The following is a 57671-nucleotide window of genomic DNA, read 5'->3' as shown; positions in this document are numbered from 1 at the left end:
TAGTACCTGTCACTTGCTTACTTGTTTATGCCTTCCCTGATAACGGCGTAAACTCAAAGTCGATGCTGCTCTACGCCATCGTTCTTGTTCTGTTTATGGTGTGGGCACAATTGATCGTCTCTCACTTCCATGCCGGCGGTTTTGAATCATGGAGTGATGGTCTTCTATTTATTGTCAGAGACTTCTCCAAACTGCCTTTTGTTTTAGTGCTGTATAGCCTTTGCTTGCTTGGCCTTACTGCCATTCTCGTGTTGGTGTATAACCGCTCTATCGATGTTGTGGTTTATAGCGCTATCCTGCTTTCTTCTTGTACGTTCATCTTCTTCGATATTCAGTACATCTCGAGCACCATGTTCTCGCTGTCAGGCACGTTGATCATCGTCTATGTGATGTCTGCTAGTCATGATATGGCCTTTAATGACCAACTGACTAACATTCCAGGTCGACACGCCTTAGAAGTCGATATGAAGCACTTGGGGCGTAAGTATTCGATGGCGATGGTCGATATCGATCACTTTAAGCAATTCAACGACACCTACGGACATGACATTGGGGACGATGTGTTAAAACTGGTGGCACGCATTCTGAGAGAAACCACAGGCGGCGCTAAAGCTTATCGCTATGGTGGTGAAGAGTTCACGATTATCTTCAAAGGCAAACATTCGGAACAAGTTAAAGAGCACCTTCAAGCTCTGATTTCCGAGGTTCAAAACTACGACATGACGATTCGCAATAGTCACGAGCGCCCTGACGATCATGAAGTGGGGATGAAAAAGCGTGGTAAGAACGGCAAACCATCGGAAGTGGTGAATGTGACGGTGAGTATTGGATTGTCTGACAGTACAACCACCAGACATCCTGAAGAGGTGTTGAAGCTTGCTGACCAAGCGCTGTATAAAGCGAAAGAAACCGGTCGAAACAAACTGTGTATTGACCGTTAACAATAGTTGATAGCGAAAGATATTGAGTGCTAGAGATCTAAATAGCTTAAGCCATTAATAGCGATCTGCTTCAATAACTATCACTTCCAAGTTCAACGAGCCTCATTGATTTGAGGCCGTATGGGCTTAACTGGAAAAAAGAGCTTAATCTTGGTTGAAGAATATAACCAAGCTGCCACCTTTTAAGCTACTTCCGTAGTTAATCGTAAAACCTATTCCCACGTTATCGACCCACTCATTAAACAGGTTTGGGTTAAGCAACCAACCAACACTGCCCTCGTAGTAAGATGTGGTGCCCATAGATGCCACGGTGTCACCACCAATATCAATTCGTCTTATACTCGAGTACATCGAAGTGATGTTCTTATCCCAACGCACGAGATCATAGAAAACCTTGGCTTCATTGGCGATATACCACCCTTCAGGATGACCGACATTGCCATTATTCGCCTCGCCCCAGCCGATGCCATTAAAGTAATGCCAACTGGTGCTCAATTTATACTTTCCCCAGTCATTCTTATCTTCGTACATCAGCTTGATTTTAGGCTCGATGATGTAAGCCCAAGCATCAGTATTGAGATATACGCCATCCAGTTGGTCTTGAATAGGCTTTAGCAACGAAGCGCGATATTCATAATCATTGCGGTAGTAAGAGATGTGGTTACCGATTGCAGAGCTGAAGCTCCAATATTCGTCTAGCTGGGACACATTCGCGAATTCGACGTAGCCAGACACTACCGACTCTTTTTGAAAATCGTTTCTGTTTGCTGCCGCGTACTCGACATCGTTCTCGATTCGCAATGCAGACAAGCGTAGCGTCACCTCTTGATGGTTGTCTTCGATGTAACTTGGTAATTCAAATGTGTAAGGCAAACTCAGGGAGGTGATGTTTTGGCGACGACTTACCGAATCATTCGAACCGATGTCTTCATTGTCCAAACTAAACACTTTATTGGGGTCAAAGTTATTGATACCAAAAGTGAAAACATCGGTGTCGTTGAGCAATACACTGGTGGCAAAGCTCTGCTCTAGATCCTTTCGAAAAAGATCAGATAGCGTATTGGCATTAACAGTGGTCGCCAAAGCGGTAAAAAATAGAGGAACCGCAAGCGTCCAAGATGTGTTAGTCATAGAAAATGACTTCGAATGTGGCATTTCTTTTATCACTTAAAGCACTTCCTAGCTCAAACGCAATTAGAAGTATAAATTCAAATATCGAAAAGAGCTCGCCAACTAACGCGCAAGCTCCAAAATGTTACGTTGTACAAAGGTATTTCTACCACTTTGCTTCGCTTGATAAAGCGCTTGATCGACCTTTTCGTAAATAGACGCAATAGATTCGCCACCTTCTGGCACAAATGACAACACACCCTGTGACGCTGTCACTCTATCCGATACCGTTGAGTGTTCATGAGCGTAGTTCATCTCATGCAATGCCTCTTTAACTCGAGTCGCGTGTACCTTAGCGCCTTCACTATCTGTATCGCTAAGAATCAGAACAAACTCTTCACCGCCATAACGACCTACAAATTCTCCCGCACGAACAAACAGCTGTTTCAAGGTATTAGCAAGCCCTTGTAAGCACTTATCCCCTTGAATATGACCATAATTATCGTTGTAAGGCTTAAAGAAGTCTACATCTAGAAGTATGACTGTCATGGATATATTACGTCTTCCGTGCCACGCTATGCTCTCTTCAAGCTTAGTATCCATATATCGACGGTTATACAATTTGGTCAGGCCATCTTCGTTGGCTTGTTGCTGCAGAAGGATGTTCAGTTCTTCGAGTTTGGCTGTGCTTTGTTTTAGCTCTCGTCTCATGTGCGCGATACGTTGCATCGCAATCAGCTTAGAATTCAAAACAACCTTGTTTACTGGCTTGATCAGGTAATCATCGCCACCAGCGTCAATCGCTTTTGCGATCATCTCAGGTTCTTCGTGACCACTAAGAAAGATGATGGGAACCCATTCTGGGAATCGGCTTCGAACCTCATTCGCCACTTCAAAACCATCCATATCAGGCATGCTGATATCAAGTAACACGAGTTCAGGATCAAAATCAGAATAAACACTCAGGGCTTCTTTTCCGCTACCGACAGCTTCTACAATATGACCCAGTTGCTTGAGTCGGATAGCAAGTTGCATCCTGTCTAGTTGAACGTCATCAACCAGCAATATGCGCATTGAAGATCCCTTTTCTATCATCACATCACCTTTATCTAGTGTTGAATATTCAAAGTAGCTCAAATTTGGGCTTAAATCATGCCCTAATCTCTATATTAGATTGACTTTTTTACAGATCTTTTTAGCATTGTTTCTTTTTAAAGAGAAATACTATGTCAGACGCTACAAACAACGAACAACAAGAAATCGATTTAACCACCATCTCACCAGAACTTCGTCAAGTTATCGAATTTGATGGCGTACCAAAAGAGATGCACTTTATGGTTACTTCTATTCACGAAGTGTCTGAAGAAGCAGTACGCGAAGCTTGGGATAGTCTTCCAGCAAGCGCACAAAATGTTTTAGACAACTTCGAGCAGTTCCACGCTCTAATCTCAGTTAGCCAAGCTTTCGCTGGTGTTAACGTGATGGAAGAGTTCCCTACTCTTAAACTTCCAGAAGACATGTCTGACGAAGAAAAAGAAGAATACCGTGCTCAACTGCTAGACCAAGTTCTACACAACTGTGTAAAAGACATGGTTAAACAAATCAAGAAAGCTCGTCGTGATGCAATCTTGAAGCGTGATTTCAAAGAAGTTTTTACTAAGTAAGTCGCTAGTCGCCTAAACTAGGCTAAGCGCTAACAGTACTACTTAGAATTAAGCCGCATGTTTCTTTAAACACGCGGCTTTTTTATATCCGCTATTTTCTGTTCGTCGATCGTTACGTCTGTATGTTCTTGTTGCTAATGTTCATATGATTCGACAAATCATATGCTTTAACACTCATATAGTGTGGCGCAAAACTGGCAGTTATACCGTATAAAAATGACGCATGCATCCATTCATGGAATCAAGACCGAATTTTCAGAACCTATAACAGGCAGTATCGCGGCAATATCGAAAAACTGACCTTGTCAGGTTTAATGCGTTACCGCGATATCTCTTTGAGCGACACTCACACCTTTAATTTGAGCGTAAACACGCTGCCCGATTTCTAGATTTAACTCATCCAGCGCCCACAATGTAATGGTTGCCCATAGGTAGCACCCAGACTCTAACTCTAGCTCGACCTCGACACTCTGCTTATTTGTGCCTTGTTGGTGCGTCTCTACGCTTTTAATGGTGACAGGAAGGATGTTACGTATAGAAGTCCCTTTCGGCCGTTCTAGCGTGATAGAGACATCATTTGCCCTAACTTGCAGCCTCACTGTCGTACCAAGCTCACTCGATACTTTCTGAACCCATAACGACGTCGACTTTCCTAGCATCAGGCGAGACAGCGCATAATCGTCATTGTGTTCCGCTAATGTCGCTTCAAACAACGAGCTTTGCTCTGAGAAAGATTGCCAAGGTTGCATGGCTCTCGATGCCCAAACCTCTTCCGTAACACCCGACGAAATCACTTTGCCTTGGTCAATAATCACAAGGTGATTTGCCAAGCGTAAAATTTCATTGAGGCTATGGGTGACATAGATGATCGGTATTTGGACGGTTTCGGATAAGTTTTCCAGAAATGGCATCACTTCGCGCTTACGAGGCAAGTCGAGAGACGCTAAAGGCTCATCCATCAACAAAATGCTCGGCTTTGATAACAAAGCGCGGCCAATCGCCACACGTTGCTTCTCACCGCCAGACAAACGAGCTGGGTATCGGTCAAGCAATGAACCCAAAGACAACAGCGAGACTATTTGCTCAAAGTGCGCTTGATCGACGCTTTTCATACCGTATTTAAGGTTCGCTGCCACCTTCATATGTGGAAACAATCGCGACTCTTGGAACACATAACCGACGTTGCGTTTGTGAGTCGGCAAATTAATGCCATTTTCACTATCGAACAGTGTGGTTCCAGATACGCTGATCAGACCTTTATCGGGCTGTTTAAGGCCACTGATTGCATTGATAAGTGAGGTTTTACCCGCGCCAGAACGACCAAAAATTGCCGTAATGCCGCTACTTGGTAATTCCAAGTCGATATCAAAGAACGTTTCACCAAGTTGTTGTTGATATTGGAGGATCAAAGCACTCATGCATTGCCTCCCAAGCGTTGTGCTGACTTTTTGTTGAGCCACTCAGATAGCATCAATGAACCCAGCGCTATCACAATAGAAATGACACACAAACGCGCGGCTTCCATTTCAGCGCCAGGGGTTTCAATAAAGGTATACATAGCCAAAGGAATGGTTTGAGTTTCACCGGGAATATTTGAAACGAAGCTGATGGTCGCGCCAAACTCCCCTAGGCTTCTTGCGAATGAAAGCATGGTGCCGGTAATGACCCCTGGGATCATCAAGGGTAAAGTGATCGTGAAAAACACACGAAGAGGTGAAGCGCCTAATGTAGCAGCCGCCTCTTCAAGCTTACTGTCTACGGTTTCTAGGCTCAATCTAATAGAGCGAACCATCAGCGGCAACGCCACAACCACACAAGCGAGTGCCGCGCCCTTCCAGCTAAAGCTGAATACAATACCAAACACGTCATTGAGCCACGAACCTATGATACCTTGCCTGCCCATCATCACTAGCAGTAAATAGCCAATAACTACAGGTGGAAGTACCAAAGGTAAATGGACAATACTCTCAACAATGCTCTTACCTACAAATTGTTTCTTAGCAAGTAGCCATGCTAAGCCAATACCGATAGGGATAAGCCATAAGATTGCAAACCCAGCGACTTTTAAGCTCAGCATTAAGGCTTGGTATTCGTATTCCGATAAATACATCATTTAACGCACTTCAAATCCAAAACTGTTCAAGGTGTCTTTCGCTTTTTCGCTCTTTAGGAAAGTATAGAACTCTTCTGCCACAACTTTATCACTCAACTTCGCTACAGGGTAACGTATTGGTGTGTGCAGATCTGATGGGAAGGTCGACACTAGGTTTACTTCTTTAGAAAGCAACGCATCCGTTTTGTAGACAATGCCAAGCTTAGCTTCACTGCGCTCGACTAAGGCTAAGGCCATACGAACATTGTTACTTGGTGCCAATCGAGTTTTCACATCGTCCCATACACCTAACGTTTCTAACGCTTCTTTTGCATAGATACCAGCAGGAACCGACATGGTGTTACCCACTGCAAGCCTTTCATTAGTAAGCAGTTTAGCCCATTGTTCACCTTTTGATAGGTCTAACGTTACCGATGTCTCTTTAGGAGCAATCAGCACCAGTTCGTTTTCACATAGGTTTGTGACATTGTCACTATAAACCAATTTACGATCGACTAAATGCGTCATCCATTTCTCATTTGCCGAGATAAAAATGTCTGCTGGTGCTCCTCTTTCGATTTGTCGCACCAAAGACGACGTACTCGCGTACACAGGAATCACATCGACAGAATGGTCTTTCTCAAACTCTTCAACCAACAGATTAACCGCATTGGTCATCGACGATGCAGCGTAAACTCGTAGCTTTTCCGCAGCAAAAAGATGACTAGAACTCAATGCCGAAGTTAAAGCCATGGTTAAAAGGAAGACTCGCTTTTTCATTGTTATCACTTATCTATTGTTCGTTTAAGTTCTTTAGCTAACTTCTAAATGGCGGCTTAAGCTGTTAACTCTGGCCAAAGCAGATCAAGATTTAAGTACTCTTCGATGGCATCAGCGATTCGATTAATACCCAGCTCTTTAAGCTGTTCGTGGTCAATCGCGGTCACATCGTTGGCTCCTGCCCATTCGCAAATAAGCGACAACGCATCACTGTTGTCGAATACGCCATGCAAGTAAGTACCAAAAATCGAGTTATCTTGATTCACAGCGCCATCTAGGCTGCCAGATTCTAACTGAACCGGTAAGGCTGTTTCTTTGACATCAGTCCTACCTACGTGGATTTCATAACCTTTTACTTGTGCTGTTTTGCCATCCAGCGTCATGGTGCCGCGTACGTTGGTTAAGGTTTTCTGCTGTGTAAGGGTCGTTTCAGTATCCAGATACCCTAACCCTTCGCTGCTGCCGGGTTCCCCTTCAACGCCATCAGGATCGTGGATGATGTTACCTAACATTTGGTAGCCACCGCAGATACCCATCACTTTGCCGCCTAAGCGCAGGTGGCGTTGAATATCTTTATCCCAGCCTTGTTCTTTTAGGTAATCCAAATCTGCTCTTACCGACTTTGTACCCGGCAAGATAATTAAATCAGCATTGTTTACACGTTCGCCTTTACCGACATAACGTAAATCAATCGAAGGATTCAATCTTAACGCGTCAAAGTCTGTATGGTTGCTGATTCGGGTTAGCACTGGCACCGCCACCTTAAGCTTAGCTTCTCCGTAAGACTCTTGAGCAGAGGTAATGGCATCTTCCGCTTCTAAGTTAAAACCATGCAGATATGGCAAAACACCAATGACTGGCTTGCCGGTTTTTTCCTCTAGCCAATCTAGGCCAGATTGAAGCAGTGCGATATCGCCTCTAAAACGATTTATCACAAAGCCTTTTACACGAGCTTGTTCAGATTCAGACAATAGAGCTAATGTCCCGTAGAGATGCGCAAAAACGCCACCACGGTCAATATCAGCAACGATGATCACAGGGATGTCCGCTTTCTCAGCAAATCCCATGTTAGCGATATCATTTTCACGAAGATTGATTTCGGCTGGGCTCCCCGCACCTTCAATCATCACGCTTTCATATTCTTCAGAAAGTCGGTCAAACGAATCGATAACTGTATCCATCGCCACTTTCTTGTAATCATGATAACCCGTCGCTTCCATGTTGCTCAGCGCTCGGCCTTGCAAAATCACTTGCGCGCCGGTATCTGAGTTGGGCTTTAGCAATACAGGGTTCATGTGAACGGTTGGCTCTATATTACAAGCTTGCGCCTGAACCGCTTGAGCACGGCCAATTTCGCCACCATCTTTTGTCACAGCACTGTTCAACGCCATGTTTTGTGGCTTAAAAGGTGCCACTTTGATTCCTTTCCTTGCCAAAACACGGCATAAACCTGCCACCAAAACACTTTTTCCGGCATCTGACGTTGTCCCTTGAACCATAAGGGCACTTAATGGTGCTCGCATTTGTACTTAAATCCTTAATTTCTTAATTTCTTAATTTTCAATTTATAGCTGTGGGCAATATTTCTCTGCGACCATCTTAACGTCATTGCCGAGTAGATGCTCAATAAAATGAATGGAAAATGAATGTGTTACTCACTCTGGATTCAACCCCAGTGTTGTTTAATAGCTCCATCGAAACGAAGCTTGTGAACGATAACAGGCGCTTCAACAAAAAACGTACTAACGAAAAGAAACGTTTCAAATTCAGAAAAACGTTTCTACTAAAAACAACATTAAGGGATTCACCATGAAAAAAACTGTATTAGCTATCGCATCTACTATTATCCTTGCTCCTACTTTCGCAATGGCTAGTGACCACAACAGCAATAATAATGTCAACAGCAAGCACGAAAGCGCTATTGCTTATACTGGCCCAATTGAAACCGTTTCTGTTGCGACACTACTTGCCGACACAAGCATGTTCGCAGAGCAAGAAGCAATTGTGGATGGCAAGATCGTTCGTCAACTTAAGAATGACACGTTTGTCTTCTCTGATGGCCAGAGTGAAATTCAAATCGAACTTGATGATGATATCCGCCTAGCACAACCACTGACCGCTGATACAAAAGTTCGTATCTTCGGTGAATATGAAGGTGGTAAGACACCTGAAATCGAAGTGGACCACATCCAGGTTCTATAAGCGATTAATATAAAAATACCGACTTCAAATAATTGGCCTGCATATTGCAGGCTTTTTTGTATTATACTGCCGCAAAATACAATTTATATGGAGTCACCATGCTAGGTTGCACGAATAAGACTGTCCTTTTAGGACTCGCTGCACTGTGTTCATTCTCTGCGTCTGCAAACAACTTTAACTACAACACATTCGAGCTGCGCATGGGTACTAGCCCAAGTACTTTCGGTGGTGAAGTCACAACAATGTTCACTCAGAACTCTCATTTTGTTGCTCGTATCGATTCAGAATTTGAAAGTGATTGGGATGCAGCGGTAGGTATGGGATTCAACGGCCCAATCAGTCAATTTGCTGACGTTACTGGCCAAATGTTACTGCACAACATTGAACGGAATGACGATAACCACATCAAAACTGAAATTAACCTTGGCTTGAGAGCTTGGTTAATGGCAAACGTTGAAGTTAACGCACGCCTTGGTCAACTGATCGACAACGATGACACTCGTTCAATTTTGGGTATCGGTGCTCGTTTCCATTCAACTGATCAACTGTCTGTTGGTCTTGATATGCGCAATAACGGCACATATGGCCACCAAATCTTAATGTCGGCTCGATTCGGATTCTAATCTAGATTTCAATTACTGAGTAATAAATAGCTAAACGTATTACATAGAAAAGCCCCGAACATATTAATGTTCGGGGCTTTTTTGTTTGTTAGTTTCGCTGGCTTTTAGTCGTTCACGACCTGAGCCAGCGACTTGCTTTATAAGCTAACCATCAGCATCTTTTTCTGGTGATCTAAGTACTCTTCATAAGTACCTTGGAAGCTCACTAGCTGTTGATCTTTTACATCGATGATGTGTGTTGCTAATGAAGAAACGAACTCTCGGTCATGGCTTACGAAGATAAGCGTGCCAGTGTAAACCTTCAACGCGTCGTTCAGGGCTTGGATTGCTTCCATGTCCATGTGGTTGGTTGGTTCGTCCATTACAAGCACGTTGATGTCTTGCATCATTAGCTTGCCGAATAACAGACGGTTCTTCTCACCACCAGAACAGTTACGCGCTTTTTTGTTCGCATCGTCAGCAGTAAACAATAGGCGACCTAGAATGCCACGTACCATAAGGTCATCGTGCTTCACTGTGCGCCATTGTGAGATCCAATCGAAGATGCTCAGGTCGTTATCAAAGTCAGACGTACTATCTTGTGGGCAGTAGCCTACCGATGCGTTTTCAGACCATTTTACGATACCTTCGTTTTGCTCTAGCTCTTGAACTAGGCAACGTAGCAGCGTGGTTTTACCTACACCGTTCTCACCGATAACCGCAAGACGAGTACCCGCTTCAAGCAGCAAGTTACCACCGGCAAACAATGTTTCGCCATCGAAGCCGTGACCAAGGTCTTGAAGTTCAAGCGCTTGACGGTGTAGTTTCTTACCTTCGCCAAAATCAATAGATGGGCTCATACGGCTCGATGATTTCACTTCATCAAGCGTGATCTTATCCATTTTCTTGGCACGAGAGCTTGCTTGTTTTGCTTTAGATGCGTTAGCACCAAAACGGTTTACGAAATCTTGAAGCTCGCTGATTTCAGCCGCTTTCTTAGCGTTGCTTGCTAAAAGCTGTTCACGAATCAAGCCAGATGCTTCTAGGAAGTACTCGTAGTTACCAGGGTAAACACGTAGCTCACCGTAGTCGATGTCTGCCATGTGTGTACACACAGAGTTCAGGAAGTGTCTATCGTGCGAAATGATGATCATTGTACATTTACGCTGGTTTAGCTCTTCAGCAAGCCAGTTGATCGTGTGAATGTCCAAGTTGTTGGTTGGTTCATCAAGAAGCAGGATATCTGGGTTTGCAAACAGAGCTTGTGCCAATAGCACACGCAGTTTCCAACCTGGAGCTACTTGCTGCATCAAGCCGAAATGGAACTCTTCTTCAATACCCGCTTGAATTAGGATGTCGCCAGCACGGCTTTCTGCTGTGTAGCCATCCATTTCCGCGAATTCACTTTCAAGTTCTGCGACTTTCATGCCGTCGTCTTCGCTCATTTCTGGCAAAGAGTAAATGCGGTCACGTTCTTGTTTTACTTCCCACAGCTTTCTGTCACCCATGATCACAACGTCGATAACGCTGTACTGTTCGAAAGCGAACTGATCTTGGCTTAGCACACCCAGCTTTTCTCCTGGAGTGATAGAAACGTTGCCCGAGCTTGGCGTTAATGCGCCACTTAGGATTTTCATGAACGTTGATTTGCCGCAACCATTAGCGCCGATCAAACCATAACGGTTGCCGTTACCAAATTTAGCAGAGATGTTTTCAAACAGCGGCTCTGCGCCAAATTGCATTGTGATGTTCGCGGTAGATATCAAAGAACTAATTCCTAAGCGTGTACTGACAGATAATTATTAGGCTATTTCAAGAACCTAAATAAGAAGTACGAAAGTATGGATTAAACAAAAATCGAAGCGCGGATTATATAGAGATCTCGATCACGTTGTCGAGGCTAAACAGTAAACGAATAGTAAACATAGACCATTTAGATGCTTTTCATACGTTATGGGGTGTAAATAAAAAAATCCCCACCAGCAGAACTGGTAGGGATTTCATTTATCAACACTAAAAGTCTTTTAAGCTCGTCACCTTTGAAACTATAGCTCTTCAAACGAAAAGCTTTGATGACGAGCAGAACTTGTTATTTAGTAATTTTCTTCTGAACGTATTTTTTGCTCACGTCGACAACCGCAACATCTCTAAAGAAGCTTCTACCCAACAGAAGTGGGAAAGAAAGATGCGTTCGGTCGGCTAGCGTAAATTCAGTTTTGTCTTTTAGATCGCCAATTTGAATCGAAGCTACAACCACAGCGCGTCGTTGTGTGCCTTCTGCGCTTGATTGCTTGATCTTAACCCAGCGTTCTACTGGTAAGCTGATCTCTTCAGTTGTAATTCCGTCGTGTTCAATCTTGAACTTAACCCAGTCTTTGCCGTCACGTTCAAAATCAACAATATCAACTGCACTGATTGAAGAGGTTGTTGCACCGGTATCGACACGTGCTTTAAACGCTTCTTTTAAACCAGGAACAAACACCCACTCTTCTTCACCAAGAATCAGTTTGCCATCACTTGTTTTTCTAACCTTCTCTACTGGTTTTTCAACAGGTGCAGGTTTTACTTCCGGCTCAGTTGGTTTTACTTCTTCAGGCTTCTCAGTAGGTTCCGTTACTTTCTCGCCTTCTGTTGCGTCAGTTTTTGAAGAGTCATCCACAACAGGTTGTTCGATTTGAGGCTTTTGCTCTGGCTCAACAGGAGCTTGAGTTGTAGCCGAACAAGCAAACAGGCCACCACTTAGCATTAAAACTACAATCGCTTTCCAATTATACATTCAGTCACCTTCTATTTTGAAACGTTTGCTATCGCTTTTGCTACATAAGGAATATGAGATTCGGAAAGGCCTGCGATATTGATGCGTCCATCACCAACACCATAGACTCCATATTCTTCACGTAATTGATTCATTTGAGTTTCTTTAAAGCCTAGTACACTAAACATGCCTTTATGGCTTTCAATGAAGTCAAATTGTGACGTGTTATAAGTATTTCGCAATTCATCACATAAACTTTGGCGCAGATTTAACAAACGTTGCTGCATTTCACTCAATTCTTGCTTCCAAATCGAGGTTAGCTCTTGATTCTGAAGAATTGTTTTAACCAAAGCTGCACCATGATCTGGCGGCATTGTGTAAGTTGAACGAGCAAGCGTTAGAAGCTTACCTTTAGCATTGCCAACGTGTTCGCTGTTTTTGCCAATCACGATAGCGGCACCCGTTCTTTCACGGTATAAACCGAAGTTCTTCGAGCAAGATGTCGTAATCAACATCTCTTCGACGTTGTTAGCCATGTGTTGAAGACCTTTTGCGTCTTCTTCTAAGCCATCACCAAAGCCTTGGTAAGCAATATCAACGAACGGCAAGAAGCCATTTTTCTGCGATAGTTTGGTAATTTCCTGCCACGCCTCAAAGTCGATATCCGCACCCGTTGGGTTATGACAGCAACCGTGCAGTAGTACCACATCTGATGGACCCGCTTTTGAAAGGTCATCCAACATTCTTGCAGTATCAACTTGCTTCGTTTCAGGACTGAAGTAATAGTAATATCGAACTTTTAAGCCTGCCGCTTCCATCACCGGTTTGTGGTTAACGTAGCTTGGGTTTGAAATCCAAACCGTGGTGTCTGGTTGAGAAACTTTCATTAAGTCACCCAACATGCGAAGTGCACCACTTGCACCCGGTGTTTGAATCGCAGCAACGCGATCCATTGCAGAAGTCCCTTTAAGCAGCAGATCAACCATGCTCTGGTTGAACTCTTCACAGCCTGCTAGGCCAACGTAAGCTTTGGTTTTCTGCGTTTCAACAACGATATCTTGAGCCATAGAAACGGCTTTCATGATAGGTGTTTCGCCTTGGTCGTTTTTGTAAACGCCAATACCTAAATCGACTTTGTCAGTACGAGGGTCGCCACGGTAAGCGACAGAAAGAGATAAAATTGGATCTAAAGTTGGTTTTGGTAGATGTGAAAACATGAAAGTCACAACCCTTTGAAATTCAAGTAATGGCCTCCAAGTTATCATTTTATTTACAATTTAAGAAACAGAAATTCATCAAAGTTTTGATTTTTAGGAGATAACTCTAGTTGAGACTGGTGCTATCTAATATTCCCTATTCCATATAGTTCAATATTCAATCAATTTACAAATTTAGAACGTCATAAAATAAAAAAGCCTCAACAGAGAAGCTGAGGCTACTAATTTGCACTAATGTAGGTTGACGTTAACTAACGAAAGTCTACTAGAGTCGGAACCGATGAATAATTTGGTTTGAACTACCACGCCAATCCAACATTGGATCCGCTTTATCTTGCTCAAAACGACCATCAATCAAAGTATCTACATATTCAAGTACTTGCCTCTGCTTTTCGTCGAGTTCGTCGAGCTCGTAGCCCGTCCACATCCAGATGTCTTTGCCTTCACATTCTGCTTTTACACGCTGAACAAGCTTAAGCACTTCAGATACATTTGCAGGATGAAGAGGATCACCACCTGAAAGCGACAAGCCACGACGCTTGATTCGTGGATCATTGAGATCAGCGATAATGTGGTCTTGCAGCTCTTGAGTAAACAAATGCCCGGAGTCCAACCTTTGCGTTGATTGGTTATAACACCCGCGACACTGGTGTACACAACCCGACACAAACAAAGTGCAGCGTGTTCCAGGGCCATTTACAACGTCGATTGGGTGATATTGGTGATAATTCATAAGGCAGTATTGAAAACTCGTGATGGCTTAATGGTTTAACTCGAAAAGTAGCGAGAGTTGAAACAAATGAATTGGTATCGACATAGCGCCGATACCAAACATATTTCTTGAAACGTAGCTCTTCTAAGTAAGCTAGCTAATAATCTTAGAGCTTACTAAAGATGCTTCACGCGGCGTTTAACTTCTTCTTGCTTACCGAAGTTAAATGGTCGTGCATCTGGGCTACCAAGGTAACCACAAACACGGCGCGTCACCGATACTTTGGTTGAGTCATGGTTGCCACATTTAGGACACGTAAAGCCCTTACTTGTACAGTCGAACTCACCGTTGTAACCACATTCGTAACACTCATCAATCGGTGTGTTAGTGCCGTAGTAAGGAACACGTGTGTAGCTGTAATCCCATACGTTTTCTAGTGCTTCGATGTTCTTCTGCATGTTCGGGAATTCGCCGTAACAGATAAAACCACCGCTAGAAATTTCAGGATAAGGCATCTCGAAATCGATCTTGTCGTATGGGTTCACTGTCTTCTGCACATCTAAGTGGAAGCTGTTGGTGTAGTAACCACGGTCTGTCACACCATCAATCACACCAAATTCTTTGGTGTCGATGCTGCAGAAACGGCTACATAGGTTTTCACTTGGTGTGCCGTATAGGCTGAATGCGTAACCTGTCTCTTTCGTCCAAGATTCCACTTCACGCTTCATGTACTCCACCAGCTCAAGCGCTTTAGCACGCATTTCGCCATCGTCGTACAGGTGAACGTCAGTACCGTAAAGCGCAGTCATTGCTTCGTGGATACCAATGTAACCAAGAGAAACAGAAGCACGGCCGTTCTTAAAGATATCAGCGATAGAGTCGTCTGCTTTCAAGCGAACGCCACATGCACCTTCCATGTATAGGATTGGAGCAACACGTGCTTTCACGTTTTCTAGACGAGAAATACGAGTTTCTAATGCACGACGAGCCAGCTTGAGTTTATCATCAAGCAGTTCGTAGAACTTAGCCATATCTTGTTTTGCGTTAATCGCAATACGTGGCAAGTTCAAGCTAACAACACCTAAGTTGTTACGGCCTTCGTGAATCAACTCACCATTTTCTTCGTAAGTATTCAAGAAGCTACGACAACCCATAGGAGTTTTAAATGACCCTGTCACTTCTACTACTTTGTCGTAGTTAAGAATGTCTGGGTACATACGCTTAGACGCACACTCTAGCGCTAATTGCTTGATGTCGTAGTTTGGATCTTGCTTCTGGTGGTTCAAACCATCTTTGATCGCAAATACCAGTTTAGGGAACACGGCTGTTTTACGGTTCTTACCCAAACCTGCAATGCGGTTTTTCAAGATTGATTGCTGAATCAATTTCGAGCCCCAGCTTTCACCTAAACCAAAACCAAACGTCACGAATGGTGTTTGACCATTAGCGGTGTGCAGCGTGTTTACTTCGTACTCCAGAGATTGGAACGCGTCGTAACACTCTTTCTCTGTGCGAGAGATAGCAAAAGCTTCTGGGCTATGAATGTCCCACTCTTTCGCTAGCGATAAGTGCTTCTCGTAGCTCGCCATAACGTAAGGTTCAAGAACCTCATCGATGCGGTTAATCGTTGTGCCGCCGTAGATGTGACTCGCCACTTGCGCGATGATCTGCGCGGTTACCGCTGTCGCCGTAGAAATAGACTTAGGTGTGTCGATTTCCGCGTTACCCATCTTGAAGCCATGCGTTAACATGCCTTTCAGATCGATAAGCATGCAGTTAAACATTGGGAAGAACGGTGCGTAGTCTAGATCGTGGTAGTGAATATCACCACATTCGTGAGCATGTACGATATCACGTGGCAAAATGTGAGTTTTCGCATAGTGTTTAGCCACGATACCCGCCAGCAGGTCACGCTGAGTTGGGATTACTTTGCCATCTTTGTTCGCGTTTTCATTGATTAGATCAACGTTGCTTTCTTCGATCAAACCTTCGATCTCACGAGTTAAAGCGCTTTGCTTCTCACGGGCGATGTCGCGGTCATGACGATATTCAATGTAGGCACGAGCCAGAGACTTGTATGGTCCCTGCATTAGCTCGTTCTCGACCATGGTTTGAATTTCAGAGATATGAACTTCATCGTAGTCTTCGAGCTTCAACTCAACTGCTAATGCCACATTCAGTGCATAAATAGCAATTTCCTTATCGGCTTTGTCTGATGCTGCTTCCACTGCAGCTTGGATGCGATCTCTACTGAATGGAGCTCTTGAGCCATCACGCTTGATTACGATTGATTTCACCACTTCTCCTTACTCTTGAGGTATTCACAGACTTATCCACAAACACACTATATAGAGCGATTTATCGTTTAACTAACACTAGATATTGTGGCGTATTTAACGAGAACCACCAACTTTGAGTATTGATTTGGATCAATAAAAAGAGAACGCTGACTAAGATCAATTCAATATTATTACGCTAGTTCTCAAGTCGAAAAGAAACAATGTAACAATAAAAAAACTCCTAAAAAGAGTTGAATTTTTGGTAAGTGTTGTAGGATAACGGCTCATCAATATTGGCAGACAAAATTAGGGATATTTGGCATGAAACGACTTCAAAACTGGATAATGTTAGGCTGCTTACTCAGTAGCCAGACATTTGCTGAACCTTTGACCATATCCAGTTGGAATATCGAATGGTTATCAACCAACGAGGCTGTGAATAAGTTTTCTGACAAACGTGATCAAGCTGATTTCGACAAACTCGCAACTTATTTTCAATCCTTAGACGCAGACGTGGTTGCGTTTCAAGAAGTCGATAACGTAAATGCCATTCAGCGTGTGGCTGGTGATCAATACAAGATATTGATGTCTGACCGGGCACTATCTAAGAACAGCAACCGCCAATTTAAAGAAGTGAACCAATACACGGGATTTGCAGTTCGTAAAGGAGTAGCCCTCACCGACTACGCTGACTTTCCGCTTGAAACCACATCCAACAGTAAACTTAGGTTTGCCAGCTATATCGTTGTAGAAACAAACTTTAAACCCATTCACATGTTGTCTGTGCATTTAAAGGCAGGTTGTAGCGGAGCGTATAAGTCCAACCGCGATTGCTCTCGTTTAAAAGAGCAAGCTCAGCAACTGAACAAGTGGATAAAGCAAAGAGAGCGCAATAACGAAGACTACGCCATTCTTGGCGACTTTAACCATAACCTCGCTTACTCACGAGATTGGATGTGGAAAGAGTTATCACAATATACTGATGCGCAGTTAGCGACACGAAAGACCCGTGCAGATTGTAAGGTACGCTCTAACCGCAACAATTATCGCACACATCAGTTCCGCTCTGTTATTGATCATATTGTGGTGAGTGAGTCGCTAAATGCTTCTCCTGCAAAGCAGAAGGTATTTGAAACACAAGATGTTCTGGACTACAAACTCAGTGACCACTGCCCAGTTTCAACGACTATTAAATAGTAGATTTTAGATAACAACAGATTGTAGATAACTGAAAATAATAGAAACAGTAAATATAGAAAGAGGCTGACTGACTTTCGTGCTGAAAGCGAGTCAACCTCTATGCTTGGTCAGCTCAGAACGGATAACGTCAAAGCCAATGTAATCAGCTATAAGCTTGCTACTAACACGTTTTGTTCATACGATCCGCCAGCCACATTCCCACCAGCATGCTTATCATAAACACCCACACCGTCGGGTTGCCGCCACTTAGGCTGGTTACCGCAGGGCCTGGGCAAAAGCCTGCAATCCCCCAGCCTAAGCCAAACGCTGTAGATCCAAGAATCAGCTTTCTGTCTATCAACGGATTGTTACGGCTATCTAACGGCTCGCCATTGATGGCTTTAGCGCGCTTTTTAATGACCAGATGATAAAACGGTGCAAAGACCAATAGCGCGCCACCCATGACGAATGCCAAACTAATGTCCCAGTTACCGGTAATGTCTAAGAAGCCGAGTACCTTCTCAGGATCAACCATCCCTGAGATGATCATGCCAGAGCCAAAAAGAATACCTGCGACCAAACCGATAACGATAACGATAACGATAGTAAATGAAGCGTTTTTCATTATGCCCCCAAGCCAGTCAGATTCTTGATAAACACGGTTACGATTGCCACACCCATAAATACACAGGTCGCAACAATAGAACGTTTAGATAAACGCGCCATTCCGACAATGCCATGCCCGCTAGTACAACCGTTCGCTGTTTTAGTACCAAAGCCCACCAGAAGGCCAGCAATAATCACTAAAGCGAGATTCATCTCTTCTAACTGCGGAAGTTGGTAGCCCGTCGGAATTAATAGCCAACCACTTGCGACCATTCCCACAACAAAGGCGATACGCCAGTGTTTTTCGGTGTTTGCTGTATCCGCATCTTTACGTTCTTTGTTGCTGGTGCCAGTTGGCAATAATCGGCTGACAATGCCACTAATGCCAGCAACTCGACCAATCCCCAACATTAAAACAATGGCCGACACGCCTAACAACATGCCGCCGAAAAAAGCATCCCAAGGAATCAAACTAAGCACAAACCTCTCCTATCCACAAACATCATAAACTCATAACAACCTATAAATTAGAGTTTACTAATAAATATAAATTAGTCAATGCTAATGTACTGCGAGTATGTGTCGTTTTGTAAGTTTGGAATTAACAAGCGCCCTGCATGAAAAAAGCCCCTAGGTGTTAACCTAAGGGCTTAAGATTTATTCTGTCTTTGGTAAAGAACAGCTATTTGACCTTGTTCTTCTCAGCAATCCATTGCGACATGTACTTAGTGCTCGCCATACTATGGTGCTTAAGCATTGAACCAAAGAAATTATTCAGTCGATGCGCATCAAGCTCAGAACCTAGCGCAGTCAGTCGCTCGATCAATTTGTCGCCCAGTTGATTCTGTTCATAGTGCGCTTCAAGAATTGAATGACATTGGCTTTGAGCTTTAAGCCATTTCTTTTCATCTTTATAAAGAGCGACAGCTTGTTCAACAAACTCATCAATATCATCTGACACTGCACCCGGCCATTGCAGTTCACCTTGCGGTAGCATGCCTTCACTGCCGATCTCGCTGGTTACATTCGGAGTTTGCAGCTTCATCGCATCAAGTAACTTGCCTTTAATGCCAGCGCCAAAACGTAATGGCGCAACACAAACACGTGCATCTTCCATCACTTCTTGAGCATCTTTAGCCCAACCTTTGATATGGAAACCGGTTTTTGGATTATGCAAAGCGGTTGCTTTCGGCGGCGGATAAGATCCGTAAATATGAAGTTCACTATCAGGCAACTGCTTACGAATCTTCGGCCAAATCTTCTGTAACTGAAGCACTGCATCCCAGTTAGGCGCATGTCTAAAATTACCTATCGTCATGAAATGCTTACGTTCTTCAAAGCTTTTCGTACTTTCAGGCAACGTGTTGAGATCAACCATGAACGGCAGGTGATGTAATAGTTTTGGATCGATATTGAACTCAGATTGGAGCAATTCCATCTCGTAACTTGAGATGATCAACGAAAGATCACAGCGCAGGATTGCAGCGATTTCACGTTTCGCCAAGTCACTGTACAGGTGCTCTTTCGTTAACTCTGTCTCTTTCTTAACAGCTTCATGTCGAGCATTGCGTAGGAATTGTAAATCTTCAGTATCCAGTAGCTTAAAGGCATTGGGACATACCTTCTCGACGCGCCAGCCGAATTGCTCTTCCATCATAAAACGGTCAAACATCACAACATCGGGCTGCAGCTCTTCAATGTAATCGTCAAAGCTATCGCAATTTAACTGTATAGATTGGCTTGTGATGCCCTCTTCAGAGAGATCAATCATGTGCTCGGTTTCTTGAGCGGGTGTTGCAAATTCAACTGACCAACCTTGTCTCTTAAATAGACGTAAAAGAGACATCATATGGCTGCCAGCCGCCGATGAATTCGGTTCTGGCCAAACGTAGCCAATTGCTAAAACTTTCTTCAAAATACTTCCTAAGAAATAACAAAAGGGCCACAGAAGCCCCTAATAAAACGTTAATCGAGTTATGCCGCTGATAATAATGGTTCTAAGAACTCAGCGATCAGATTCGTTCACCTACATTGCGAGCTATCATAAGCACTTCATCGGCTGAGTAAAAGTTTGAAATCGTGGTTTCGACTTGAGCGCCCAATGTCGACTGATAGAGCTTTTGTGCAAAGTTATCTGCTCTGGTGGTCACTAATACATGTTTTAGTGTCGAGCCCTGCTCTGATAGCTTCTGCTTCACTTGAGGCAAAGAGTCTAGAATCAGCTTTTTGCCCAATCCTTGCCCCTGAGCACTCGGTAACACAGCAAGTTGTTCTAGCTCCAAAACAGCTTCAGGCCTAAACCCACTCTTTTGAACCCAAATAATGTAGCCGACAATCTCGCCATCGCTTTCAGCAACAAAGTTAAGAAAGCGTGGCGCAGCATTTAAGTTACATTGTAACCAATTTTTTGAGTTTTGCTGTCGAACAAAAGTAGCTTGGTGAACTAAAGCCGCTCCATCGAGGTCGGCTTCTGTCATAAAACGAACTTGCGCCATGCTGCTACTCATTCTCAGAATTAGGACGCGTTTTACAGTGTAAAATGGCTTTCTCTAGAAGTTCTAATGCCGAGCTATCTGCTTCTGGAAGCTTAGCGTCCGATTGACCTAACGGATCAACACGGCTACCCCACTTAATATGGCCTGCCCCCCAAGTTAAACCGGCACCGAATGCCGCCACAAGGATGTTTGAGTTCGGTTTAACAAAGCCTTGCTCTAACGATTCACACAATGCAATTGGCACAGTCGCAGCCGACGTGTTGCCATAGTTTTGAATGTTCACAAACGCTTTCTCACGTTCAATGCCCGCCATATCACACAGAGTTTGAATAATTCGGATGTTCGCTTGGTGCGGGATCACAACATCGATGTTTTCAGTTGAGATGCCAGTGCGACTCAATACTGTATGTGCTGCAGCGCCCATTCCTTTCACTGCACGCTTGAAGATCTCTTTACCAACGAAATCAAAATCCCAGTAACCGTTATCAGCAGCAAAGCGGTCCATAGACGTACCGAATTTTGGTACTGCTAGAATGTCACGGCCCTCTGCGTCACAACCGATTTGAGCTTCTTGTAAACCCACTTGTTCTTCAGTACGCGATAAAACCACAGCGCCAGCGCCATCACCGAATAGAACCGCAGTATCACGCTTGGTCCAGTCGATGAAGAATGAAAGACGCTCTGCACCCACAACGATCGCATTGCGGTAGTTGCCCGCTTGAATCAATCGAGTTGCTGTTTCAACACCGTAGATAAAGCCTGTACACGCTGCATTAAGGTCAAAAGCTGCTGCGCTCTTGATGCCTAAGTTCTGTTGAACTTTAGACGCGGTATTTGGAATAAGAGAGTCTGGACTGCACGTCGCTACGATCACAAGATCGATATCTTCGGCTGTTAAACCAGCACACGCCATTGCATGTTGAGCAGCAACGGTCGCTAGCTCAGAGGTATTTACATGACTGATACGACGATTTTCGATACCAGTTCGAGTACGAATCCACTCGTCAGACGTATCAATGAAAGTGCTTAAATCATCATTGGATAGCACGGCTGGTGGCAGACACTTTCCCCAGCCCGTAATTTCAGCGTAAAATTTTGTCATCATTTACCTGTTTATTGTTTGTTTTTATTTGAGTATCGTATTCTAGTTTTAAACAGTATAAGCGCTCCGTGCGTGATTCGTAAATCGCGTTAGCAACGGAGTTACAATAAAAAGAGAAAGTTATGTCTACATTCAACACACGATGCCCTTCTTGTAATGGCGTAAACCGAGTTCCTTCAGAAAGAATTTCAGAAAGCCCAACTTGTGGTAAATGCAAAACAGCATTGCTCGATGGCGCTCCTATCGAGGGAACGTCACTTAATTTCCAATCTATCTTGAACAGTTCACAGCCTGTGGTTGTCGATTTCTGGGCGACATGGTGTAACCCATGCGTGGGTTTTGCACCTGTGTTCAGCGACGTTGCAAAAGAGCGCTCTGGAGATGTTCGATTCGTTAAGATTGATACTGAAGCTCAGCAACAGCTTGCCGCGATGTACCAAATCAGAAGTATTCCCACGGTGATGGTGTTTAAAGATGGCAGACGTGTCGATACGATTAACGGTGCATTACCAAAAGGTCAATTTGATCAATGGCTTAATCAAGCTCTAACCAAGTAACACTATTATTTAAGCGATTGAATTAGCTTTTGCTTTGTTCTAAGTAAGCACACAAAAATAGGTTAGAGAGTCTTACCAAATCAAGACTATCTAACCTACTGTTTTATTTATGGTTATCACTTAACTTCTTGAATAAAACTACAGCTTCGCCTTTCGCTTGAATATTAGATTCTTGCTTGCCAAACCCGTATTGCTGTTTGATTTGATCTGCGACTTTCTCAGCAATCATAATGGTTGGTGCATTGGTGTTTGCCCCTATCAGTGTCGGCATCACAGAAGCATCAATGACTCTCAAATTATCCAATCCATAAACTTTGAGATCTTTATCTACCACAGCTAAAGAATCGCTACTAGGTCCCATTTTACAGGTCCCGATCGGGTGATACTGAGTGTCTGCACGATTGCGAATATCTTGCTCGATAGCCTTGTCATCACTGGCGTCCACAGGGTAGAAAGCATTGCCTCGGATATCATCAAACGCGGAACTCTCTAACATTTGATACTGCTTCTTCCAGCCCTTAATCATGATCTCCATGTCTTCAGGATGACTGAAAAACGCAGGATCGATCTTAGGCGGATCATAGGGATCATTACTATTGAGCGTTACGGTGCCGTAGCTCTTCGGTCGCAATAAGGTGACATGAGATGTAAAGCCATGACTGGTATGAATTTTTCTAGCATGGTCATCTACAACAGCGACCACAAATACAAACTCTAAATCCGGTACAGCGATATGATCTTCGGAACAGAGAAAGCCTATTCCCTCTGCAAAATTACTGCTCATTTTACCGCGGCGTTCTTTGTGCCATAGTGGTAAGGCTTTGGTCATTTCAGAGGCCATTTGCAGCGAGATACCAAAAGTTTCACGCTTTTCACTGCATTTATACGAATGTACTAAGTCGATATGATCTTGAAGGTTCTTGCCCACTCCAGGTAATTCATGAACCTGTTCGATTCCATGTGTCTCTAGTTCAGTTTGAGCACCGACACCAGACAGTAACAGCAATTGGGGAGAACCAAACGCGCCAGCGGAAAGAATCACTTCTTTGTTGCATCGTATCTGATAACGCTTTCCGCTAGAACCATATTCAACACCAATCGCCTTCTTGCCTTCAAACAAAACCTTATGTGTGGTGGCTTTAGTCACGACCGTGAGATTCGATCGTGAAAGGTTTGGCGTTAAGTAAGCCTTAGCAGTACTGCATCGTTTGCCATTCAACTGTGTTACCTGCGTCGGCATCGCCCCAAACTGAGCAGCGCCGTTAATATCCTCATTGCGAGGTACACCTATCGATTCACACGCCGTTAAATAACGTTCCAACATAGGGCTTGGCGATCTAAGATTGGCCACATTAAGAGGACCACCTTGGCCATGGAACTCATCTTGGTGGACTTCGTTGTTTTCTGCTTTCTTAAAGTAAGGCAAACAGGATTCATAGTTCCAGCCAGCATTGCCCAAGCTTTCCCATCTATCGTAGTCATAGCGATGTCCACGAGCGTACATCATGGCATTGATAGAGCTAGAACCGCCAAGTGTCTTACCTCTAGGCTGATAACCTTTACGACCGTTCAAACCCGGCTGTTCAACCGTTTCGAATGCCCAATTATTGAGTTTGGTTGGCATCATCGCCACCACGCCAACGGGTGTGTGAATGAATGGGCTGGTGTCTTTACCACCCGCTTCTAACAAGCAAACCGTCACATCAGGATCTTCCGACAGCCGAGAAGCCATCACACACCCAGCTGAACCACCGCCAACAATAATAAAATCATAACTATCCATTTGCCATCTCCGCTATTTCTAGTGGGTGTAACTCACGCTTCAAGATTTTTCCGGTTGCTGTCATGGGTAAGGCTTTACGAATGAATACCTTACGCGGGTATTTGTAGTCGGCGAGTTGCTCACGACACCATGCTATCAAGGCGGCACTATCACATTGCGTATGTTCGTGAAGAACCACATGCGCGTGGATCTCCTCGCCTAAATGTTCATGATGCTCGCCTACCACCGCGACCATTTCGACATCGGGGTGACACATCAACACTTCTTCGACTTCACGTGGATAAACGTTGTACCCACCACGAATAATCATGTCTTTAACACGGTCAACAATGAACAAATTGCCATGCTCATCGACGCGACCGATATGTCCCGTTAAGAACCAACCATCACGAATAGATTCAGCTGTCGCCTCTGGCCTTTGATAATAGCCTTTCATCACACTTGGGCTTTTAATGCAGACTTCGCCGAGTTCACCCATAGCGACAGAGTTGCCTTGTATATCAGTAATCTTGATGAGGTGGCCACATAAAGGCTGACCGACACTACCCGATAAACGATCGCCATCAATATGATTAAAGGTCGCAACCGGCGCCGTTTCCGAGAGCCCATAACCTTCTAAGACTGGTAATTCAAAACGAGATTCAAACTGTCGTATAACCTCAAGCGGCATAGAAGCACCGCCAGAAACACCTAACCTCAAGCTGTGTTTAACCTGTTCAGAGCGTTTGCTTGTGTTTTCTAAACTATCAGAAGACTCTTCTCCCGCCTTTAATAGCGCGTTCAAAGGCACGACTACACAACCCGCTTTTAGAATCCCGTAATAGGCTATCGGAAAGTAAGTCACGTTCGGGCATGACAACGCTACCTTATCTCCGTTCTGCAACCCAAGTCTTTTCAAGTTAGCAGCCACGTTTCCAGAAAGTTGTTCTAACTGAGAAAAAATGATTTCATCCGATCCCATACGCAGAGCGGCTTTAGTTGGAAAAAGCGAAGCGCTACGCTCCAAATTAACAGCAAGATTGTGCATCCATGATCTCCTTGTGCGGCTTAGACCTGTTTGTGACGGTCACCGTAGACGTTCTAATCGTTGTAATAAGTCTCTTTCTTGTCATCACGAGCCTGCACATTGGTGTGTCATGTAGATAAGAGTCGTTATTGAGCAAAATGTTTGAGACGCTCCAATGTGCAGCCCAATAAATTACAACATTTCGATAACATTTCGAACAGGTTTCAAAAAGACAAAAACCGGTGATATTCGGACACAGCCTGCGCTAGCCCAATAAAACCTTGCACACATAAACCAAAATTTGGAACAAGCTTGCGAAAGTGAGAACAAGCAACAGGCGTAAATGTTAAAAGTTCGGTTAAGATATCGATATTCAACAAGAGGCAGCTTATGGAATACACCGCAGTTTACGAACCCGACATGCAAGCATTCGGCATTCTGGATCTTCAGTTGCTGCATCGTTACCTGTCGCCTGTTCTCAGTATCGAAGAGTTGCTCGAAGGCAGTAACATCGATGCTCTCCAACTCAACACACCCGATACACACATCACTTTGGCGCAAAAGCTTGCTGTGTTCAGTAATGCGTTAGCGAATTCCAACGAAGACGGATTGGGGCTTAAAGTTGGCCAACAAGCGAGGTTCAGCGATTTCGGCGTGCTCGGTTATGCGGTGTTTAGCAGCGAAACACTACTCGATGCCTTTTTAATCGGGTTTAAGTATCTGCAACTTGCTGGCCCTGTCCTCAGGAAAACCATGTCTGTAGAAGACAACATTGGTTACTTTCGCGCAGAGCAACTTATCGAACTCGATTCTTTACTGCCCTTTTGTTGTGAATACTGGTTCGCAGCGATACACAGTTTGTGCGAAGAGGTCTTACAGCAGCCCTTTCCTTCTCAAGTGTTCCGCTTCCCCTATCCAAAACCTGAATACGGCGATCTATACACAGAGATTTTCCGCTGCCCGGTTGAATTCAATAGTGACCGGCTTGAATGGGAGTTCGACGCAACCACCTTGTATTCATCTCTTCCTACCGCCAACCCCATCACTTTACAGATGTGCTTAAAATCGTGTGATGACATGTTGGCAAAAGTCAGTGCACCCAGTAGCCTCAAAGAGAAAGTCTCTCAGATGCTGATTGAAAGGCCAGGATGTTACCCTTCTATAGAATCCATTTCTTCAGAACTGGGCATGTCTTCTCGAACTCTGCGTCGTCACCTGAAAGCAGCGGATACGAGCTATCAGAAGATACTGGACCACGTTCGTTTTCACCTTTCCCGGCACTACCTTTCTTCAACTCAAATGAGCATTGAAGAGATATCTGAGCGCGTTGGATTTTCAGACAGCGCTAACTTTCGACATGCCTTTCGTAAGTGGAGTGGAAGCTCGCCACGTCAATACCGTAAAGAAACGGTCTAACACTTAAAATCCCACTCAATCCAAATCATAAAAAGACAATCACGCTGCAATCTTTTTCTAAATTAAACCACCAATGAACAACGGCTTAACGACTTTTTGCCCGCATAAAATCTCGCCAAACCACCAAATATCGCAACCGTATTTTAGTTTAGTTGGTCGATAAATTTCTTTTATCTTAACGACCATTTTTATTTGTTTTACCCAATTCAGTTTCTCCCCCATAGTCGCGGAAAATTCATCGTTTCTTTTACTATCAGAGGCTCCTGCATTGGACAACATCCAACCAACAACTCGCATAACTGTTCCTGTTATTGCATTGTCTTTTTACGCGATCGCTTCAGGCTACTTAATGAGTTCATTACCATTAATGCTGTCTGAGTATGGCTTAGACAAAGATCTATCGAGTTGGTTGGCGAGTGCATTCTATGCAGGTCTACTGGCTGGTACATTATTGATTGAACGTGCCATTGCGCGTGTTGGCCACAAAGATGCGTTCGTCATCGCATTGAGTGTGTTCATCGCAACGATCCTTGTATTGCCATTGATCCCACACCAAGCAGTATGGCTACTAGCTCGCTTTGTGGCTGGTGTGGCGGTTGCAGGTATCTTCGTGATTGTAGAGTCTTGGCTAATGAGCGGCGACGAGTCACAACGCGCAAAACGTCTCGCTATCTACATGTGTTCACTGTACGGCGGTTCTGCAGTTGGTCAGCTTGGTATCGGTTACCTAGGTATTACTGGTGGCGTACCTTTCATCGCAATGTTCACCCTTCTGTTTGGTGCGATCATTGTGCTGATGTACGGACAAGCAACTCCACCACAGATCCACGATGCGCAATCTTTGTCTTTAAAGCAGATCAGCAAATTAAGCCACAGCGCGCTAATTGGCTGCATTGTTTCCGGATTAACGCTAGGTGCGATTTACGGCTTGATGCCAGTTGAACTTGCTCAACGTAACATTGCACACGAAGACATTGGTGGTTTGATGGCTTTGGTTATCATGGGTGGTATGGCTGTACAGCCAATGGTGACTTGGTTATCTCACCACGTAGGACAAGTGTTATTAATGGCTTTGTTCTGCCTGCTAGGGGTTGCAAGCATTGGTGTGCTGACTATCAATCACGATTTCTACGTACTAGGCATGAGCTTGTTCGTATTAGGCATGGCCACATTTGCGCTATACCCAATCGCGATTAACTTAGGTTGCCGTAACCTTGACCCAAGCTACTTGGTGTCAGTGACTCAAATCATGCTACTTTGCTACAGCATCGGTTCTGTTGCGGGACCAATCGTTGCAGACAGCTTTATGGATTCACAAGCAGGATTGTTCACTTACCTGTTCGCGTCTCTACTTGCTACAACGATCTACATGTTGATTGCTAGCCTAAAGCGCTCTCACCTACAGATTGCAGGCGAGTAAGCTTAAATAGACAGACACCAGATACGTGTCATTAGGGCTCCGAGTTAAGACTTCATGTCTAAGCGAAGGGCCCTTTTCAACTCATGCCTATATGTAACCTTCTTCTCCCACACTTCTCATTTCATCGTGCAAGATGCTAACCGCGACCTCGATGGCTTTTACGGTATTGGCTTGGTGATAAACCGAAATGCTTTTTGAAGCGATGCGAAAAGTTATAAGGATCTTTGTAGCCCAAGCGATTAGCAATCATAGAAACTGACCAATCTTGATATTTCAACAGGCTGGTGGCTTTATCCATGCGTAATTGAATCAATTTACTGCGTGGCGACAGGTTAAATAGCGTCTTGGTGACTCGATTGAGCTGCTCTTCACTGATGAACACTCTTTCGGCCATCCCTGCCACTGTCCATGGCTGGTGCAGACTACTTTCAATTTCGTTATAGAGCGCTTGAACACGTGCAGTGGTGCTGGTCGACTTAGGCTCAAACCCCGTCAACGTTCGAATAATCTCACTCAAGAGTAACTTACGGTAACTGGCTCTGCCGCCTATCTCAAAGTAAACCAAGTTCATTAATGACCAGATCTGCTCACACTCTCCAAAAGGCACAACCCCCTGACCTAAACTTGCAATGTGCTGCCACTGCTTAGTGTCAGGCGTCAACATCCACGCCATTTTCCAATAATTATATTGAGGATCGAGTTCAAAACGAAATGGGGTTTCAGCAGGAAGCACCACGAGTGTATAAGGCGTAATCGCTTTGACCGATGCTGCGGTTGTTAGAATCCCGCCACCTTCCATAGTGAAAATCAACGTATGAACATTAACGGATTCGCGCTCAACCCAGTAGCCATCATATAGCTTCGCCATGCCGCCCATATAGACACCAAAGCTTTTCATCTCTGGAATATCTTCAACGGTCAAAAAACGTTCTTTACACTGTTCAGCGAGAAAAACATCATCATGCCAAGTTGATTTTGGTCTCATTGAATCAATGACGGATTTGCACAGGTTTTGTTGTTTTTTAAACATGTTGTTACTTCGCTCAAATCACTATAGTTCTGCCATAAATCGGAGAACTTATGACAACTAACATCAACCCTAACTCATCTATGAATAACAAGCCAGAGAGCATCTTACCTCGTATCGTTAAACTTGGTTTGCCTGTTGCTTTGCAAAGTGCGCTTGTCGCTATTCTTGCCCTTGCTGACGTATTAATGGTCAGTGATTATGGTATGGAAGCAGCTGCGGCTGTGGGAATTGCATCAAAATGGCACTTCGTTGCTATTATGATTATGGCAGGGTTGGCCTCAGCAAATGGAACATTAGTCGCTCAATACTGGGGAAAGAATGACCGAAAAAGCGCGCGAACAGTATCATCTATCGCGATGGTGTTTGGCTTAAAAGTTCTGTTGCCTGTTACTGCAATCATCACTCTTGGTTCTCAGTTTTTAATGATGTTGCAAACCAGCGATCAAACCGTGATTGAACTTGGCGCGACTTACCTATGGTATGGCTTCCCCGTTCTACTGCTGACTCACATTGTCGTCGTGGTAGAAGCAAGCATGCGCTCATCAGGTGACACCGTAACCCCGCTGCTATTAGGCGCGGTGACCATTGCACTCAACATTGCGCTTAACTTCGTTCTAATCAAAGGTGCCTTTGGTATTCCCGCTATGGGCGTAGCAGGTGCAGCACTAGCGACGACACTCGCTCGCACAATTCAAGTCGGCTTGATGTATAGCTACATGCGCATGCGTAAACATTGGTTGTTAACCACGCCTAGCTCACCACATCGTCCATCATTGTGGCTATCTTACCGTCGTATTGCTTTGCCACTAACGATGAATGCCGTGTTATGGGCAATGGGTACTATGGCATACCAAATGATCTTCGGTCACATGGGCACAACGGAACTTGCTGTGTTCTCTATGCTCGCGCCTTTTGAGTCGCTGTGTTACTCGATATTCTTTGGTATTTCTGTAGCGTGTTCCGTGTTGCTTGGTCACTCACTCGGTCGTGATGAGTTTGATGACGCTATGAGTATGGGTCTGACGTTCATCAAAGCCGTGGTTGGTTTTGGTGCGGTTGTAGGCTTGCTATTGTTTATGGGTAAAGAGCACGTTCTGTCATGGCTAAACCTGACCAAAGACGCTTTATACCCGCTTGCTTCACCTGCGATGATGATCATGTGCTTTGCTGTCGTAATTCGCATGCTGAACATGGTGATCATCAACGGCATTATTCGTGCTGGTGGTGACAATGCATTCTGCCTACGCATGGATTTCATCGCGATGTGGATGGTTGGGATTCCAGTGTGTGTTTACGGCGCATTTGTCGCTGGGTGGGATTTCAAATACATCTATGGTCTGATGCTGGTAGAAGAAGTGGTGAAACTGGCCATCTGTTCACACCGATACTTGAGCCGACGCTGGATCAATAACCTGACGGTTACCTACGAAGAGCCTCAAGCAGCGTAATCTCTTACGTTCAAGGTTCTAGGTTTAGACATCGACTATAAAACCAAAAGGTCTGAGAAATCAGACCTTTTTCGTTTCGTCGGTAATTGATTTAACGCGCCAGTTACTTCTTGGTCATTCGGATATGGCGATTAGACACGTTCGGCAGTGGCTTCTCTGGCACTTTCCGTTTCTCATGAATCAAATGCCTGATCGCTAAAATAGGATGCTTGAGTAGCATTCTTGGCCCAGCATAACGCATCACCAAACGCATTTGCTCTTTCGGGTCAGGCTTATAGCAATGAATCGGACACTTGTTACAGGTCGGCTTTGCTTCGCCATAAGGGCATCTATCAAGTCTTGTCTCTGCATAACGCAACAGTTGCTCACACTCTTCACATAACGCGTTATTCTGACGAACCGCACCATGGTGATCTTTGCAGTAGATGTGCACCATCGCAATAACGGTTCTGTACTCCGTCTCGAGCTCGCCTTGTAGAATGTTGTTATGTTGGAACATGATTAATTACCTAATGAGAGACCGTACAGGTTGAGATTGACGCTTTCATTAATCGCCTCTTCAACTCGTTCGAACACAAAACCTAACTTAGTCAGTAGTGCGATACTTCGAATGTTATCAGAGGTTGTGATGGCAACTAAATGATCGATATCAGCATTATGATTAGCTTGTTCAATTATCGCCTCCGCGGCTTCTTGGGCAAAGCCTTGACCATAAAACTCAGGAGCAAACCCGTAGCCAATATCATGCGACGCTAAGGTGTCTCTTTTTATTAATCCGCAGATACCAATTGGCGTTGAAGTTTCTTTGATTTCAACCATCAACAAACAGACACCCTTCTCTTCATGCATCTTAAGAATGTTGTTTTCAATGTACTCGACAGCCTTTTCAGTGTCGTTGATTTCCTTATCACCAATGTAACGCAGGAAATCTTCTGAGCTGTATAGTCGTTGAATAAACGCCGCATCTTGAGGTGTGATCATTCTTAATCTTAAACGTTCGGTCTCGACTGACTGCATAGTGATATTTTCCTTGCTGAATACCATGTAAATATTGAGTTCTAGAGCTAAAATGATTATCCTCCACCGCCTAAACTAAATACAAGGCTATGCAGCAATGAACCGTAAGAAAAAAATCAATCAAATTCTAAAAAAAAAGCAGAAACAGGCGAATTCTAAACTGCATAGTAGCAACAAGCCTCGCTACATCTCTAAAGCTGACCGTGCAAAAATGGAAGCTGAAGAACAAGCGAAAGCCGCTCTAGAACAAGCAGAAGGATCTGTAGAAGCTGGTATCGAAACTGATGAGACAAAAGCTGCAGAGTAAGCTTTTGACTCACGAGATACTCTTGCTCAGCGCTCAGATCAGAGCCTGTAGACAAGAACAAAAAAAGCAGCCTCTATTTGGGCTGCTTTTTTGATCCTACCGTTTTAATCTATCGACTTAGCTATTTTATTAACCTTTAAAAGGTTCAATTTCCCAGCGTGCGAACGGCGCTTTTGCATTAACCCCTGCTCTTCCCCAACGGTCTACCGAGTCAACAACAAGAATTCGCTCATTAGGCACCAGTGACTTAATCAAAGTCGTAGGCTTTTTTGCTGTCACTAACCATAGAGCATCGTCTTCTGAAAACATCGCTTTAAGCTTCGCTTTGTCCTGCTCTGTCCATTCCAGTTCAGCTTTGAACATGCGTTCTTCAACAAACAGTTGGCTGCCAGAGGCGAAATCTTCCAAGCTTTCTGAAAGCAACAATACTGAATCTACGTCATTGTCGAGCAATACTGCTTGCTGCTTGTTGATCAGTTCACGAACATCCAACATCACACGTTGTAAGTTGCTATCAATCGTTTCAGCTTGCGCAGGCCACAACAACTTAAAGTCTTCAGCCACAATTGCCGCCATACGCGTTAGATTGGTTGGGTTTAACCACGCGTATTTAGACACTTCACCATTTGATAACGTCAGCGCAGCTACACCTTGCGCGCGCGGTGTAATAGCTTGAGCCGCATCCACTTCAACCAAACGGATATTGCCCTGTCTTGCGTATACAAATGTAGGATCAGCTTGCCAAATAGATGACAGCGTTAATGCTACGGTCGCCTTTTCGCCGGATTGAAGGACTTTGCTTGCGCCTTTAGTACCAAACCAGTTTGGCAGACGATCAATGCCGTAGCGCTTTGGTGGCAGATATTCGGTGGTAATGTCTGTGCCTTTGGTTAGCTCTGTCGCCAAAGCATAAGTCACAGGCGTACTGGTAAGGATATCCTCGGCATTAGCACTGATAGACACCATTGAGCCGGCCAACCATAGGCTGCTAACGGCACCAACTTTAGTAATAGCCTTCACTGTTCTTGAGATACGATTAATTAAAGAGGTCATGATTATGCCTTTCTTATAATCCGGTATAGCGTTGCCGCTAGGAAAAATGTCGCTGAAACGATGATGATCGAAGCGCCCGAAGGTACTGGTAGTTTCAATTCCATAGGTAAGACGGTTCCAACTAAACACGCGACTGTTGCCAGTAATGCCGACAGCAATACAAAGCTGCCCATGCGTTTAGTTAACAAGCGAGCGGTCGCACCTGGAATCAACAATAACGCACCCACTAGAACTGCACCTACGATCTTCACGGCCGCAATTGTCACTAAGGTGATCATCATGACAAACAAGTAATCGTAAAAGCTGGTGTTGTAACCACGAACCTTAGCTATATCAGGGCTGATACAAGTCAGGAGAATGCGGTTGAATGTCGGTATCAAGAGCAAGATGATGATCGCGCAACTACCTGCGAGAATCGCTAAGTCTTGGTCTGTTACCGTAAGAATCGAGCCAAACAGTACGTTTTCAAGCATGTGGATATTGATCTTACGAGCAACATACATCAGTAACGCCGCACCCACAGCCAACGCTAGCGCAAGGAAAACACCCACTAAGGTATCGTATGGAACGTTGGTCCTGTTTCTTACAAAGTGAAGAAGCAGAGCGAAGATCATACAGAAGCTAAACAAACCAATAATTGGGTTTTCTGGTGGCTCGCCAAGCAAAACACCAATAGCGATACCGGTTAACGCTGCGTGGCCGACGGCTTCTGAGAAGAAAGCCAGACGCTTGGCAATCACCAAAGTACCCAGACCACCTAACAGAGGACCAAGTAGTAACGCTGCAACCAAAGCATTGACCATGAAGGCATACATGAAACTGTCTGATAACCAGCCCGCTTCCACGCCACTAATGGCTAGTTGTCGTAACCAATCCATTAAGCAACCTCCTTCGATTTGGTCATCGCAGAGCCACTGCTGTAGTGCTGGAACAGGCTCTCGATTTTACTTGGGTGTAAGACTTGTTCGTGTGGGCCACTATCAACCAAGAATCGATTCACAACATGTACGTTCGCTTCGAGTCGACGCACTGCCGTGACATCGTGGTGTACCGCAAGGATCGTACGACCTTCACTAACACATTCACGAGTTAACGATTCAAGATAACGAACGCCCTGCTCGTCCATACCCGTGGTTGGTTCATCCAACACCAGTAGACTTGGGTTATCTAATAGCGCTTGGGCAAACAGCACGCGTTGCTGCTCACCACCCGATAACTGTCCCATGCGGCGGTCGCTACGAGTAGCCATACCAACGCGATCTAATTGTGCGAGTGCAAGATCCAATTGCTTAGACTTACGACGCCAAAATAGCGGAATTCGAGTTTGGTTAAGCAACACGAAATCCATTACCGTCAGGGGTAAGCTCGATTCGAAGGCCGCTTTTTGAGGAACGTAACCGATACTTGGCTTTTCTGGCCAATGAATATTGATTTGCCCAGAGAAAGGCGTCAAACCAAGAACAGAGCGTAGCAGAGAGGTTTTACCACCGCCGTTTGGCCCCATGATTACATGGCACTCACCCGCTTTAAGTTCTAGTGAGATATCGTCAAGAATGACGTTGTTGTCATATTGCAGACCGAGTTGATTGATTGAAATCGATGGACCTAACATTATGCGTTCCCGCTTTTAGCTTGGTTCGCCGCCGCAAATTTCATTGCTTCGATTAATGTCTCGAGATTCTTCTGCATCTCAACTTCGACTTTGTCGTATTCATATTCGCCATGCGTCATGTGAGAGAAACGGTAAAGCTGAACACCCGTTTCCGCTTCAATCGTGTCAACAAAACGGTTTGGCATGTTTAGCTCGTAGAACAACACGTCAATGCCCGATGCGCGGATCTTTTCGATCGTTTCTTGCAACTGGCTCGCACTTGGTTCAACACCGTGTGCAGGCTCAATCACCGCCGCAACATCCACACCAAATTCTTGAAGGATGTAGCCATACGCATTGTGCGTGGTCGCCACCTTCATACCTGAAGTATCTAACTCACCTAATGACAACATCGCATCGCGCTTCATAAAGCGAAATTGCTTTGCGTATTTACGTGCATTCTTACGATAAAAAGCCGCGTTGTCAGGGTCGAGCTTAGAGACCTCACTCGCGATGGTGTAAACCTTTTGAATTGTTGTCGAAAGCCCAACAAAGGTATGTGGGTTAACGGCACCTTGACCAACAGACTGACCAAGAGCAGGAAGTAGAGGCACTTCTTTGTTTGCTTCGATCACGACTAGGTCATCACGTTGCGCTGCTGAAATCACTTTAAGCGCAAAGTCATCGTGACCAATACCGTTTACTACGATTGCATCCATTTGGCTCAATCGTTTTAAATCATTGGGTTGTGGTAAGTAGTTATGTGGGTTGAAACCTGCGTCAACCAAAGGAAGAATGTTCACTTTGTCACCTACCACGGCTTTCACGTAGCTGTAGTAAGGTTGAAGTGTGATACCAATCGTCAGCTTGTTGCTGTCGATCTTATATTCTTTTGCCAATGCATTGGGTGCCATGAACACCGCTAATAACGACATGAACAGAGTCATAATTCGCATAGTAATTCTCTTATTATTAGTGAGCATCGCTTTCATGATGCTGTTCAATTTCTGATTCGTTCACGACCATTTTCCAACCCGTAGACTCTAGCGTGTGTTGGTCAAAAGTAGCGGGCTGTTTCGCTACACCGCCCAAGAAGATCCAGATTTCAGGAGAAACGCTGTTCGCATTTAAAATAAAGGAATCCGCAAAACCATGATCGCTTTGTGCAGCATATTCACTAGATGTAGCTTGTTCACTTGGAGTAGAAAAGTAATAACCACGCTCGTCCAGTACCCAAGCATGAGAACCTTTGCGCTTCCAACTCTGATCTTCTACAAACGGGGCAACCCATTCATCTTTAAGTGATGCAACACTTGGCCATTCGCCAACTGAGTCCATGCGCAGATCACGAATTTCTTCATGAGCCAAACGCAGCTCTGATAGCATCGCCAAGTTTTCTTGTTCAACATCAGTCACTAGAATTTGATGATCAAGCACTGCTTTAACGTGGGATTCTGCCTGATGAAATGGGATTGCGACAGTTGCAAAGCAAAGGATGAACACAATGATCAGCCCTACCCATTTGCCCTCTCTGCCGCCCGTATCAGCACGTACGCTTTGAATCATCATTTTTCACTGATCTCTACAACATCAACTTCAACTGGAAACTCATGACCTGAATCGAACACAAGGTAGAACTCAGTGTCAGGATGTGGGAATTCAACGATAGAACGTTTATCTGTCATCTCTTTTGCAATCAAGTTGTCTTCGTAATCGTACATCTCAACTGCGTAATCAATCGCTTTGCTGCCATCCGAATAACCCGCTTCACAAGCAACAGTCTTACCTTCAAACCAGCAGCTCATCAGTGGAAAGTGTGCTTGCGCAGGTAATGCAGCGAAACCAAGTCCCAATGCTAAGCAAGGAGTCATTAAAGTGTTAAGTTTTGTTTTTATTGTCATGGTTCGTACCCTAGCCACAGTGCAAATTCTCAGTAATAAACTGAGCGATAAAGGGCTCAAATGAGCCCTTAAGCTTTTGGTTGCTTAATCAGGAACCTAGCCCCGATAGCACAGATTATTGAAGCAGTGTTTCGAACGTTAGGTGAACGTTCGCGCTTGCTTTGTCTGCCAGTGGGTTGTCAATCAACTCACCTTTGTAGTTCGCTTTCATTACGTAACGACCTGCTACGTCTGGAGTAAACGTGATTTCACCGTTCTCATCACTCACCACATCAATCTGCTCTTGGTGGTTGCGGTAAAGCGTACCTTCACGAGTAATCTCCGCTTTCACGTCTTTCTGGATTTCACCGTTGTAGAAGAACTGGAATGTCACAGGTTCGCCTTCAACGATATCTGAAGGGTGTGTCACAGGCTTCATTTCTAGAAGCTTGCCTTCAATTTTGAACACTGAATCCGTTGGCTTACCTACCGTGATGTAGCTTTCTGCGCGGGTGAAGCTGATTTGTGTTACCACGTCACGTGACTTTTCAGGCAGAACTGAGTCACGCTCAGCTTTGTTTGCTTTAATCCACTTCACCGTGTCACGGCGACCCGCTTTGTATTGCGTGTAGTAAGACGGCTGGTTGTTGATCGCCACTTTGTGTGTACCTTCTTCTTCAAAATAGAAGTCGAAGATTGAACGACGCTTGCCACGAATAACGAAGTTAGGACGCTCGCTGCGGCCATCTGGCATGATGACATGAGCATTTTCGCTGCCAGCAGGCTTATCAAAAACAAACGTACCATGAGACGCAGTAACGTCGAACGTTAGCCAATCACCACCTTCTTTAGATACAGTGAAGTGAGATGGCAAAATCCAACGTGGGTGAGCTTGTGCCGTTGTCGTTGTCGTTGCTGCTAGGCCGAATGCCATCACACCCGCTAGAGCAAGTGCTTTGATTTTTGTCTGTTTCATCATGTTCAATTCCATTATTTATAATTGTTAGCCGTGTCGCTCTATCTGAGCCTACGATGACCACTGTCTATTCTGTTCAGCTTGGTTTTACTGTTCGCACTTACTATTTAGCGATGTAGTTCAGGGTGATTTCACCCGTCTCTTCCGTTGCTTTTAATTCGTAAGATATGTTTGAATCTGCGAGTGATACTTTTTGGCGAAGGTAATTACGGCCACCGTGTTCACGAACCACTTCGATATGAACCGTGTACTCGCCTTGTTCTAACGTTTCACCGCTGTCGCTCTTACCATCCCACACGAAACGGTACTGGCCAGCAGGACGTGTTGCAGACGTCACAGCATCAACCAGTTCACGATCGTAACGGCCAACCTTTCTCCACCAGCTGCGCAGATCCTTAAGCCATTCGTCTTTACCGACCCAAAGCTCGATGGTTTTCACTGACTTTCGTTCGCTATTCTCTACCCACACCGCCACATAAGGACGTGCATACATAGAGGTATCAATCTTTGGAAGCTCAAAGCTGACATCCAGTTTTGCCGTATCAGGAATCGCTTGTGCCATACCTAGGCTTGGCAAAAGAGATAAAGCAAGAAGCGCCTTGCTCCAGTTCATTTTTTTCATTTTTAACAACCTTTTAAATCCGTTTAACCTTAAGTTCGCTCTTCAATCCGATTCATCAATCGAATCAAGCGTTAAGGCACGGCGACAAAATAGATAGCAAGTGAGATTGCAGACCCAAACACCGTCCATTTGATGGAAGTATTAAGCGTCTTTTTCTTAGGTAACAGTAAGCACACGCCAGTAAGCACAAAGAAGATCATCAATAGCGCAGTGATATCGATAAACCATTTCCATACTTCACCGCTGTTACGACCTTTATGCAGATCGTTCAACAATGCGATAACGCCGTAATTCGTGGTTTCGACTTCTACAAACTCAGACGTAACGTCAACAAAAACGGAAGCGTTGTAGCCGGGTCCTTTGAAGTCCATAGATACCTCACCGATGAGCAACTCACCATCTTCAATCTCTGCATAGATGTCCAAACCAGAAGGAACGCCGGAGAGGTTGGCTTCTTCGAACAGAAACGTTTCAAAGGCTGTCTCGTCAGCTTTTAAACGTCCGTCTTGAACCGTAAATAAACTTGTAGGAAGCGTTAGCGTAGAGCGTTGGATATTGGGTTGGCTTGATTCAAATAACTCAGGTCGGTTCAGGGTGATACCGGTTACTGAGAAAAAAAGAACCACGAACAGAAGCGCCATAGAAATATAAACATGAAGTCGACGAGCCCATGACTGAACCGCCCTACTTTTTAACGACATACAAACCAATACCTATAAATTTTATGGCGACAATTTAGTTGATAATCATTCGTATTGGCATTCAATTTACATTGTTTACGTTTGCCGAGTGGCGTAAGGAAATTTACATAACATTACATGGGAAGTAATCGAACTGTATGCATATTCTTGCTAACGTGTACTAAAGGGATTTGATTCGTTTTATTAGAGGTTATTGATAACAGGGTCAAAGCTCAAAAAAGCTCAATCTCAACATGCTTGATTGAGATGGGTTTAAGGTAACAGTCGTAGCTTGAAGGATAGAAAGTTGGGACTATTTGATCACTGGTTTGATGATAGCTAATGAAGCTTAAAAGGATTTGAAATGCGTATTTTTGTTTTGGCTTTTGCTGCGCTAGTGACGGCGTGCACCAGCCAAATAATCAGCACGGAAGAACATATTCAAGAATACATCGGTTCAGACATAACCGATGTACAAGAACGTTATCTCACCGAACGGTCACGCCCTATCAGTTTTTGGGCGTCTCGAAACTATGCTTGGATTGAAACCAAGAAACCGTTAGACAATGGTTATACAGTACACGCATTCAAAAACCCTTATCGTGATTGCACTATTAACTGGGTTGCTGATACCAGTGGCGTAATCCAAAGTGCGACGTCCCGCGGTACGATGTGCGAGCCTTAACTGACGTACTGGAACGATAAAGTTCAAAAAGCTTTAACCGCCAAAAATTAAAAAGGGTGTCATTTGAACCATCAAATGACACCCTTTTCTCTATATTACTTTCTCTTGTCTTCTGTTGTGCTATTCGCAGTTAGACGTTGCCGTTATCACTCACTGTTCTTAGCTGAGTCAGATATTTAATCCAACCTTTTGCCTCAGAAGAAGGCTCAATGTTGTTCGCACGTTTCGCTTGAGCAAGAGCATTATCAAGATTCTTTAGCTTGTACCATGAACGTACTTTCGCTAAAGCAACATCAGCTTGCTTGTTCTTGTCTTTCACTTTATCCAAAACAACCAGAGCACGATCGTAGTAACCTTGCTGAACCAGTAATTGAGCCACATTCCAATGATATTGCGTGTCCTTTTTAGACGCTAACGTCCATACTTCAATAGCACTGTCCCACTCTTTCGCTAACTGCCAGTAGGTTGCTTGCTCAGCCAGGAGTTGAACATCGCTGTTCGCATCATCTAACTTAGCGATCTCTTGTGCTGCACGCTCTGGAATACCACGTTTAGCATAAAGCTGAGCCAGTAATCGGCGGTCTGAGTTTTTCAGCTCTACCCCTTGAAGATCAGCCAACGCTAGTGTGTTCAATGCATCGCGGTTACGCTCTAGTCTTAACTGAATACCCACAAGTTGACGCCACCAGTTGTCTTTTTCTGGCTGAAGTTCAATCAGGCTTTCCAGTGTTGGAATAGATTGCTTCCATTGCTTTAACTGTAGTTGTGCACCCAATTTTAGCGAAAGAGGCGACAGTTCTGATTTCGCATTGAACTTGTCGCGATTACCAATAGCAACCAGTACTTTTGACCAGTTTTCGATTTGGTATTCCGCTTGTGCAATTCGCATCCAAAGCACGTCTTTCTTTTCTGCCTCTGGCGCTGTTTTTACTAACTCGTAGTAATGTGGAAGCGCGTTTTTGAACTGTTGATCGTTTAATAACAGATCCGCAAGCATACGCTTCGTTATCCAAGCTTGTTCATCCACCAGCAAATTGGTATCGACGGCGTATGTAAGCTGCTTAATCGCCTTATCGGTTTTGCCATCTTGCCAGTAAAAAACACCTAGCATACGAGCTACGTACGCTTTGTCGTAGCCCTTAGAAAGCTCTAAACCTGCTAGTACGTCAATGGCCTGTTTAACCTGTTCATCTTGAGCAAGCTTATGCGCCTTTTGAACACGAATAGCAGTATATTGGGTTAGCTCTTGTGCCTGTGTTGTAAGGGGCATTAACAACAAGCCCACTAATATCCATATCTGTTTCATCATTTTGCCAACTTAAACTCTAGTTTCACGGTTTGACCAACCTGAGCTATCGCTTTTCCATCGACGACTTTTGGTTGATATTTCCATTTTTTAAGTGCTCTCATCGCTTCACGTTCAAACATACGACGTGGGTTTGCGTCAGTGACTTGAATGTCAATTGGGCGTCCCGTTTCGTCGATGGTAAAAGACATTATCACATGGCCTTCAGCGCCACGCTTCAGCGCTTTAGGTGGGTAACGAGGTTCTACTCGATACAGAGGCATTGCTTGTTGGTTTGACCCAAAATCAGAAAATGTCGGCGCGTTAATCGCTAGGCCGTCAATGGATGTATTCAAATCCAAAGAAGGTAATGAAGACATCGAATTCAGAGGCGTAACTTCAGCTTGTGACTGAGACGTTTGCGCTTCCGGTGGCGGCTCTGGCATTTCTGGTTTTTCAGGGACTGCGCGTTGTCTTCTTTGAACTTCTTGTTCTTGTTCCACCATTACCATGTTGAAACTTAACGTCTCGCTATCGTCTGGTGAACGTTGGTGGCCATTATCGACCATCCAAGCCATAAAAGAAAACAGCGCTAAGCCCAACGCGCCCGCTAGCGGTAAAGCAAGAAATAGGCGAATCATTTATGAAGATCCTCCAAGATCATCGCTTATCAGCAGCAAGCGCAATGTTTTTAACACCTGCACCTTTCGCGGCATCCATCACTTTAACAACAGTACCGTTGTAAGCGTGTTCATCCGCTTGAATAACCAAAGAAGCATCAGGTTGTTCTAGCAACAAGTGCTCTAACGTCGCTTGGACACGTTCAACATCTACGACACGCTTGTCGATGAAAATGTCGTTTGCAGAAGTAATCGCAACAAAGATGCCTGCATCCTTTTGGCTTACTACGTTAGAAGCTTGTGGGCGATTGACTTCCACCCCTGACTCACGAACAAATGAACTGGTCACAATAAAGAAAATAAGCATGATAAAGACAATATCAAGCATCGAAGTAAGGTCTATTTGAGCCTCTTCGTTTTTAGAATGACGTCGACCGAGTCTCATCGTTGACTCCTTAAAGATTTTTCTAATTTCAATTCTAAGCGGTTACATACTTTCGCTAAGCGAGCGTGAACGAACATGCCCGCTAACGCTGCAACCATGCCTGCCATGGTTGGCAGTGTTGCTAACGAGATACCTGAAGCCATCAATTTAGGGTCACTGCTGCCTTGTGTCGCCATAACATCAAAAACAGAGATCATACCGGTTACAGTGCCTAGCAAGCCCAACATCGGGCAAATAGCGACTAACAGCTTAATAAAATTCAAGTTTTGGTTAAGCAAGATACTCGCTTGCCCTAACCAACCTTCACGAATGGCTTTGGCATGCCAAGAAGAGTGATCTTCTCTTTCATGCCATTTCGCTATCCAAGCTTGGCGTTGCTTAGGAAAGTAGAACGCAAGATAAAGCACACGTTCTACCACAAGCACCCAATACACTAGGATGACAGCCGCTAGCCACCACAGGACGAAACCGCCCTGCTCCATAAAGCTTGATAAAGACAGCAGCCAGTCACTCGTTAACCAACTCGCTGGTAATAGAGAACCCGACAAAATATCCATTACGCAGCAGTCCCAACTGGTGAAACAACAGCGTTTGATTCAACGGTCTTTTCAGCCTGCTCAGCAACAAGACCAATACCTTGCTTCTCAAGAATATTGCGAATGTTTTCTGCTTGAGTGCTAAGAATGTTGTGTGCCAGTAGAAGAGGCATTGCCGCAACCAGACCAAGTACCGTAGTTACAAGCGCCATCGAGATACCACCCGCCATAACTTTAGGGTCGCCATTACCAAACTGAGTGATCACTTGGAATGTTTCGATCATGCCGGTTACTGTACCTAAAAGGCCCAACATTGGTGCTAGTGCCGCCAATAGCTTAAGCATCGATAGACCTTTCTCTAGGTGAGTCTGCTCATCAACTACCGCTTCTAAAAGTCGCAACTCTAACGCTTCAACCGTTTGGTTTTGTTCCTTGTTGTACATCGCAAGAATACGACCTAGTGGGTTATCACCCGCTTGCTCAGGGTTCTTAAGTTGCGCGCGAATTTTCTGGCGTGCGATAGCAAGAGAGACACCACGAACTAATGCGATGATTAGACCAATAGCTAGTAGGCCAAGAATCACTTTACCAACCACACCACCCGCTTGTAGACGGTCAGTTAAACTTGGCGTAAGTGCTAATTGCTCTAGCATAAACCCGCGAGAAGGATCGACAACCACGTTAGATACTTCACCATTCGCTAACGAAGAAAGTGACGCTAACGTTGGACCATTTTGTGGTTGCTTAAGGTAAGCGATCGCATCTTCACGCTGAGTGTTCCAGCTAACATAGCCTTGCTCTGTCACAAGACCAATCGAACCTAGTCGGTAAGCGTCAACCTTGTTTGTATTGCCTTCACCATTAATGAATGCAATTTGAGATTTGCTAAGCTCAGAACTCGCTTGGATCTGTTCAACCATGCTCATCCACAAACCGGTCAGCTGTGGCATTGAAGGCAGTGATTTAGCATCAATGATTTGATCAACAGTTGCAGTGTGTTCAGCACGATCAACACTATTCACGGTTGAGCTAAGCTCTGCGCCGAGTTCTTTTGCGTTTTGACGAACGACACCGAACAGCTCGCCTAAGCTACCGGTTTCTAAACGCAGCTTCTCTTCTAAGCGAGCAAGCTTGTTTTCGTTATCACTGAACGTTTGAGTCAGAACATCTGTCGCACCTTGGATAGACGTACGCTTCGCTTCAAGCTGAGCTTTGATCGCTTTCAGTTCTTGTTCTGTCTTTTTGAAATCAGCTTCACGCACTACGTTGTGAGAAGCTTGAGTTCGACTCTCTGATTTTGCTTTATTAACTAGCTGAGCCGTCGTATCTGATGCAGAGAAAGCTGAAAATGAAAGTGATGTAATGCAAAGCAATGCTGCTAATGGCTTTAAGTTCATTACTTAACCTCCGCAACAGTTAAAGAAACAGGTAAAGTAATTAGGCTTGGCGCCGCTTGTTGGCTTGCAATGTCGTAAGCTTTATCTAGTTCAGACTTCATTGAAGAATCTAACTCTTGCCATTGACCTTTTGTTTGATCCCAAGACCAATATTGGCTGCCATTTAGGTTGCGAGCAACTAAAGAGATACGACCTAGGTGCAACACGTCAGCTTCAATCGTTCTGTCGCTACTCAATACTACTCGACCTTGATAAGCACCTAGCTTGATGCCGTAGTCCATCTCAATTTGGTATGCCTCTAAAATACGGCGGTATTTCTCAGCATCACTCACATCAGCACGAGTCATCATTGCTTGTAGCTTTTCTACTCTTTCTAGACGCTGTTCTTTCTTAATCGGCACGTCTTTCTCTACCAACTGTTCAAGACCATCGATCATTTGATACATCAATGGCACAACACCTTGGCGTGTGTATTTGATTTCTTCGTTCTGCTCTTCAATGCTTTGAGCTTCTTGGTTTTGGCTCTCAACTAATGCAGCAAGGTGATCGTGATAGATTTCTAGGTTTTTAACTTCTTCTTGCAGACGCTCAATCTCAGCTTGCAGCATTAAAGTCGCTTGTGAGCTTTTATCAATAACCTTTTGGCTCGAAGCCGACGCGTTATTGGTCTTGTTTTGAATTGATTGAGCTTGATCCAAGCTGTTTGCCATAGAAGACGTTGCAACCAAACTGATGGCAAGCGCTAGGCTAGTTTTTAAAAGATTCATAATTGTAGTCATTTACTATAGAAGAAGGTCAAATACATTTTATTGATAAATACTATTATTGATAAGCACTCTCATTATCATTAAAAGTCACTCGCATTACTAGGGATATTTTACTGAATAGCAGAATCACGAAAGGAGAAAGCCGAAACTTTCCCCTTAGTATTTAGGCTAACAATAGTACCCTACTAACAAATTAGTATTTTACCTGTAAAGTCGCCATGTAGTTACGGCCTTCGCCGATTACTACGTCTTCAGCAAATTGGTGGTTTGAAGATGTTGAACCGCCACCCGCTAGGTATTCTTTATCAAATACGTTCTCGACTGTTAGACGCGCTACGAAATCAAGAGAATCGTCGTACTTAAGCGTGTATGCAGCACCCATATCTACACGTGCGTAGCCGTCTTTCTTGAATGTGTTCGCGCTATCGCCGTAACGAGAACCTTCGTAGATAAGACCCAGGTTCACATCAACTTCGTTTGTTGCTGCATAGGTAGACCAAACGCTTGCTGCAAACTCAGGTACGTCAACTGGACGGTTACCTTCATATGTTTCATGGTTCGTGATTTCAGCATCTAAGTACATTGCAGAACCAGACATTGAGAAGCGCTCTGAAATAAAGCCTTGTGCGGCTAGCTCAGCACCACGGTGAACTTGTTCGCCACCTTGTGTCTTCGTCCAATCGCCTGATGAAGTGTCTTCTACATCCATTGAAATGTTTTCTTGGGTAATATCGAATACCGCACCAGAAACGGATAGACGTTCGTCCATCAGTTCCCACTTAGTACCGACTTCGTAAGACACGCCCGTTGCTGCGTCAAGAAGTTCGCCATCGTTGGTGTAGTTGCGGCTTCCGCTAGACACAACACCTTGTGGTTCGAAACTTTCAGAGTAAGAAGCGTAGATACTACCGTTTGATGCTGGGTGGTAAATCAGGCCAAGCTTAGGCGCTACATTTTCTTCTGCTACGCCATCACTTACTTTACGGTCGAAACGAGCACCCGCAAGAACTTGCCATTCATCATTAATAGTAATCAAATCTTGGATGTAGAAGCCCCAAGTATCGTAAGTACTCATCTTACCTAGCGATGTTGGACCCACTGACGGCGCTGGTACTGTTGCATCTGGTACGTATTCAGCGCTGCTGAAGCGATCCATACCACGGTAGTAGCTGTAACCTAACCAGTTAGCACCGAATAGTAATTGGTGTTCTGTGCCCGCAAGATCGGCGGTTGTCGTTAGATCTACGTAAGCCGTTCTGAAACGCCATTTATCATGACGGTAGTTACCGCCTTGAGTCACGGTGCCCGTACCATCAGGATTCATATTTGAAAAGCTTGGGTAGCTTTCCATATCAATACGTTCGAAATCTTGGTAGTTGAAACCTGTTTTTAATGACCATGTATCAGTCAGGTTAGCAGCAATATCAAAACCAACGTTCTCAACATCGTTTTCAATCTGTGACCACTGCGCATCCCAGATATGCTTGTCGCTACCCACTCGGTTGCCGTCTAGTGTGTATAGTGCACCAGAATCTACGCTGCCTTCGTCGTTGGTCTTATCGTAGTGAACAGAAACCATTACGTCTTCAGTTACATCGTAATCAACGAATACACCACCAACAAAACGTTCTGTTTGTGGTTCAGTTCCGTCACCATAAGTTCTCCAAGAGCCGTAGCTTTCTTTAGATAGAATCGCGCGACCACGTAGAGTTTCAGCGTCGTTCAAAGCGCCACTTACGTCTACCGTTGTACGAGAATGGTCATTAGAACCAATATCTTGGCTAACACTTACTTGCGTATCGTAAGTTGGCTTTTTGCTTACCATGTTGATCAAACCACCTGGTGCAGAAATACCGTAAAGAAGACCAGAAGGTCCTTTTAGTACTTCAACACGCTCTAGCAGTTCGATTGGTTGACGGTAGTGAGACCAATGTTGCTGGCCATTTTTAAGGAAGCCCGAAGAGCTTTCTACCGAGAAACCACGTAGAGAGAAACGTTCACGGTTACGGCTTGTACCGCCAGCACTTACACTCGCGTCATTCTTAAGCACGTCACCAAGCGTTGTTGCACGCTGTTCATCGATGATTTGCTCATCGATTACTAAAACTTGTCCCGGAGTCTCTAATTGAGTCGCCTCCATGCGCATTGCTGTTGTGTTCGTGTCGGCTTTATAACCGTAGTCACGACCTTCAACAACCATATGCTCGTCTGTTTTTACTGTTTTTACTGTTTCTGCCAATACTGCTGGTGAAGCTAATACTGCGCCGATCACTAAAGCCAATGGGCTCTTTGAAAACATGTCCTTTACTCCGCTTTTATTCTTTTAGACGAACACTTTGTTATTTATTCGATGTGTTCGCTGAACCGTTGCCGGTACCACTGAATTATTTCGGGAGTGAATATAAGTGATAACTATTACCATTTGCATTAAATTTACATTCTTTGCATTCGTAAAGTTTTGTAAAGGCCTGTCGGTGAGTCATATTTGAGGAGTTCAACAAAACCATTCAATACAAATAGTTAAGGCTCATGGACGTAAATCGACTGGTTATCTTCACCGAATTTTTTGAAACAACGGTATTTGTTCAGTCAATTGAAGACGTGAAGATTGATAAGAAAATCATCTCTTCTTATTTACTACCTTTGAAACGACAAATTTATGTATAAAACCCTCGATAGATGTAAATTAATAGTGAATTATTTTATTTTTATTTGTTTAATTTACACAATTATCAGTGATTTTGATCACATCTATAATTCCAAACTCATTTTTTGTTTTTCGAATTGATTATCCGACTGCTAATCTCCTGCTCACTTTGAAAAGGTATCAAAGTTATAAATAATAAGGAGTGTTCTAAATGAATACCAAGAAACCTATGTCTCTGACTGGTCGAGTAATCCTCGGTATGGTCGTAGGTATATTAACGGGATTCGCCATTCAATCCCTTTTTGCAGACAACGGATTTGTTAACAACTACATCGTTAACGGACTCTTTGAAGTGGGCGGACAAATCTTTGTCGCCAGTTTAAAAATGCTTGTTGTGCCTCTAGTCTTCGTTTCACTAGTGTGCGGTACAAGTTCTCTTAAAGACTTATCAACTCTTGGCCGTATGGGTGGCAAAACGCTTGCACTTTATATCGGTACTACTGCCGTTGCCATCACTCTAGCATTAACTATCGGTAACCTGTTCCAACCTGGAGCTGGTGCGGATCTTACTGCTGCGAGCTCTTTCAAATCAGCGGATGCCCCTTCTCTGGGCCAAGTAATCATCGACATGTTCCCAACCAACCCTATTCAGGCGATGGCTGAGGGCAAAACGTTACAAGTTATCGTATTTGCAGTGTTGTTTGGTATCGCAATCAGTGCAGCGGGCAAACCCGGTGAACGTATCGCTGCAGTTTTCTCTGATCTAAACGAAGTGATCATGAAGCTAGTTGCGCTACTAATGAACCTTGCTCCTTACGGCGTATTCTTCTTGATGGCGAAACTGTTCTCTGGCCTTGGCTTAGGTGCAATTTGGAACCTAGCAGAATACTTCTTAGTGCTTGCTGGTACCCTGCTGTTGCATGGCTTGGTGACTTACAGTGCGATGCTTAAAGGATTCACAGGTCTTAGTCCGATTACGTTCCTACGTAAGATGGAAGATGCAATCATGTTTGCATTCTCAACAGCATCTTCGAACGCAACAATTCCAGTAACTATGGAAACGGCTAAGAACCGTATGGGCGTAGACAACAAAGTCGCTTCTTTCACAGTACCACTAGGCGCAACTGTGAACATGGACGGCACTGCAATCATGCAAGGTGTTGCGACGGCGTTTATCGCGCAAGCGTACAACATCGACCTTTCAATGGGTGATTACCTAATGGTTATCCTAACGGCGACACTGGCGTCTGTTGGTACTGCAGGTGTCCCTGGTGTTGGTCTTGTTATGCTAGCTATGGTATTGAACCAAGTTGGCCTGCCGCTTGAAGGTATTGCTCTAATCATGGGTGTTGACCGCCTTCTTGATATGATTCGTACCGCTGTAAACATCACAGGTGATAGTGCCGTATCTATCATCGTTGCTAAGTCTGAAGGCGCTCTAGACGAGTCTCGCTTCAACGACCCAGCAGCAGGTGAGAAAGAAGAAGAAGTTAAGCTAGCTCGCCAACAGGCATAGTCTCGCTTATCTTATGCTCTTGTCTTCAAGCTCAGGCGTAATTAATGGCTACGCCTAGCCCATACCAAAGCGCATAAAGAAAAACGCCACTGCAGATGCAGTGGCGTTTTTATTGGGTATCGCTTAAGTCAGTACTACTGAGTTGGGACAGTTATCAATTTAAGGTAATTATCAATAGGGAAAGCTAATCACCGATTGGGAACATCAAGTTCACTCTCAGCCCCCCACCTTCTCTATTCTCAGCAGTTACATGTCCATTCATCACACCCATCGCTTCTTTAACAATCGCAAGGCCCAGACCGTAGCCACCAGACCGTTTGTCTCTTGCTGATTCAATACGAGTAAACGGGTCGAATATACCTGCAATCTTGTTATCAGGAATACCGTCACCGTCATCTTCTACAGATATTACACTGTAACGTCTATCCATTACCTGTTCGTATGTCGTCACGACCACATGAGCGTTCTCACCCGCGTATTTAATGGCATTCCCGACCAAGTTACCAATGACTCGAAGCAGTAGCCTCTCATCAACGTTCACCATTGATATCGGCGTCTCTAGGGAACCAATCAAAGTTTGATTCGGTTTTAAATCGTTTTGCATCTGCGCGATCAACATTGAACAATAGTGCTCAAGGTGCATTAAACTTAACTTGGAGTCATAGCGAGAGGTTTCTAAGCGGCTAAATTCAAGTATCTCACCCACCAGCTTATTCATCTCTTCTGTTTCATTTTCCATTCGTTCTAGCAAACCAATGCTTTTATCATCAACCTTGCTGCGCAGCAGGTGTAGTGCGAGGTTTTGCCTTGCTAATGGTGTTCTTAACTCGTGTGAGACATCACGAATCAAACAACGTTGCTTTTCAGCCAGAGATTTAATCTCAAAGGTCATATAATCAAAATCGTGTGCAAGCTCGTTGAATTCACGCGTGGTGGAGTTCAACTCCGACACCACACTGACCGTGAAGTCACCTTGAGCCAGTCTGCGGCTCGCTTCTCTCAATCTATCCAACGGTTGCTGAAGGCTTTTGGCCATGATAATCGAGAACAGAGACAATACGACCAATGCAATCAATGCTTTAAGCATATAGGAATATGGCGCAAAAGATTTTGCGGGATGAAACTGGTGCGGTAGTTGGATAACCAGTGTTTTACCGTTATCCAGTGGTAGGCCGAAGATCGGCTTACTCACACGATCACTAAGTTGGTGATCTAACGTTCTTAAGTATTTGAGCTTAAATTCAAAATGTGGGTGCATGTGACGATGTGTGATCGGACGATTGTCTTTATCAATGACGAACAGATAATACTGCTGAGCATTACCCCAGTCCGCGAGTTCATCCATGTCCCCTTCTTCGATCAACACATTCGCTTGGTAAGCAAGGTCGAGCATTTCCGCTTTTACCGATTCTGGGACTTTAAGCAGCGCTTTCATCAAGGCTCTTTCAGCGACACCTTGCAGGATCAAAATACTCACCAAAATGACGGTCAGGTAACTGAACAGTTGGAAAGTGAGTCCGTCTTTACGCTTAGCAATAAAATCAGGGCAACGCAGCAGTTTTTTACTCATGCTCCGACCGACTCTAGGTAACTGTAACCTTTACCACGAACGGTTTTTATATGTTGTTTAGACAAACCTGCCTGAACGAGCTTTCTACGTATATTGCTGATATGCATATCTAAATTACGATCGAAGGGACACAATTCTTTCTTGAGTACATGGATTTGCAGATCAGACTTTGAGACGACAATACCGTCATTTTTGACCAAATAATCAAGCAAGTCTTTTTCAGTGCCAGTTAATGGCAAACGAGAGAGTTGTTCACACAAGCCGTGATTAGAGGAAGCTAAAGATTGTCTCTGACGCTCAAAGCCCACTCGGCGTAAAATCACCTTTATACGAGTCAGGAGCTCAGGAACATTGAAAGGTTTGGCGATGTACTGGTCGGCGCCCGCTTGGTAGCCATCAAGCATTGAAGCGTCGTCATTAAGCGCGGTCAACATAAGAATGGGAGTAGCAAAACGCTGACAAATGCGTCTTGCCACTTGAATACCGCTTAGGTTTGGAAGCATTACATCGAGTAGAACCAAATCGACAGGGTGAGATTGAATAAACTCAAGCGCGGATTCACCGCAATGAACAGTATCAACGTGATACCCCTCATTTTCTAAAACTTCACCCAGTAATTCACACAACTGAATATCATCATCAACAACTAAAACGCGAGACATTACACACACCGATAAATAAGAACTGTTTGCATTCTAATTATCGTTATTATTGATTTCAATTATAAAGTGCCCGATTTCCTCTATAGAAGAAAATCTTTTTCAATCGGTACAAATTTTGAGGCAGAATCGATAAGATTTTGAGCAGTTAACCCCGGAACACCATACACTTCAACAGGCTTGCCAAAGCGCTCTTTGATTCGCTCTACAAGGATTTCGAAATCACCGTCTCCTGATACCAAAACAATCGTATCAACCGTCTCAGCAAGTTCTATCGCGTCTAACGCAATACCCACATCCCAATCGCCTTTTGCACTGCCATCTCGACGCTGAATAAACGGCTTTAACTTCACATTGAAGCCCACACCACGAAGGATATGATGAAATTGACGCTGCTTTGGATCTTGGCTTGAGATTGCGTAAGCATTAGCTGCAATAACGTTACGCCCTTCCGTGGCAACATACCAAAACTGGTTATAGTCGAAGTTAGAACGGTATTTGTCGCGCGTCGTGTAGTAAACGTTCTGAACGTCGACCAAAATTGCTATGTTTTCCATAAATTCATACCTTTAGATTTTCCGTATACCCTATTCTATTCAATTGTAAAATGCGAGTCGCTTTACTCAATAAAAATGAACCTGCCAGCTATCGTTAACGTAAATCTAATATCTTTAGCGTAAAGCTAAGTGTCTTTACGTAATCCTAACTATGCTTATTGTAAGTGGATTTGTTTTGAGCGTTTCTTAGGTGGTTCTGATCTTCACCTTCTTCTTTACGTAGCGTTCAAATCGTACTCAGGCTTAGAGTTTTTAAAGGGAGGTTGGCAATGCTGCACCGACAAACACACAATTCGATCGTAAGCATCGACACAACCAAAGCGATGCAAACTTTAAATCAACCATCAAACTCTGGTAGCTGGTTTAGTTTGCTTAAACTACTGACCATCAGCACGGTAATAATCATGAGCTTAACCATCAATTCAGTACTCGCCTACCCCGCTTATTCTCACTCAAAGCCTTTGCCACACCGCAGTGTGATTTATTTCGCTCCAAAGGAAGATTCAATCGTTAAAGAGTTTCTGAATGAAGTGTTGCTCAATAACTGTCAATTGGACGAACGAGATGTCGTCATTATGGTTATTGCTGAGAGTGGTTACACAGTCCCAACTTGGTTAGAAGAAGAGTTTAACTTAGAAGCAGTCACCAGTATTTACGAGATCCCGAAAGGATCACATACCGCTGTTTTGATTGGTAAAGACGGGAAAGAGAAGCACCGATGGAGTGGCAAAACAGATTGGAAACAGATCACCAATATCATTGACGAAATGCCGATGCGCCAACAAGAAATGCAGCGACAAGGCAGCCGCTGCAGTATTTGATTCTTGATGGACTCAGTAGTGGCTTAGAGATCCAATTAGAAGGTCAAACGATCAAGCTTGTTTGTTAAACCAAGCAAGTTTTTCATGGAGCTGAGCCACGCTGCCTACAACAATCAGCGCTGGGCTCTTTGCGACGCTCGCAAGGTCAGCTAAATCACGTAACCCACCTCTAAACACCTTTTGTTCTTGGCGTGTACCGTTTTCGATGATCGCAACTGGCATGTCAGCTCGCATACCATTATCGAGTAGATTCTTCTGAATGTTCGGACTCTCTTTCAAGCCCATGTAAAACACGATGGTATGGTTGTGCTGAGCAAGAGATTGCCAGTCAATATCTTCGCCATCTTTCTTCAAGTGACCTGTAATAAACTGCACGCTTTGTGCATGATCACGGTGCGTCAACGGAATGCCCGCATAAGCCGTTGCTCCGGCAGCAGCTGTGATGCCCGGAATCACTTCAAATCTCACGTCATTCTCAGCTAGCGTTTCACACTCTTCACCACCACGGCCAAAGATAAACGAGTCACCACCTTTTAGGCGTACTACGTGCTTGTTCTCTTGCGCTTTGGTCACTAATAGTTGGTTGATCTGATCTTGCGGTACACAGTGATGATCAAGCTTTTTGCCCACATACAACATTTCCGCTTCTGGATTAGCCATCGCCAAAATATCTTTTGATACCAAACGGTCATAAACCAACACGTCTGCTTGTTGAATCACTCGTGCCGCTTTTAACGTAAGTAAGTCTGGGTCGCCCGGACCTGCACCTACTAATGAAACAAATCCTGTGTTTCCTGTTTTAACATTCGATGGCGATACTTCTGACATGCTTTGCTCCGAAAGTTAGCTTGTTATATTTCAAGCTTAATTCTGTATGACGATTCATCGTTGTATGAATCACCAATATCCCTACTTCTTAGACTATCAGTTGTTGCCATAAAACTTTACGATTAATTCTAATCAAGATAGAAGTTTATATAACAAAACAATCTATTACGTTGGAAAACCCTGACATTTGCACCATCATCAAGCACACATTGCTCGCCTTAGGTGCACGGTTATCAAAGTAGAGAGTGTTAAGATCAAAAAAGCCCCAAATCAACAGCTTGGGGCTTAACACACATTATTAGTTGCTCATTAACCTAGAACTATCTAATTACTTAGCGCCTAGAGAAGGAGCTGTTTTAGCATGAGTTAGGTATAGAGGAACACACGTCATTAATAGACCACCAACGATGTTACCTAGGATTGTTGGGATAAGGTTGAAGTTCAACCATGTCGCAATACCGAAGTCAGCGCCAAGAATCATACCCAGTGGGAATAGGAACATGTTTACTACTGTGTGCTCAAATACGAGTGCGAAGAAGATGAAGATTGGGAACCACATCATTGCTACACGGCCAGATACTGTGCGTGCAGTCATGTTGCCAATCACACCTAGACATACCATAAGGTTACAGAAGATACCGCGTACGAAACACGTGATCCATCCGTCCATACCCATGTTTTCAAAACCTAGGCTACGACCTGTAGAAACAGCAATGAACTTTTGAGCAACAGCGTTTGGTTCTAAAGAGAAGTTACCCGTTAGTGATACTGCAACAAGGAAAGCAACAATCAAAGAACCGATAAGGTTACCAAGACCAACAATACCCCAACAACGTAGGATACGACCCCAAGTAATACCTGGGCGGTTGTCGAATTTCGCTAAAGGTGCAAGGCCGAATACGCCAGTTACTAGGTCATAACCCATTACACTTAGAATGACGAAGCCAACTGGGAACACAAGTGCGCCAACAAGGCCAATACCGGTTTGAACCATTGCTGTAATAGCAACAACAACCGCTAGAGAAAGGATGATACCAGCCATAGTGCTTCGAATCAGAAGATCGCGAGTACTTGTTTTCGTTTTCGCTTCACCCACATCAATCATCGTTTGAACGAATTCAGCTGGTTTGTAATCAGGAGACATAAGGTTGTCCTTAAAAAGTTTAAATTAAAAGTTAAAATTGGATAGGAAAAGGCTCTAGTTGCCGAGTTAAGGCAATATCGAGAACTAGAACCCTTGAACTATCAAATCTTACTCATCCGAAGATTAAGCAGAGATTTCTACAGCGCCTTTGGCAACACGAGCTTTGTACGCTTTCACGTTGAAGTTCTCGTCTTCCATGCACACACCTGTTGCTAGGTTAAAGCGTTGCTTCTTAAGTGGGCTTGCTACCCAAAGCTCTTCTTTGTGCTCAACAATCAAACCACGTGATAGCACGTTAGATTGGAAGTATGGGTCTGTGTTGCTAATCGCGAATACTTCTTCAGCCTCAGTTGGGCGGAAGATAGCCACTTGCTCACCACTAACCAACGCACAAACACCTGTACCTGGGATAATGTCTTCGATCTTACAAACTTTGGTAAATGCCATGATGTCGTCTCCCAATTAAACAGATTCTACGTGAATGATGTCGCCCTGATGCTTTGAAGTAATGGCTTCAGGGTGTTTCTCAGTGAATGTCGCAGGACGGTGTTGTTCACGACCATCTTCAACAAACACAACGTTATCATCGCGGTCATCAGCATTGATGAAGTGTGCAAAGCGCTTAAGTTGAGCTTCGTCGTTGATTGTATCTGTCCATTCACAAGCGAAGTTATCAACTAGGCCAGCAATGTCAGTTTCAAGTTGGTCATTGATACCAAGCTTGTTGTCTACAATCACTTCACGTAGGTAATCAACACCACCTTCTAGGTTGTCCATCCATACCGAAGTACGTTGTAATGGCGCAGCCGTGCGGATGTAGAACATCATGAAACGGTCGATGTACTTGATTAGCGTTTCTTGGTCTAGGTCGCTTGCCAGTAAGTCTGCGTGGCGAGGCTTCATACCACCGTTACCACATACATACATGTTCCAACCTGCGTCAGTCGCAATAATACCTAAATCTTTACCTTGAGCTTCAGCACACTCACGAGTACAGCCAGACACACCAAACTTCATCTTATGAGGAGTACGGATGCCTTTGTAACGGTTCTCGATCATCACGCCTAGGCCAACTGAATCTTGAACGCCGTAGCGACACCAAGTAGAACCTACACATGTTTTCGCCATACGAAGTGCTTTTGCGTAAGCTTGACCCGTTTCGTAACCTGCAGCGATTAACTTCTTCCAGATTGCTGGTAAGTCATCTTTCTGAGCACCAAATAGGCCGATACGTTGTGCACCTGTGATCTTGGTGTACAAGTTGTATTCAGCAGCAACATCAGCAAGAACGCTTAGTGCTTGAGGTGTTACTTCACCACCCGCCATACGGGGGATTACAGAGTAAGTACCGTCTTTTTGCATGTTACCTAGGAAGTTGTCGTTGGTATCGTGCAGCTTCACTAATTCAGGCTTAAGGATGTGTTCACCCCAGCAAGAAGCAAGGATAGAACCTGCTAGAGGCTTACATACTTCACAGCCGTAGCCTTTACCGTATTTCTCTAATAGCTCATCGAACGTTTTGATTTCTTCGATGCGAATTAGGTGGAAAAGCTCTTGGCGAGAGTATGCAAAGTGCTCACACACGTCGTTCTTCACTTCAACACCAGCTTTAGCAAGTTCAGCGTTTAGTACTGAAGTCACTAGTGGAATACAACCACCACAACCAGTACCTGCGCCTGTTACTGCTTTGATATCACCGATTGTGTGGTGACCTTCAGCAACCGCTTGAGCGATCTTGCCTTTAGTCACATCGAAACAAGAACAGATAACAGCAGACTCAGGAAGAGAATCCGCGCCAAGTGTTGGCTTTTCAGCACCAGCATGAGCAGGAAGAATCAATGCATCTGGGTGTTCTGGTAGGTCGATTTCGTTCAGCATAAGCTGTAGAAGATCACCGTAGTCAGACGTGTCACCAACCATTACTGCACCAAGCAGCTTCTTGTTGTCTTCAGAAACGATTAGACGCTTGTAAACTTCTTGTTCTTCGTTTTGGTAAACGTAGCTCTTACAGCCAGGAGTACGACCGTTCGCATCGCCGATAGAGCCTACTTTCACGCCCAAAAGCTTAAGCTTCGCAGACATGTCAGCACCTTCAAATGTGCTTTCGTTACCAACAACGTGGTCAACCGCTACCGTTGCCATTTTGTAACCAGGAGCCACTAGGCCGTAGAACGTTTGGTTCCAAGACGCACACTCACCGATTGCGTAGATGTCTTTGTCTGTCGTTTGACAGTGATCATTAATCTCGATACCGCCACGTGGTGCAATACCCAGCCCCATTTGACGAGCAAGTTTGTCTTGTGGGCGAATACCAGCAGAGAATACGATGAAATCAGTTTCTAGCTCTGTACCGTCTGCAAAGCGCATTACGTTACGAGCTTCAGTGCCTTCAGGAGCAATCTCAAGCGTGTTCTTACTTGTATGTACGTTAACGCCCATACGTTCGATTTTTTGACGAAGTTGGTTACCACCCGCTTGGTCAAGCTGCTCAGCCATTAGCTTTGGAGCAAACTCAACAACGTGCGTGGTTACACCAAGAGCTTTTAGTGCGCCTGCAGCTTCAAGACCAAGCAAACCACCACCAACAACCACACCAGATTTAGAATTCTTAGCGGTTGCTTCGATAGCTTTCAAGTCTTCGATTGTGCGGTAAACGAAACAGTCTTTACCTTCGTTACCTTTGATTGGCGGAACGAATGGGTATGAACCTGTAGCAAGGATTAGCTTGTCGTATTGAATTTCACGACCAGTACTTGAGTAAACTGTTTTCTTTTCACGGTTAACGTTAATAGCACGCTCACCGATCAGCATGTTGATGCCGTGTTTCTCGTAGAAGCCTTCTTTAACTAAAGAAAGTTCGTCCGCAGTATGGTGTGAAAAGTAAGAAGAAAGGTGTACACGATCATAGGCTACGCGAGGCTCTTCACAGAAGACTGTGATGTCCATGTTAGCAACGTCTGTCTTCTCGACTAAATCTTCGATATAGCGATGGCCGACCATCCCGTTACCGATTACGACTAGCTTCATCTTGCTCATAAGAATTCCTGAAGGTTATATATTTCTTAACTGAGCGAATAATGAATTATGAAAGAAAATGAAAATATGATGTAAATCAATTACGAAATCGAACTACCCTAAAGGGGTAGGACAAAAGAGGTAGATCTGCTGATTTATCATACGAAGCAAACGAATAACCGTAGGTTTAATAAGGTTTAGCGGGGTTTTATATACACTTTCGTGCAGTAAATAAGATGTTGTAAAGTTTCACAATAGGTTAGCAGTAACACAAGTAAATGACAATCACTTTCATTTGCGGTCATAATAAGTGTAATAACTCATGAAAGCGTTACAGGATCATGAGCAACTATGTATAAATATGAAGAATTTAATGACGCAAAAGACAGTCGCCCTTTTCCATTCCCCACTCATTCCACTCACAAACGGCGCAATTGGTTAACAGATGCTGTTGGTTGTTTAGCAAATGATAGGTTTACATAAGGAAAAGACCGGCACAAAAGTGATCTGATATAGCTTGTTCCTAGTGGTGCTACTGATTAGAGAGCATACGTGGAAGTTTGAACATAGCATGAGGGTTTAGAATTTCAGATAGCAAAAAGGCCAGCATTTCTGCTGGCCTTTCAACTTTGAATAGTGGAGGCGCCTCCCGGAGTC

58 protein-coding genes (1 of these 58 running past the window's edge) are annotated in these 57671 nt (G+C 44.2%); 13 read left to right on the top strand and 45 right to left on the bottom strand.

Annotated elements, in window-relative coordinates; genetic code table 11:
• A protein-coding gene (locus tag AB4249_RS18130; RefSeq protein ID WP_065584948.1) for a GGDEF domain-containing protein crosses the window boundary here: on the top strand, positions 1-941 show its 3' portion. The gene continues 301 nt to the left of window position 1, outside the view; 941 of the gene's 1242 nt are visible here — the last part of the coding sequence; the start codon falls outside the window, past its left edge; the stop codon is at positions 939-941.
• A 144-nt stretch (positions 942-1085) separates the two neighbouring features.
• On the opposite strand, the gene AB4249_RS18125 is transcribed toward AB4249_RS18130, so the two are convergent.
• Both AB4249_RS18125 and AB4249_RS18120 read right to left on the bottom strand, forming a co-directional pair.
• A complete protein-coding gene (locus AB4249_RS18125) occupies positions 1086-2096 on the bottom strand; it encodes a Solitary outer membrane autotransporter beta-barrel domain (protein ID WP_029235232.1) in 1011 nt (336 codons plus the stop codon).
• Positions 2097-2174: 78 nt separating this feature from the next.
• Positions 2175-3146 (bottom strand): diguanylate cyclase, encoded by a 972-nt coding sequence (locus AB4249_RS18120; protein WP_170791831.1) that lies wholly within the window; start codon positions 3144-3146, stop codon positions 2175-2177.
• A gap of 131 nt (positions 3147-3277) precedes the next feature.
• On the opposite strand from AB4249_RS18120, the gene AB4249_RS18115 reads away from it, so the two are divergent.
• The gene (locus AB4249_RS18115) at positions 3278-3715 is read left to right on the top strand and encodes a DUF3069 domain-containing protein (protein ID WP_017060108.1); all 438 of its coding nucleotides are present in this window, start codon (positions 3278-3280) and stop codon (positions 3713-3715) included.
• Between the two features lie 311 nt (positions 3716-4026).
• Here the strand turns inward: AB4249_RS18115 and modC are convergent, their stop codons facing one another.
• From modC to AB4249_RS18095, 4 genes are read right to left on the bottom strand one after another with little or no spacing between them, the layout of a single operon-like run.
• Positions 4027-5133 carry a molybdenum ABC transporter ATP-binding protein ModC gene (gene modC / locus AB4249_RS18110; RefSeq protein ID WP_017060109.1) on the bottom strand — a complete coding sequence of 369 codons (1107 nt, stop codon included), beginning with the start codon at positions 5131-5133 and terminating at the stop codon, positions 4027-4029.
• Positions 5130-5828: a molybdate ABC transporter permease subunit gene (modB, locus tag AB4249_RS18105; RefSeq protein ID WP_017060110.1), complete on the bottom strand. Its 699-nt coding sequence runs from the start codon at positions 5826-5828 to the stop codon at positions 5130-5132. The genes modC and modB overlap by 4 nt, the downstream gene beginning before the upstream one ends.
• Positions 5829-6587 carry a molybdate ABC transporter substrate-binding protein gene (gene modA / locus AB4249_RS18100; RefSeq protein WP_017060111.1) on the bottom strand — a complete coding sequence of 253 codons (759 nt, stop codon included), beginning with the start codon at positions 6585-6587 and terminating at the stop codon, positions 5829-5831. It lies immediately after the preceding gene.
• 56 nt (positions 6588-6643) lie between these two features.
• Positions 6644-8110 carry a cobyric acid synthase gene (locus tag AB4249_RS18095; protein ID WP_017069093.1) on the bottom strand — a complete coding sequence of 489 codons (1467 nt, stop codon included), beginning with the start codon at positions 8108-8110 and terminating at the stop codon, positions 6644-6646.
• 286 nt (positions 8111-8396) lie between these two features.
• Between AB4249_RS18095 and AB4249_RS18090 the strand changes: the two genes are divergently transcribed.
• Together AB4249_RS18090 and AB4249_RS18085 are read left to right on the top strand one after the other, a co-directional pair.
• Positions 8397-8789 carry a YgiW/YdeI family stress tolerance OB fold protein gene (locus AB4249_RS18090; protein ID WP_017064574.1) on the top strand — a complete coding sequence of 131 codons (393 nt, stop codon included), beginning with the start codon at positions 8397-8399 and terminating at the stop codon, positions 8787-8789.
• Positions 8790-8887: 98 nt separating this feature from the next.
• Positions 8888-9412, top strand: a complete 525-nt coding sequence (locus tag AB4249_RS18085; RefSeq protein ID WP_017060115.1) for a hypothetical protein — start codon at positions 8888-8890, stop codon at positions 9410-9412.
• Between the two features lie 137 nt (positions 9413-9549).
• Here the strand turns inward: AB4249_RS18085 and AB4249_RS18080 are convergent, their stop codons facing one another.
• From AB4249_RS18080 to nrdD, 5 genes are all read right to left on the bottom strand, one after another.
• Positions 9550-11157: an ABC-F family ATPase gene (locus AB4249_RS18080; protein ID WP_080582218.1), complete on the bottom strand. Its 1608-nt coding sequence runs from the start codon at positions 11155-11157 to the stop codon at positions 9550-9552.
• Positions 11158-11480: 323 nt separating this feature from the next.
• On the bottom strand, positions 11481-12167 hold the full coding sequence (locus tag AB4249_RS18075) for an ATP-dependent zinc protease (RefSeq protein ID WP_017069095.1): 687 nt from the start codon (positions 12165-12167) through the stop codon (positions 11481-11483).
• 11 nt (positions 12168-12178) lie between these two features.
• Positions 12179-13363 (bottom strand): amino acid aminotransferase, encoded by a 1185-nt coding sequence (locus AB4249_RS18070; RefSeq protein WP_372058718.1) that lies wholly within the window; start codon positions 13361-13363, stop codon positions 12179-12181.
• A gap of 265 nt (positions 13364-13628) precedes the next feature.
• Complete coding sequence (gene nrdG, locus AB4249_RS18065; RefSeq protein WP_017064571.1) at positions 13629-14096, bottom strand: anaerobic ribonucleoside-triphosphate reductase-activating protein; 468 nt, start codon at positions 14094-14096, stop codon at positions 13629-13631.
• Between the two features lie 155 nt (positions 14097-14251).
• Complete coding sequence (gene nrdD / locus AB4249_RS18060; protein ID WP_102394372.1) at positions 14252-16372, bottom strand: anaerobic ribonucleoside-triphosphate reductase; 2121 nt, start codon at positions 16370-16372, stop codon at positions 14252-14254.
• A 303-nt stretch (positions 16373-16675) separates the two neighbouring features.
• On the opposite strand from nrdD, the gene AB4249_RS18055 reads away from it, so the two are divergent.
• Positions 16676-17551 (top strand): endonuclease/exonuclease/phosphatase family protein, encoded by an 876-nt coding sequence (locus AB4249_RS18055; protein WP_017064569.1) that lies wholly within the window; start codon positions 16676-16678, stop codon positions 17549-17551.
• A gap of 163 nt (positions 17552-17714) precedes the next feature.
• Here the strand turns inward: AB4249_RS18055 and AB4249_RS18050 are convergent, their stop codons facing one another.
• The 5 genes from AB4249_RS18050 to AB4249_RS18030 form a co-directional block, all read right to left on the bottom strand.
• On the bottom strand, positions 17715-18158 hold the full coding sequence (locus AB4249_RS18050) for a DUF6691 family protein (protein ID WP_372104234.1): 444 nt from the start codon (positions 18156-18158) through the stop codon (positions 17715-17717).
• A complete protein-coding gene (locus tag AB4249_RS18045; RefSeq protein WP_010429747.1) occupies positions 18158-18619 on the bottom strand; it encodes a YeeE/YedE family protein in 462 nt (153 codons plus the stop codon). Before AB4249_RS18045 ends, AB4249_RS18050 begins: the two co-directional genes overlap by 1 nt.
• A gap of 202 nt (positions 18620-18821) precedes the next feature.
• The gene (locus AB4249_RS18040; RefSeq protein WP_102394371.1) at positions 18822-20054 is read right to left on the bottom strand and encodes a glycosyltransferase; all 1233 of its coding nucleotides are present in this window, start codon (positions 20052-20054) and stop codon (positions 18822-18824) included.
• 97 nt (positions 20055-20151) lie between these two features.
• A complete protein-coding gene (locus AB4249_RS18035; protein ID WP_029235379.1) occupies positions 20152-20616 on the bottom strand; it encodes a GNAT family N-acetyltransferase in 465 nt (154 codons plus the stop codon).
• A 22-nt stretch (positions 20617-20638) separates the two neighbouring features.
• Positions 20639-21736, bottom strand: a complete 1098-nt coding sequence (locus AB4249_RS18030) for a ketoacyl-ACP synthase III (protein ID WP_017067864.1) — start codon at positions 21734-21736, stop codon at positions 20639-20641.
• Between the two features lie 122 nt (positions 21737-21858).
• Between AB4249_RS18030 and trxC the strand changes: the two genes are divergently transcribed.
• Complete coding sequence (trxC, locus tag AB4249_RS18025; protein WP_243584760.1) at positions 21859-22293, top strand: thioredoxin TrxC; 435 nt, start codon at positions 21859-21861, stop codon at positions 22291-22293.
• A 103-nt stretch (positions 22294-22396) separates the two neighbouring features.
• Here trxC and AB4249_RS18020 read toward each other — a convergent pair whose 3' ends face one another.
• Both AB4249_RS18020 and AB4249_RS18015 read right to left on the bottom strand, forming a co-directional pair.
• A complete protein-coding gene (locus AB4249_RS18020) occupies positions 22397-24076 on the bottom strand; it encodes a GMC family oxidoreductase (protein WP_372104231.1) in 1680 nt (559 codons plus the stop codon).
• Positions 24069-25103: an AMP-binding protein gene (locus AB4249_RS18015; protein ID WP_372104229.1), complete on the bottom strand. Its 1035-nt coding sequence runs from the start codon at positions 25101-25103 to the stop codon at positions 24069-24071. Before AB4249_RS18015 ends, AB4249_RS18020 begins: the two co-directional genes overlap by 8 nt.
• Positions 25104-25472: 369 nt before the next feature.
• Between AB4249_RS18015 and AB4249_RS18010 the strand changes: the two genes are divergently transcribed.
• Complete coding sequence (locus AB4249_RS18010; RefSeq protein WP_372104226.1) at positions 25473-26498, top strand: AraC family transcriptional regulator; 1026 nt, start codon at positions 25473-25475, stop codon at positions 26496-26498.
• Between the two features lie 57 nt (positions 26499-26555).
• Here the strand turns inward: AB4249_RS18010 and AB4249_RS18005 are convergent, their stop codons facing one another.
• Complete coding sequence (locus AB4249_RS18005) at positions 26556-26795, bottom strand: hypothetical protein (protein ID WP_017060129.1); 240 nt, start codon at positions 26793-26795, stop codon at positions 26556-26558.
• Between AB4249_RS18005 and AB4249_RS18000 the strand changes: the two genes are divergently transcribed.
• Entirely contained in the window at positions 26767-27918 is a 1152-nt protein-coding gene (locus AB4249_RS18000; protein WP_029235229.1) for an MFS transporter, read from the top strand. The genes AB4249_RS18005 and AB4249_RS18000 overlap by 29 nt on opposite strands.
• A gap of 136 nt (positions 27919-28054) precedes the next feature.
• Here the strand turns inward: AB4249_RS18000 and AB4249_RS17995 are convergent, their stop codons facing one another.
• Positions 28055-28948 (bottom strand): helix-turn-helix domain-containing protein, encoded by an 894-nt coding sequence (locus AB4249_RS17995; protein WP_136978232.1) that lies wholly within the window; start codon positions 28946-28948, stop codon positions 28055-28057.
• A gap of 50 nt (positions 28949-28998) precedes the next feature.
• On the opposite strand from AB4249_RS17995, the gene AB4249_RS17990 reads away from it, so the two are divergent.
• Entirely contained in the window at positions 28999-30396 is a 1398-nt protein-coding gene (locus tag AB4249_RS17990) for an MATE family efflux transporter (RefSeq protein ID WP_372104223.1), read from the top strand.
• Between the two features lie 103 nt (positions 30397-30499).
• Here AB4249_RS17990 and AB4249_RS17985 read toward each other — a convergent pair whose 3' ends face one another.
• Positions 30500-30895 (bottom strand): nitrous oxide-stimulated promoter family protein, encoded by a 396-nt coding sequence (locus AB4249_RS17985; protein ID WP_372104220.1) that lies wholly within the window; start codon positions 30893-30895, stop codon positions 30500-30502.
• Positions 30896-30897: 2 nt separating this feature from the next.
• A complete protein-coding gene (locus AB4249_RS17980) occupies positions 30898-31413 on the bottom strand; it encodes a GNAT family N-acetyltransferase (protein WP_372104218.1) in 516 nt (171 codons plus the stop codon).
• Between the two features lie 97 nt (positions 31414-31510).
• On the opposite strand from AB4249_RS17980, the gene AB4249_RS17975 reads away from it, so the two are divergent.
• Entirely contained in the window at positions 31511-31720 is a 210-nt protein-coding gene (locus AB4249_RS17975) for a DUF2986 domain-containing protein (protein ID WP_372104215.1), read from the top strand.
• 129 nt (positions 31721-31849) lie between these two features.
• Here the strand turns inward: AB4249_RS17975 and AB4249_RS17970 are convergent, their stop codons facing one another.
• The 9 genes from AB4249_RS17970 to AB4249_RS17930 all read right to left on the bottom strand — a co-directional run bounded on the left by AB4249_RS17970 (position 31850) and on the right by AB4249_RS17930 (position 38543).
• Entirely contained in the window at positions 31850-32773 is a 924-nt protein-coding gene (locus AB4249_RS17970; RefSeq protein ID WP_372104212.1) for an ABC transporter substrate-binding protein, read from the bottom strand.
• A gap of 2 nt (positions 32774-32775) precedes the next feature.
• Positions 32776-33651, bottom strand: coding sequence for a metal ABC transporter permease (locus tag AB4249_RS17965; RefSeq protein WP_017070974.1), 876 nt, complete (start codon positions 33649-33651; stop codon positions 32776-32778).
• On the bottom strand, positions 33651-34385 hold the full coding sequence (locus AB4249_RS17960; RefSeq protein ID WP_372104209.1) for a metal ABC transporter ATP-binding protein: 735 nt from the start codon (positions 34383-34385) through the stop codon (positions 33651-33653). Before AB4249_RS17960 ends, AB4249_RS17965 begins: the two co-directional genes overlap by 1 nt.
• The gene (locus tag AB4249_RS17955; RefSeq protein ID WP_372104206.1) at positions 34385-35320 is read right to left on the bottom strand and encodes a metal ABC transporter solute-binding protein, Zn/Mn family; all 936 of its coding nucleotides are present in this window, start codon (positions 35318-35320) and stop codon (positions 34385-34387) included. Before AB4249_RS17955 ends, AB4249_RS17960 begins: the two co-directional genes overlap by 1 nt.
• A 16-nt stretch (positions 35321-35336) precedes the next feature.
• Complete coding sequence (locus AB4249_RS17950; protein WP_372104204.1) at positions 35337-35933, bottom strand: DUF6162 family protein; 597 nt, start codon at positions 35931-35933, stop codon at positions 35337-35339.
• A complete protein-coding gene (locus AB4249_RS17945) occupies positions 35930-36265 on the bottom strand; it encodes a hypothetical protein (protein ID WP_061030894.1) in 336 nt (111 codons plus the stop codon). The genes AB4249_RS17950 and AB4249_RS17945 overlap by 4 nt, the downstream gene beginning before the upstream one ends.
• A 115-nt stretch (positions 36266-36380) precedes the next feature.
• Complete coding sequence (locus tag AB4249_RS17940; RefSeq protein WP_372104201.1) at positions 36381-37223, bottom strand: DUF4198 domain-containing protein; 843 nt, start codon at positions 37221-37223, stop codon at positions 36381-36383.
• Between the two features lie 100 nt (positions 37224-37323).
• Complete coding sequence (locus AB4249_RS17935) at positions 37324-37842, bottom strand: DUF2271 domain-containing protein (protein ID WP_017062545.1); 519 nt, start codon at positions 37840-37842, stop codon at positions 37324-37326.
• Positions 37843-37913: 71 nt separating this feature from the next.
• The gene (locus AB4249_RS17930; RefSeq protein ID WP_372056395.1) at positions 37914-38543 is read right to left on the bottom strand and encodes a PepSY-associated TM helix domain-containing protein; all 630 of its coding nucleotides are present in this window, start codon (positions 38541-38543) and stop codon (positions 37914-37916) included.
• A gap of 343 nt (positions 38544-38886) precedes the next feature.
• Between AB4249_RS17930 and AB4249_RS17925 the strand changes: the two genes are divergently transcribed.
• On the top strand, positions 38887-39207 hold the full coding sequence (locus AB4249_RS17925) for a hypothetical protein (protein ID WP_017062547.1): 321 nt from the start codon (positions 38887-38889) through the stop codon (positions 39205-39207).
• 130 nt (positions 39208-39337) lie between these two features.
• On the opposite strand, the gene AB4249_RS17920 is transcribed toward AB4249_RS17925, so the two are convergent.
• The 7 genes from AB4249_RS17920 to AB4249_RS17890 form a co-directional block, all read right to left on the bottom strand.
• A complete protein-coding gene (locus AB4249_RS17920; RefSeq protein WP_372104198.1) occupies positions 39338-40516 on the bottom strand; it encodes a tetratricopeptide repeat protein in 1179 nt (392 codons plus the stop codon).
• Positions 40513-41133, bottom strand: coding sequence for an energy transducer TonB (locus AB4249_RS17915; RefSeq protein WP_017067523.1), 621 nt, complete (start codon positions 41131-41133; stop codon positions 40513-40515). Before AB4249_RS17915 ends, AB4249_RS17920 begins: the two co-directional genes overlap by 4 nt.
• A gap of 19 nt (positions 41134-41152) precedes the next feature.
• Complete coding sequence (locus AB4249_RS17910) at positions 41153-41557, bottom strand: biopolymer transporter ExbD (RefSeq protein ID WP_004739212.1); 405 nt, start codon at positions 41555-41557, stop codon at positions 41153-41155.
• Positions 41554-42114 carry a MotA/TolQ/ExbB proton channel family protein gene (locus tag AB4249_RS17905; protein ID WP_372104196.1) on the bottom strand — a complete coding sequence of 187 codons (561 nt, stop codon included), beginning with the start codon at positions 42112-42114 and terminating at the stop codon, positions 41554-41556. The genes AB4249_RS17910 and AB4249_RS17905 overlap by 4 nt, the downstream gene beginning before the upstream one ends.
• Positions 42114-43490, bottom strand: a complete 1377-nt coding sequence (locus AB4249_RS17900; protein WP_372104193.1) for a MotA/TolQ/ExbB proton channel family protein — start codon at positions 43488-43490, stop codon at positions 42114-42116. Before AB4249_RS17900 ends, AB4249_RS17905 begins: the two co-directional genes overlap by 1 nt.
• On the bottom strand, positions 43490-44257 hold the full coding sequence (locus AB4249_RS17895; protein WP_372104190.1) for a DUF3450 domain-containing protein: 768 nt from the start codon (positions 44255-44257) through the stop codon (positions 43490-43492). The genes AB4249_RS17900 and AB4249_RS17895 overlap by 1 nt, the downstream gene beginning before the upstream one ends.
• Positions 44258-44450: 193 nt before the next feature.
• Positions 44451-46556: a TonB-dependent siderophore receptor gene (locus AB4249_RS17890; RefSeq protein WP_372104187.1), complete on the bottom strand. Its 2106-nt coding sequence runs from the start codon at positions 46554-46556 to the stop codon at positions 44451-44453.
• Between the two features lie 559 nt (positions 46557-47115).
• Between AB4249_RS17890 and AB4249_RS17885 the strand changes: the two genes are divergently transcribed.
• Positions 47116-48420: a dicarboxylate/amino acid:cation symporter gene (locus tag AB4249_RS17885; RefSeq protein ID WP_017062553.1), complete on the top strand. Its 1305-nt coding sequence runs from the start codon at positions 47116-47118 to the stop codon at positions 48418-48420.
• 184 nt (positions 48421-48604) lie between these two features.
• Here the strand turns inward: AB4249_RS17885 and AB4249_RS17880 are convergent, their stop codons facing one another.
• From AB4249_RS17880 to AB4249_RS17870, 3 genes are all read right to left on the bottom strand, one after another.
• Positions 48605-49990: a sensor histidine kinase gene (locus AB4249_RS17880; RefSeq protein ID WP_017064547.1), complete on the bottom strand. Its 1386-nt coding sequence runs from the start codon at positions 49988-49990 to the stop codon at positions 48605-48607.
• Positions 49987-50652 (bottom strand): response regulator transcription factor, encoded by a 666-nt coding sequence (locus AB4249_RS17875; RefSeq protein ID WP_017062555.1) that lies wholly within the window; start codon positions 50650-50652, stop codon positions 49987-49989. Before AB4249_RS17875 ends, AB4249_RS17880 begins: the two co-directional genes overlap by 4 nt.
• 80 nt (positions 50653-50732) lie before the next feature.
• Positions 50733-51206 carry an NYN domain-containing protein gene (locus AB4249_RS17870; RefSeq protein ID WP_010429860.1) on the bottom strand — a complete coding sequence of 158 codons (474 nt, stop codon included), beginning with the start codon at positions 51204-51206 and terminating at the stop codon, positions 50733-50735.
• A gap of 323 nt (positions 51207-51529) precedes the next feature.
• On the opposite strand from AB4249_RS17870, the gene AB4249_RS17865 reads away from it, so the two are divergent.
• Positions 51530-52027 (top strand): DUF4174 domain-containing protein, encoded by a 498-nt coding sequence (locus AB4249_RS17865; protein ID WP_050546503.1) that lies wholly within the window; start codon positions 51530-51532, stop codon positions 52025-52027.
• Positions 52028-52078: 51 nt separating this feature from the next.
• On the opposite strand, the gene cobA is transcribed toward AB4249_RS17865, so the two are convergent.
• From cobA to nirB, 4 genes are all read right to left on the bottom strand, one after another.
• Positions 52079-52855, bottom strand: a complete 777-nt coding sequence (gene cobA, locus AB4249_RS17860) for a uroporphyrinogen-III C-methyltransferase (RefSeq protein ID WP_017066845.1) — start codon at positions 52853-52855, stop codon at positions 52079-52081.
• A 328-nt stretch (positions 52856-53183) separates the two neighbouring features.
• A complete protein-coding gene (locus AB4249_RS17855) occupies positions 53184-53999 on the bottom strand; it encodes a formate/nitrite transporter family protein (RefSeq protein WP_017062558.1) in 816 nt (271 codons plus the stop codon).
• A 123-nt stretch (positions 54000-54122) separates the two neighbouring features.
• Entirely contained in the window at positions 54123-54446 is a 324-nt protein-coding gene (nirD, locus tag AB4249_RS17850) for a nitrite reductase small subunit NirD (protein ID WP_017062559.1), read from the bottom strand.
• Between the two features lie 15 nt (positions 54447-54461).
• On the bottom strand, positions 54462-57035 hold the full coding sequence (gene nirB / locus AB4249_RS17845) for a nitrite reductase large subunit NirB (RefSeq protein ID WP_017062560.1): 2574 nt from the start codon (positions 57033-57035) through the stop codon (positions 54462-54464).
• Positions 57036-57671 lie beyond the last annotated feature (636 nt).

This window comes from Vibrio sp. 10N.261.55.F4, assembly GCF_041470465.1.
GTDB classification, from domain to species: domain Bacteria; phylum Pseudomonadota; class Gammaproteobacteria; order Enterobacterales; family Vibrionaceae; genus Vibrio; species Vibrio crassostreae_C.
This window is presented reverse-complemented; position numbering and strand designations above follow the sequence as displayed.

What these genes read in the sequence shown, in the direction of transcription:
- AB4249_RS18075 (WP_017069095.1), bottom strand. Translation starts at nt 12,167, where the DNA reads ATGTATAATTGGAAAGCGATTGTAGTTTTAATGCTAAGTGGTGGCCTG.
- AB4249_RS17950 (WP_372104204.1), bottom strand. Translation starts at nt 35,933, where the DNA reads ATGATGATTCAAAGCGTACGTGCTGATACGGGCGGCAGAGAGGGCAAA.
- AB4249_RS17895 (WP_372104190.1), bottom strand. Translation starts at nt 44,257, where the DNA reads ATGAATCTTTTAAAAACTAGCCTAGCGCTTGCCATCAGTTTGGTTGCA.
- AB4249_RS18125 (WP_029235232.1), bottom strand. Translation starts at nt 2,096, where the DNA reads ATGCCACATTCGAAGTCATTTTCTATGACTAACACATCTTGGACGCTT.
- AB4249_RS17865 (WP_050546503.1), top strand. Translation starts at nt 51,530, where the DNA reads ATGCAAACTTTAAATCAACCATCAAACTCTGGTAGCTGGTTTAGTTTG.
- modA (WP_017060111.1), bottom strand. Translation starts at nt 6,587, where the DNA reads ATGAAAAAGCGAGTCTTCCTTTTAACCATGGCTTTAACTTCGGCATTG.
- AB4249_RS18005 (WP_017060129.1), bottom strand. Translation starts at nt 26,795, where the DNA reads ATGCGAGTTGTTGGTTGGATGTTGTCCAATGCAGGAGCCTCTGATAGT.
- AB4249_RS17915 (WP_017067523.1), bottom strand. Translation starts at nt 41,133, where the DNA reads ATGATTCGCCTATTTCTTGCTTTACCGCTAGCGGGCGCGTTGGGCTTA.
- AB4249_RS17890 (WP_372104187.1), bottom strand. Translation starts at nt 46,556, where the DNA reads ATGTTTTCAAAGAGCCCATTGGCTTTAGTGATCGGCGCAGTATTAGCT.
- modB (WP_017060110.1), bottom strand. Translation starts at nt 5,828, where the DNA reads ATGATGTATTTATCGGAATACGAATACCAAGCCTTAATGCTGAGCTTA.
- AB4249_RS17985 (WP_372104220.1), bottom strand. Translation starts at nt 30,895, where the DNA reads ATGTTCCAACATAACAACATTCTACAAGGCGAGCTCGAGACGGAGTAC.
- AB4249_RS17960 (WP_372104209.1), bottom strand. Translation starts at nt 34,385, where the DNA reads ATGTTAGGTCCATCGATTTCAATCAATCAACTCGGTCTGCAATATGAC.
- trxC (WP_243584760.1), top strand. Translation starts at nt 21,859, where the DNA reads ATGTCTACATTCAACACACGATGCCCTTCTTGTAATGGCGTAAACCGA.
- nrdG (WP_017064571.1), bottom strand. Translation starts at nt 14,096, where the DNA reads ATGAATTATCACCAATATCACCCAATCGACGTTGTAAATGGCCCTGGA.
- AB4249_RS17980 (WP_372104218.1), bottom strand. Translation starts at nt 31,413, where the DNA reads ATGCAGTCAGTCGAGACCGAACGTTTAAGATTAAGAATGATCACACCT.
- AB4249_RS18115 (WP_017060108.1), top strand. Translation starts at nt 3,278, where the DNA reads ATGTCAGACGCTACAAACAACGAACAACAAGAAATCGATTTAACCACC.
- AB4249_RS18035 (WP_029235379.1), bottom strand. Translation starts at nt 20,616, where the DNA reads ATGACAGAAGCCGACCTCGATGGAGCGGCTTTAGTTCACCAAGCTACT.
- nirD (WP_017062559.1), bottom strand. Translation starts at nt 54,446, where the DNA reads ATGGCATTTACCAAAGTTTGTAAGATCGAAGACATTATCCCAGGTACA.
- AB4249_RS17885 (WP_017062553.1), top strand. Translation starts at nt 47,116, where the DNA reads ATGAATACCAAGAAACCTATGTCTCTGACTGGTCGAGTAATCCTCGGT.
- AB4249_RS18090 (WP_017064574.1), top strand. Translation starts at nt 8,397, where the DNA reads ATGAAAAAAACTGTATTAGCTATCGCATCTACTATTATCCTTGCTCCT.
- cobA (WP_017066845.1), bottom strand. Translation starts at nt 52,855, where the DNA reads ATGTCAGAAGTATCGCCATCGAATGTTAAAACAGGAAACACAGGATTT.
- AB4249_RS18020 (WP_372104231.1), bottom strand. Translation starts at nt 24,076, where the DNA reads ATGGATAGTTATGATTTTATTATTGTTGGCGGTGGTTCAGCTGGGTGT.
- AB4249_RS17900 (WP_372104193.1), bottom strand. Translation starts at nt 43,490, where the DNA reads ATGAACTTAAAGCCATTAGCAGCATTGCTTTGCATTACATCACTTTCA.
- AB4249_RS17925 (WP_017062547.1), top strand. Translation starts at nt 38,887, where the DNA reads ATGCGTATTTTTGTTTTGGCTTTTGCTGCGCTAGTGACGGCGTGCACC.
- AB4249_RS17945 (WP_061030894.1), bottom strand. Translation starts at nt 36,265, where the DNA reads ATGACAATAAAAACAAAACTTAACACTTTAATGACTCCTTGCTTAGCA.
- modC (WP_017060109.1), bottom strand. Translation starts at nt 5,133, where the DNA reads ATGAGTGCTTTGATCCTCCAATATCAACAACAACTTGGTGAAACGTTC.
- AB4249_RS18055 (WP_017064569.1), top strand. Translation starts at nt 16,676, where the DNA reads ATGAAACGACTTCAAAACTGGATAATGTTAGGCTGCTTACTCAGTAGC.
- AB4249_RS17930 (WP_372056395.1), bottom strand. Translation starts at nt 38,543, where the DNA reads ATGTCGTTAAAAAGTAGGGCGGTTCAGTCATGGGCTCGTCGACTTCAT.
- AB4249_RS17855 (WP_017062558.1), bottom strand. Translation starts at nt 53,999, where the DNA reads ATGTCTCCTGATTACAAACCAGCTGAATTCGTTCAAACGATGATTGAT.
- AB4249_RS18010 (WP_372104226.1), top strand. Translation starts at nt 25,473, where the DNA reads ATGGAATACACCGCAGTTTACGAACCCGACATGCAAGCATTCGGCATT.
- AB4249_RS18095 (WP_017069093.1), bottom strand. Translation starts at nt 8,110, where the DNA reads ATGCGAGCACCATTAAGTGCCCTTATGGTTCAAGGGACAACGTCAGAT.
- AB4249_RS17910 (WP_004739212.1), bottom strand. Translation starts at nt 41,557, where the DNA reads ATGAGACTCGGTCGACGTCATTCTAAAAACGAAGAGGCTCAAATAGAC.
- AB4249_RS18070 (WP_372058718.1), bottom strand. Translation starts at nt 13,363, where the DNA reads ATGTTTTCACATCTACCAAAACCAACTTTAGATCCAATTTTATCTCTT.
- AB4249_RS17905 (WP_372104196.1), bottom strand. Translation starts at nt 42,114, where the DNA reads ATGGATATTTTGTCGGGTTCTCTATTACCAGCGAGTTGGTTAACGAGT.
- AB4249_RS18050 (WP_372104234.1), bottom strand. Translation starts at nt 18,158, where the DNA reads ATGAAAAACGCTTCATTTACTATCGTTATCGTTATCGTTATCGGTTTG.
- AB4249_RS18030 (WP_017067864.1), bottom strand. Translation starts at nt 21,736, where the DNA reads ATGACAAAATTTTACGCTGAAATTACGGGCTGGGGAAAGTGTCTGCCA.
- AB4249_RS17920 (WP_372104198.1), bottom strand. Translation starts at nt 40,516, where the DNA reads ATGATGAAACAGATATGGATATTAGTGGGCTTGTTGTTAATGCCCCTT.
- AB4249_RS18120 (WP_170791831.1), bottom strand. Translation starts at nt 3,146, where the DNA reads ATGATAGAAAAGGGATCTTCAATGCGCATATTGCTGGTTGATGACGTT.
- AB4249_RS18015 (WP_372104229.1), bottom strand. Translation starts at nt 25,103, where the DNA reads ATGCACAATCTTGCTGTTAATTTGGAGCGTAGCGCTTCGCTTTTTCCA.
- AB4249_RS17870 (WP_010429860.1), bottom strand. Translation starts at nt 51,206, where the DNA reads ATGGAAAACATAGCAATTTTGGTCGACGTTCAGAACGTTTACTACACG.
- AB4249_RS17995 (WP_136978232.1), bottom strand. Translation starts at nt 28,948, where the DNA reads ATGTTTAAAAAACAACAAAACCTGTGCAAATCCGTCATTGATTCAATG.
- AB4249_RS17875 (WP_017062555.1), bottom strand. Translation starts at nt 50,652, where the DNA reads ATGTCTCGCGTTTTAGTTGTTGATGATGATATTCAGTTGTGTGAATTA.
- AB4249_RS17940 (WP_372104201.1), bottom strand. Translation starts at nt 37,223, where the DNA reads ATGATGAAACAGACAAAAATCAAAGCACTTGCTCTAGCGGGTGTGATG.
- AB4249_RS17880 (WP_017064547.1), bottom strand. Translation starts at nt 49,990, where the DNA reads ATGAGTAAAAAACTGCTGCGTTGCCCTGATTTTATTGCTAAGCGTAAA.
- AB4249_RS17975 (WP_372104215.1), top strand. Translation starts at nt 31,511, where the DNA reads ATGAACCGTAAGAAAAAAATCAATCAAATTCTAAAAAAAAAGCAGAAA.
- AB4249_RS17965 (WP_017070974.1), bottom strand. Translation starts at nt 33,651, where the DNA reads ATGGATTGGTTACGACAACTAGCCATTAGTGGCGTGGAAGCGGGCTGG.
- AB4249_RS17955 (WP_372104206.1), bottom strand. Translation starts at nt 35,320, where the DNA reads ATGCGAATTATGACTCTGTTCATGTCGTTATTAGCGGTGTTCATGGCA.
- AB4249_RS17970 (WP_372104212.1), bottom strand. Translation starts at nt 32,773, where the DNA reads ATGACCTCTTTAATTAATCGTATCTCAAGAACAGTGAAGGCTATTACT.
- AB4249_RS17935 (WP_017062545.1), bottom strand. Translation starts at nt 37,842, where the DNA reads ATGAAAAAAATGAACTGGAGCAAGGCGCTTCTTGCTTTATCTCTTTTG.
- AB4249_RS17990 (WP_372104223.1), top strand. Translation starts at nt 28,999, where the DNA reads ATGACAACTAACATCAACCCTAACTCATCTATGAATAACAAGCCAGAG.
- AB4249_RS18085 (WP_017060115.1), top strand. Translation starts at nt 8,888, where the DNA reads ATGCTAGGTTGCACGAATAAGACTGTCCTTTTAGGACTCGCTGCACTG.
- nirB (WP_017062560.1), bottom strand. Translation starts at nt 57,035, where the DNA reads ATGAGCAAGATGAAGCTAGTCGTAATCGGTAACGGGATGGTCGGCCAT.